We start from the raw sequence: 57,671 nt of genomic DNA on the forward strand, positions 1-57,671 counted from the left end.
TTCGATTTGATGTTGTTTGATGCCGAGGAAGCCAATGGAGTTGGCGAGGATGATGTCGCCCTGGACTTCGTCGGGGAAGTGGCGGGAGGAAACGATTTCGAGTCCGGAAGTGGGGCGGACTTTTTGGCCTTCGGGAATGAGGTCGGGAGTGGAGGGGGTTTTGCTGCCGAAGGTGGGTTTGATGGAGACGGGGAGCATCCAGTTCATGCTGGTGCCGGAGGTGTGCAGGAAGAAGTCCTGGCCCCATTGATCGAAGACGGCGCCCCATGGATTTGGGATGCCCATCTGCACGGTGCGCTCGAGTTGGCTGCGTTGGGGGCTGTAACGGTAGAAACCACCATCGACTGCGCGAATGGGGCCGTAAGCGGTTTCGACGTTGGAGTGAAGGAAGACGCCTTCGCACATGATGATGCCACCGCTGGGGTCGGCGGTGAAGGCACTGATGGCGTGGTGGGTGTCGTGGGTGTCGAAACCGCCGAGAACGATCTCGGTGGAGTCGGCTTTGTCATCGCCGTTGGTGTCGCGGATGAGGACGAGGTTGGGCTCCTGCGAGACGTAAACGCCGTCGGCGGCGAATTCGAAACCGATGGGCAGGTGGAGTTTGTCGGCGAAGACAGTTTCCTTGTCGGCTTTTCCGTCGCCGTTGGTGTCTTCATAGATGAGGATTTTGTCGTCGGGCATCGCATCGCCAGGACGGTAGTGAGGATAGGTGGGCATGGTGGCGACCCAGAGACGGCCTTTGGCGTCGAAGGAGAGCTGCATGGGGTTGGCGAGATTGGGGAACTCTTTTTCGCTGGCGAAGAGTTCGACTTTGTAACCTTCGGGGACCGTTAGAGATTTTTCGGCGGCTTCACCGTAAAGGTATTCCTGAGTGCCGTTCTTGGCGCTCGGCTGATAGTTGGTCGGGACGTCGGGAAGTTGGTGGGTCTTGCTGTCGTCGACGCTGAGATCGGATTTTTTGGAAGAAGCGACGTTGTGAATGAGGGTGTCGCGCAGGGCGGCCATTTCACGGGTCTTTTTGACTTCGTCAGGATAGTTTTGAGGGCCGAACGGATTGTAGCGTTGGCCGTGGGTGTGGACGCCGTTGAGGATGTGATAGTCGTTGTTCCAGAACCAGTCCTTTTCTTTCACCGCTTCGCGAACGAGGGCAGGGTCGGCTTTGGAGGTGCGGGACTGGTGTCCGTAAATGCCGGTGGCAAGCAGTTCGGCAATTTTTTCATAGCCGAGTTCGTTGGGGACGAATCCATCAGTGGTGAGGGGGGCTTCGGTATTGGCGTAGAGGGTTTTGGTGGGGGTGAAGAGGTCGATGAAGGTGAGGCCGTGTTTTTTGGCGACGGTTTCAATGGTAGCAGAGTAGAGGATGATGTTGGCGTTCTCTTTTTGGCCGTTGGGAAGATCGCGCTGGGCGGACTGGTCTTCAAACGCGATGGGAGAGACGAGGACAATGCGGGGTGCGGCTTTGCCATTGTAAGCTTTGGTGAGCGAGTGCTGAACCCAGGCATCGAGTTCGGCTTCGAAGTTGGCGACCTTGGAAGGGCCGTCGAAGGATTCGTTGTAGCCGAAGAATGCGACAATCGTGTCGGCTTTCAAATGGGTGAGCCACTGGTCGGGCGTGGGGAAGAAACCTTTGCCGTTGTGGGTTTTGAGTTCCGGATGGAATTTTTCAGCGCCGGGAAATGCCCATTGGGTGGGGCGGGAAGGATGGGGGCGGAAGCCGGGGGTGTCGCCAACGCGGCCCATGTTACGAAGGAAGAGTTGCTGGTCGGGGAAGCGCAGGTGGAGTTCGGTTTCGATGCGATGGTAGTAGACGTCGCGTTCGGCGAGGCCGTTGCCGATGAGCACGATGCGTTCAGCCTGCGATGGAGCGGCGACGGCTTGTGGGCGGACGGAGGTTGCAGCGGTGGGTTCAACTTGCGGAGCGTGAGGAGCGCCGGGGCCGCTGTTGTCGGGGTATTTGGGACGCTCGACGCCGCCGGTGGCAGGGCTTTTGCCGAGAGCGTAGTCGGCAGGTTTACGGTTGAGATTTTTGTAGAATTCGTTTTTGAGGTTGCCGTAGAAGGTAGGTTCGAATTTGTCGACCGGGGTGGCATCGGATTTGTCGGGAACTTTTTGGCCGGTGAGGTAAAGGGAGGCGTTGATGACCAGGCGGCGGAGGTCTTCGTCGGCGAAATCATCGGAGGAACCGAGGGTGGTGCAGAAGGCTTTGCCTTTGGTGGTGCCGTTGGGAGCGGTGTATTCGCGCAGCCAAGCGAGCGGCATCATGGGTTTGTTTTTGGGTCCGTCGAGGTTTTTGGATTTGGGGTTGAGCGATTCGGTGACGGCTCCGCGAAGGAGAATGGTGGCGGCTTTTTCGTCGAGGTTTTTGATGCCGTAGACATCGGTGGCTCCGAAGATTTCACCGACGCTTTTGAGGATCTCGTGGGATTTGTTGGCGGCTTCGATGACGCTGCGGGTGCCTTCTTTTTTGTGAACGCCGTGATGGTTCACCCAACGTTCTCCGAGGATGGAAAAGCCGAAGTCGGCCCATTTGAAGTCGCCGGTTTTGGCGTCGCCTTTGAAGGCGTGGGTGGCGGTGCGGAAGCCAATGACGGGTTTGCCGTCGTTGAGGAATTTGGCGAAGGGGGCGAGCTGGGCTTCGGGAAGCTGGCGGAAGCGGGTGCCGATGATGAGGAGGTCGGCGTCGTTGAGGGCCTCAGTGCCGGGGGTGTTGGTTTGGAAGTTGGAGTCGATGTAACCGCCGTCAGGGTTGATGGAGAAAAGGACGGTGCAGTCGAAGCCGTGTTTCTGGCTGAGGATCTTGGCCAGCATGGGGGCGGTTTCCTCGGAGCGGTATTCCTCATCACCGGCGACCAGCACGATCTTTTTGCCATTGGCGGTGCCTTGTTTGGCGGGCAGGTGAAGCCAGTCGGCGGCGGGAGCCAGCGCGGTCGAGGCGAAGAGTGCAAGTGCGAGGACGATGTGTTTCATGGGTGAATTCGTGAGGACGGGCAAAGCAATACGTGGGCGTGAGGTGAAATATTAGGCGTTCGTGAGAGAAAGAGAAAGGGCGATCATTTTGAATGCGAATGGGGGAAACGCACAAGGAATTTTTGAATAGCGGGGGTGCGGCGGATTGGGACAGAGTTTTTCCCTTTCTTCGCGGCGGGCAACGAAGGCGGGATGAAGCAGCGGACCGGGAGGGCCGTTGGCGGGAGGGCGTTTTGTCCGGAAGTGGATTCCGTCGACGCTTTAGGCGACCATTTCTTTGATGGTGCCGGAGCTGTCGCCGTGGCGTTCGGCTTTGACGCCGAGGCCGTGGAGCATGGTGAGCCAGGCGTTGCAGAGAGGGGTGTCTTCGGAGACAACAATGTTGTGGCCGAGCTTGAGGCCGGCACCGCCGCCGGTGATGAGGGTGGGGCAGTTGTCGAGGTCGTGTTCGGTGCGTATGTTGCTGCCGTAAGCGAGGGCGACGTGATCGAAGAGACGGGTGCCGTCGGTTTCTGCGGTGGATTTGAGTTTGTCGATGAAACCGGCGAGGAGTTCGCTTTGGACGAGGTCGCGACGTTGCGAGGCCTGGTGTTTTTCGCCCATGGTGGAGTGGTAGTGGCTCATGTCATGGGGGGCGACTTTGATGTCGAGGCTGGTGAGAAGGCTGCCAACGGGCTGGCGGTAGGTGAGGACGCGGGTGCTGTCGGTTTGCATGGCGGCGACCATGAGGTCATACATGATTTTGATTTCTTCGCGTCCGGCGAGGCCGGGTTGGGGTTCGGGGATGGGGGCTTTGACGGGGGGAACGCCGATCCATTGTTCGTCTTTGCTGAGTCGGGTTTCGATATCGCGGATGCCCTGGAAATATTCGTCAAGTTTGGCGGTGTCAGTTTTGCTGAGGCCACGTTTGAGGTCGTTGGCGTTTTCGAGGACGGTGTCGAGCACGCTGCGTTTTTGGGCGAGCATGGCTTTTTGTTGTTCGATGGGGGTGTTGTCGGAGGAGAACAGTCGATGGTAGGCTTCGAGGGGGCCTTTGTGGCCGCCGACGGGTTTGCCGCTGATGTCCCAGGCCATGGAGAGGCCGGGGCCGTGGCCGGAGCGATCGTTTTCTTCGCTGTGGTTGAGCTGGAGGGAGGCGAAGCGGGTTTGCAGGCCGAGTTGGGCGGCGGCGACCTGGTCGGCAGAGATGCTGTTGTGGAAGGTTTGGCCGGGTTGTTCGAATCGGTTCGCTCCGGTGAGCCACCAGGTGCTGCCTGCGTGGCCGTCGTGGGTGTGTTTGTTCCAGAGACCCTGGACGATGGAAAAGTCGGCTTTGTGACGGGCGAGGGGTTTGAGGCCTTCGGGCAGGGTGTAGTCGGGGCCGGGCTGGTTGATGTCGGGAAACCAGGTTTCAGTGGTAATGCCCCAGCCAAAGCCGAGGAATACGAGTCGTTTGGGTGGGGTGGCGGGCGCAGTCGCGGCGGCGGAGGCGAAGCGGCGGAAGCCGAGGGATTGCAGGACGGGCAGGGCAATGAGCGCGGTGTTGGAGCGCAGAAAGTGGCGGCGGGAGAGGGGTGTGGTCATGATTCGGTTACTTGGTGTTGAAGGCTTTGCTGCTGACGACGGCGTGGATGAACTCGCGGGTGGCGAATTTTTTCGATTGGGTGTGGCTGACGATTTGTTCGATGAGGGGTTCGTCGCGGAAGCCAGTGGGGCGTCCGAGGGCGTAGCTGAGGAGGGCTTCGCTGAAGCCGCGGGCGAAGTCGTCGGAGCGGGAGGCGATGATGTTGCGGAGTTCGTGGTAATTGTTGAAGGCGGGGCCTTTGTGGAGGGTGGCGGCGGCTTCGATGGTCCAGGTTTTGGTGGATTTGGGATCGGGTTTGCCGTTGGGAAGGGAGGCAGTGTAGCTGTCCTGGGTGCGCCATTGGCCGACGGCGTCGAAGTTTTCGAGTCCGTAACCGATGGGGTCGATGCGGCGGTGGCAGCTGGCGCATTGGGGGTCTTCCTGGTGGGCGAGGAGGCGTTCCTTGGTGGTGAGGACCTGGCCGGTGAGGCGGGTGAGGGCGGGGATGTTGGGTGGGGCGGGTGGTGGAGGATCGTGGAGGAGTTTGCGAAGGACCCAGGCGCCGCGTTCGACGGGGCTGGTGTGTTCGCCGTTGCCGCCCATGTAGGCGATGGCGGCCATGCCGAGGAGTCCGCCGCGTGGGGAGTTGGGAGGCAGGGCAACCTTTTCAAAACCGTGGCCTTTGACGCCGGGGAGGCCGTAGTAGTTGGCGAGGACGCGGTTGATGATGGCGTAGTCGGATTTGAGGAGGAGGCTGAGGTTTTCGTTGTGACGGACGAAGTGGCTGAGCGTGGCGTAGACTTCCTGTTGCGCGGCGAGACGGGTGCCGTTGTCGAAGCGGGGGTAGAGTTCGCGGTTGGGTTCGAAGAAGTCGAAGCGGTCCATGCCGAGCCATTGGTGAGTGAAGGCGTTGATGAAGTCTTCGGATCGTGGGTCGTCGAGGAGGCGTTCGGTTTGGGCGGCGAGGGTGGCGGGGTTTTGCAGGTCGCCGTTTTTGCCGAGTTCGCGAAGGGTGGTGTCGGGTGGGGCACTCCAGAGGAAGTAGGCGAGGCGGGTGGCGAGTTCGGGTCCGGTGAGTGAACGGGGTTTTTCCTCGGAGGAGGGTTCCGCAAGATAGAGGAACATCGGCGAGGCGAGGACAACGGAGAGGGTTTCTTTGAGGGCGGTGGCGGGTTTGTCACCGGCAGTGCGGCGGGTTTGATAGAGGGTGAGGAGTCGGTCGATGTAGTTGGCGGGTGGGGTCACGCCACGGAAAGCCTCGTGGGTGAAGCGTTCGAGGGCGCTGCGCAGCTCGGGCGTGGCCGGGGCGGGAGATTTGTCGTTGAGGGGGATGTTGTTGAGGGCGGCGATGGCGGGCGGAGTGGGTTTGGTGTTGTTGGGAAGGCGTTCGACTTCGATCCAGTCGATCCACAGGACGAAGTCGGGGCCGAGGCCGTTGCGTTTGACGGCTTCGCTGCGTTTGCGGTTGCCGGATTCGTTGGTGTCCCAACTGCCTTTTTCGCGGAAGAAGAGCATGCGGGTGTCGTGATCGGAGTTGCCGCGGGTCATGGTGAGGGGGAACTCAACAATTTGGGGATCGTCGATGGTGCCGGTGATTTCGCGGGTGGCGAGCACGGGGCCCTGGCGGGCGTTGATGCCGAAGTCGAGGAAGCGGCGGTCGGCGGGGGCGTCTTTGGTGACGCCGGCTTTGACGCGGACGATGTAGTTGCCAGGGGGCCAACTGAAGGGAACGAGGACGTTGACGGATTTGAGGTTGAGTTCGGCGGGGTGGCGGGTTTCGGGTCCGAGATAGGCACCGGTTTTTACGTGGGGTTGCTGGAGGTAGTGCTGGTGGTATTCGAGCCAGCCAGCGCGGAGGGAGTCGTTGGCGAGGTCGGCGTCGTTTTCGCCTTTTTTGTCGAAGCCAAAGGAGCGTGGGGATGGGGCACCGGGGATTTTTTCCCATTCGCGGCGGAGCTGGGCGATGTCGTTGGGGTTTTTGATTTGGGTGCGGAGTTGGGCGACGATGGTGGCGTTTTCGGGGAGGGCGATGGCTTTTTCGACGGCTTCAACCCAACGTTGAGCGCGGGCTTTACCGTCGATCTGGTGGGCGACGAATTTTTCGATGACGGGCGTGAACGTTTCGGCTTCGTGGCGGAGGCTGCGTTGTTCGCTGGCGTTGAGGTGCCACGTGAAGGCTTCGGTGAGGGCTTCGCGTCCGAGGGATTGGTATTGTTCGAACTGGTTTCCGGACATGAAGAGGTTGATGCCGGCGGTGTCGAATCCACCTGCGGCGATGTCGGCAGGGAGTTCGCTGACGTTGATTTGGACGCCGAGAAGTTCGCGCAGAGTGTTGCGATATTCGCGGCGGTTGAGTCGACGCAGGGTGATGACGCCGTTTTGATCGCCGAGGCTGCGACGGGCGGCCACCATGGCGCTGGAGAGGTCGTCGAGGAAATCGGTTTTGGCGTCGCTGGCGGGTTGGGGTTCGTCGTCAGGGGGCATGTCGCCTGAGTTCATGGCATTCAGGACCATCTGCCATTTTTCGGCGGTTTGGACGTCGGTGATGGTGAGGGGGAGATCGTCGATGCGGAACTGGCCTTTGCGGGTGTCGGCGTTGTGGCAGGTGATGCAGTTTTCTTTAATAAGCGCGCGGTGTTTGTCAGGCAAAACGGCGCGTGGGGATTCAGCAGCGGCTGTGGTGGTGAGGCACAGGGCGAGCAAGGCGTGTTGAATTTTTTGGAGGGCGCGGATCACGGAAGGGCGGGACGTTGGGTGAGGGTGGTGCGGATGTTGTCGAGGAAGAGGCCTTTGAACTCGACGGGTTTGGGGATTTCGGGTCGGTGGGAGCCGTGAAGGTGGGCGCGCAGGTGGATCATGAGGTAGCGGGTGCTGGCAGGAAGGCGGAGTTCGGAGGCGACGTTTTGCCAATGGTTGGGGGAGGCGTCTGTGGTTTCGGTTCGCGCCGAGGTGGCGAGGATGCGTAGGGCGGACTCTGAGGTTTCGGGATTTTCGGAAAGCGCGGCGCGGCTTAGGAAGGCGTCGTCGCGTTCGCCGGGAGGAGGGAGGGCGTCGATGGCGTAAACGGTGACGCCGCAACTGAGGCGTTGGAGGTCGGCCTGAGGCAGGGCAGAGAACTGGGCGCTGATGAGGAGGGAGACGTCGCCGCGATGGATGCCGAGGTCGGGGTTGGTGAGGTCGATGATGTGGAAGAGGTCGGCGACCCAGCCGTCGCGAATAGGTTTACCTTGGTAATCAGCGCGCAGGAAGCGCAGCATGTGCTTGCCTTGGGCCGGCTGGACGTTGCTGGTGGGGCCGACGATTTCTGAGAAGTCGCCGCTCCATTGTCCAGGTTGAAGGGGCATGCCGGTGACGAGCGGCGCGGCGGAGGTTTCGAAGGTTTCTTCGAGGAGGGCGATGGGTTTTGGAGAGTAGTTGCCGACGTAACCCCAGACGACGGTGGCGCAGAACAGTCCGATGACGAGTCCTGCGACGGCGGACATGAGGGGGTTAAGTGAAAGGGACGATGTGCGGGTGCGGGCAGAGGTTTTGAGGAGGGGTGCCGGAATGACATGGCGAATTTCGGCGAGGCTGCATTCGTTGTCGTTGTAGAGGAACCAAAGCTGGCGAGCGTCGGCGTTGGATTTGAGGAGGGTGGACAGGGATTCTTTGTCGATGGGGGTAAGGGTTTGATTGAGGGCGGCGTTGAACAGCCGGTGCCATTCGTCGGGAGTGGGAACGGGGTTGGAGTTCATATGGGAAGGGTGTTGGTCATGCGGCGTTGCACGCATTCGGCGAGGGCGCGACGAATGAAGTTGAGTTTGTTGTAGATGGTTTGGATGGCGCGTCCCTGTTGTTGGGCGAGGGTGGCGGCTTCAATGCCTTCCAGGTAGATGGCATCGACAAGATCGCGATGCTGAGGATCAAGTTTTTCGATACAGGCTTCGAGGGCTTCCATGCGTGGATGCCACTGGAGCAGGTGGGATTCGCGTTCGGTGGCAAGGGTTTGCAGGAGTTCGTCCTCGAATTCGAGGTGGGAGCGCCCGGTGCTGCGTTGGAAGTTGCGGGTTTCGTAGAAGGCAACGGTGGTGGCCCAAGCGATGAAGTCGGTGCCCGGTTCGAAGGTGGCAAATCGACGCCACATGAGGAGGCTGGTGCGTTGGAGGACGTCCTCAGCATCGTGACGGTTGCCGAGCAGGGACATGATGTAGCGCAGCAGCAGTGCATGGGCTCCGTTAAGCAGCACGACGAATTCTTCCTGCCGGTCAGGCGGGAGCGGGGAAGAGGGTTCGTGCGGGTGTGGCTGCGGATGATTGGTCACTGAGGGGGTATGTAGGCGGCGAACCCAGTCTTACCGGGATTTTTTGGGGTGGGGTGGCTAGTGATGTGGTTGAGAGTGGTGAGAACTGTGCAAAGAAATCACTGCAGGAATGGTGAAGTCGGCGGCGGAGTTTGGCGAACAAGTCAGTCCCGGTCCGAGACTCGGTGCGCCGCACGACACAATTTTGTCTAAACCCTCCGGAAAGTTACGCGGCTCAAGCGCTGGATTGTGCTGCCTGTCAATTCAAGTGAGTGGGAGGTTTTTTGCGAGCGTCAGGCAGTATGAGTTAGTCTCCCAAGCTAGCAGCATAGATGATGAGTTGGAGTTCATCGCCATCCAGCAAACGATAAAGGGGGCGCTTGCTGGAGAGACGCTCGGAAAGCTGAAAGATGAGCGGGACGCCTTCGCCACGTCTGTCCATGATGGTGGTGCGGTCTGAATTGAGTCCTTCCAATTCGGGGACCGGACATTTGGCCAGCAGGCTGGTGAGATTCTCGTTTCGGGACGCTTGACGGAACTCCAGACTTTCGAGCGTCATGGTGTTAGGGATGGCCCCCGGGGAATGCAGTTCCAGTCGATCTTCGAACATACGGAGGCGCACCTTTTGGCCATAAATGGCATAGTCTCTATGGGAGACGGCGTTCGTGATGGCTTCGAATACAGCGGTGAGGTCGTATTGTGGGAGATCATGCCGCCCAAGGGTTTTGCTCGCAGCGACCTTCATATTCCGTGCCACAAAACGGCAGGCCTCCGCGATTTGCTCATTCAAAGGGCCGTGAATGTCTTTGGCATCTAACTGGTAGGCATGGTGGTCCGATGGTGCGACTTCGTTGCCGCGATAAGCGACAGCTTGAATGAATGCTGAGGGCAGGAAATCATGTGGTCTGTGACAGGCCATCAACAAGCCGGATACTGTCGGGTGCCACGCACTTTCTGAGTCACGGTCCGCCAACTTGAGTTTGGATAGCGTGTCGTAATCTGTGCCCGTTGTGCGCACCGTGGCGAACTTCTTCCACAAGTCAGCCGACAGCGCATCCATCGGTGCATTTGGCACCACTTGCTCATCAAAGCGCAGGAGACGCGACTGGCTGCGCTGTTGGAACAGGCGTGCGAGGTATTCGGGTGCCATCTCGCGCACAGAACTACCAGCCCGTATTTTGTAACCGCCGGGCGAGCGATGAACAAATAAACTGCGCGGCAAGTCCAGCCGGAAAACGGGCTGCAACGCTCCGGTGCCATCCGGAAGCTCAATGCGGCGCAGGGTGTAGGCCTGGAGGGGTGGCTCCAGCCGGGTTTCCATGATTTCACGCAGCCAAGTTTCAGTGAGTTCCAGCTTGGCTGACTCGATGCCAACAATGTCGCGAGTCTTGTCCTCGACTCCGAGCACAATGATTCCTCCGGCGGCATTGCTCATGGCAGCAATCTCGTCCGCTATTTTTTCTGGCCTTGGGCCATCTACTTTCCCGCCGCGAAAGAGAATCTGCTTACACTCAAGCAGACTGTCTTCTCCGAGCTGAATCTGGCGCAGGAGTTCGTCGTTTGTATCAAACATAGGTCATGATTCCTCTCTACCCATTCGGTCAAAACGTTTGCGGAAGGCAATGGTGCCACCCTCCATGACATCACAGATAAATTGGCGGGTGGCTTTTGCTTGGAGACCGCCTGAAGCAGCTTCATCCCGTTTCACCTGGCCCCCGTTGTCCACCATAGCGTGAACCAGATCCGCGTCTCCATGGACAACGATGTTTGGGTTGTGAGTGACGATGATGATCTGGCGGTGCTCTTTCATGGTGCGAACCTGCTCCACGATGAGGGACATGATCATCCGGGTATCAAGGTCGTCCTCTGGCTGATCAAGGACCAGAGGCTCATTGCCGAAGGAAAGCAGGAAGGAGAGAACCGCTGCAGTCTGCTGGCCGATTGAACCTTGGGAGATGGACTTCCAGGCGGTTGACTCAGCAGTGCGATATTCAAGCTTCAAATGGTCCTCGGGAAGCCATGTTTCAATGGCTTCTCTGCGTGATGGATTGGTGTTGAGCTGGCTTCTAAGGTTATTTTGGAGAGCAGCAAAGCCTTGTTCATTCTCTGAAGAATCGATCAATTCAAGAATGCGCTGACGAACAGCAGCAGCACCTGCTTCGCCTGCACCAGCGCCTTGAAAAACTCGGAGCAACGAATCTGTCCTAGCTTCCTCCGAGACTTCGATTGATGTGCTGAACTTATCACCGTCTACGCCCATGGCTTCCCGCAGAGTGCGTTCCACCTGGGAGGCTTCCGCGCCCATAGGTGCTAGTATCAGCCTAAGTAGGGTGCCATTGGCATTGTGCGTGGCGACAAATGACTCACGGGCGGTGCTGATGGCTTTCCTGGCGGCATGCACGGCTGCCAATTGTTCGGTGGCAGACGTTTGGAGGCGCGTGATTTCCTCCTTCGTCCCCTTGTGCCGTGCCAGCCGTGTCTCCAATTGTGCGCGGTCCTGATTCAGTTTCGTCAATCTAGCCGGATCAAAGGTCGTTGTCTGGGTTCCCAGCAAAGCATCGTAGGCGGTCTTGGAATCCTTGCATGCCTGGAACCAAGCACTGCTGCGTAGGTTTTGATCCAATGTGGTAAGGACAGTTTGAATGGCGTCGGCTTGGGCGCGGATCTGGGTGGCGACGGTATCCAACTCCCTTTGTGCTTCTTGATACAGGGCGTGAGCCTCGACTGAGACAGTGTCTGCGGCTTGAATCAGCGTCGCTGGGAGATCTGGAAGGCCAAGGCGGTCTGCCTGTTCGTTGAGTTCCTGAGCAAGGGCAAGAGATGGAGAATCAGGCTTGAGATTGGGAAACAACGCGCGTGCTTGCGCTTGGCGTCGTTGGTAGTCTTTGACGGCATCGGATTGAACCTTTTCCAGCTCGGCCAGGATGTCCTTCAGGGAGGCGGAATCCTGAGCTTCGTTGGCCAAAGTCGCATTGAGTTCGCGGATTTTTGCCCTCGTAGCGGAATAGGAAGCAATGGCTTGCTTCAATTGCTCTTCAAGAGCGGCGACGTTTTGCTCTCGGTCGATGATTTCCATCAATCCAGCCGGACGACGGCTCATTTCTAGGACTTGTTTCTGGCTATAGATACTGAGCGGAAATCGGGATGGTGTGTAGGCTCCTCCCTCGTTGGCCGGCAGTGATCCCAATTCGCCTACACGAACGGCAGGAGGGGAAGATCTGGCACCCTGACCCAGGAAGGAAGCCTGCCAGTGCAGTTCCGCCGCCTGGGCTGGGGAGCGGTAGAGAACTTTGATAACGCTGGCCTCTCTGAGAATGACCCCATCCTGGCCGCGCGATGCAGGAATCTGAGCCCAGCGCCAAAAGTCCCCTGCCGGGGATTCCCGCACCGGCGTATCTCGATCGTAGTCTGGTAACTCCCGTCCACGTTGCGTGGCGAGGCGTAGAGCGTGAACAAAGGTGCTTTTTCCCGAGCCTCGTCCTCCAACCAGGACATTCAGCCGGGGGTGTAGGGGCATCTCAAGCGGGGTCACTCGGCCAGCTGTTTTGATTTGAGCGATGGTGATCTTTTCTACTGCATGGTCTGGCCAGACATTCCAATCAGTGGTGTCGCTACTGGAGATGGGACGAATCGACCAACTCCCAGTGACGGCATCTCCACCCCTTGAACGTATCGCGGAGCCGTCCGCGAAGGCCATGCGCAGACCCTCTAAGTTCGGCTGGGTCATGTGAACCATGGAGAATCCGTTGCGCCCGATGTCTCTGGGCATGTGGCTGTCTGAACCGGTAACCCGGGCGAGGCGCGCAAGGACCGGGTGGCGCTGAATATCCGATTCGGGGAGTCTCGACCAGTCTCGAACCTCAAGAGCATTCAAACCCGCTTCAAGCACCAGATTCAAAGTTTGTCCCACTGTAGGTGAAAAGTTCAGCAAATTTGCCGCCACCTCGCCTGCTGTGGCCAATTGTTGGAGGGCATCAGAATGAGACAAGCCCTGCTGATTGCGGAAATTTCGATACCGTCGGCCATCCATCGGAACGTCCATCCAAAGCAGGCCGCACGGTTCGTCGATATGCGCAGCGATGGTAAGCCCGCCGTGCTCTTTGATGATCCGCACACAGTCAGCCATTGATTTGGAACATACGCCAGAGTCGGTGCGTCCTCGTGCTCCTGGTGGGTAGCCACAAGCGGTAATCACACCACTTACATCTTCCAGATCCTTTGCCGGATCAAAAACGGCCAGCAGGTGAAGGCCGCCATTTACGGAGAGTTCAAATCCCGGAAAGATGACCAAAGGCCGGAACGAAACGTCGTTGGGATCCATAGTAGAGTAAGCTGTCTGAAGACGGGCGATGAATCCTGTAGTGTTGTGATCCGTGACAACCACCGCATCCAGTCCAGCGGCCATATGATAATTAAGCCAATCTTCCGGCGTCTGCTGTTTGAGTGAAGCCCGAACTGCTGCATCTTGTTCTCTACCTGCATAGTCATCGGACTCTGGAGTGTGAGTATGGAAATCCATTTTCCACCATTTGGCACCGGGGTAGACGTAGCGGCCAGGGTATGCAGGCTGGGTGCTAGGGGCAGGCGGCTGGGTGCTAGGGGTGATCGTGCTCATAGTATCTTCCGATAGACAGTAGACAGGATCTCGCAAAAAACCAATTGTTGAAGTTTGCCTCCCATCTTTCCGATCAAATCCTCGTGATTTTGATTGAGGGCGTCTTGGGCTTTATATAAATGAACGCGCTTTTCATCGCGCTGGGCATCGGCGGCTCGGATCTGCTTCCGACTGGGAGTTCGCCCTCCTGTTGGGACTAGGCGAATTCATTCAACGCGGTGTTTGGCAAGTGCGGTTTTGCTCATGTGAATTCGGTGGAAGAACTGATGACTATGGAGCTTGATCACATGCAGGGACAATGGGTTTGTTGGGGTTTCAGGCATGTTTTTAGCGTTACTTTGATCGGATGTTTGAATGCTGCCAACGGGGACATTTGTGGTCCCGGGGATTGGAACTCTTGGATTAGAGCAAGGATTTTAGGGCTGGCTGCCGAGCCATAGGAGGGCGATGACGGACATGCCGTCGCGGATGGTGCCGTTGCGGGCCATCTCGATGGCGTCTTCCAAAAGGACGCGTTTGACTTCGATTTGCTCGGTGCTTTCGGGGATGGCCTTCTTAAAATGGAGCCCGCGGGCGGTGAAGAGATAGGCGACTTCGTTGGTGGTGGAATTGGAAAGCTGGAGGTCGGAGAGGATCAATTCAAACTGGTCGGCGTGGATGCCGGTTTCTTCGATGAGTTCGCGACGGGCGGTGTCGATGAGTTCTTCGCCTTCAGGACTGCCACCTTCGGGGATCTCCCATTCGTAGCTTTGATGACAATAACGATATTGGCCAACGAGGTAGGTGTAACCTTCGTCGTCAATGGGAACGACACCGACGGCGCGGTTTTTGAATTCGACCACGCCGTAGATGCCGGGATTGCCACCGGGATCGGTGACCTGGTCTTCACGGACACGAATCCACGGATTGTGATAGGTTTCGCGGGTGCTGTGGGTGATCCAGGGGGAGAGCATATCGAAAGGCTAAAGGATAAGGGCTAAAGGCTAAGAATGGAAAGGATAAAGGATAAGGGCTAAAGGCTAATTGGGGAGAGTGCAACTGAGAGGGGATGCCCTTGAAGATTAAGGGAGTTTGTAGTAGCCGTCAGGGTTGTAGAGCCAGTAGCAGTCGAAGGGATTGAGGCGGGGGAGAAGCATGCTGGGGCGGCCTTTGGCGTCGGTGGTCTCGGCGTGGGGGTCGGCAGAGGCGGTGCTGGTGGCCAGGCGGCGCATGGAGGGCTCGGTGCCGGAATCTTCAGGGAGGCGGAGGGTGCCGGTTTCTTCGATCTCTTCGACGACGACATCGACCCACTTGAGTTTTTGGGCTTCGTCGGCGAATTCGTTCCAGTCGCCGCTGGAGGATTTGGCATACATGCGTTTGATGAACTCCTCACGGGTGATGCCCATTTTGTCGGCGACGGGTCCGGCGAGACGTTTCCACCATTCCTCCATTTCACGCACCCATTCCTGCTGCTGGGTGAGGTTGCCGCCGCTGAAGGAGGCGATTTGATGGTGGAGGATGACGGCGTTGGGATAGGCGAAGGATTTTTCGGCGAGGGTGGTGATGCAGGCGGCCATGCTGGCGGCGAAAGATTTGACGACGGTGTAGACGGGGGCCTCGGAGCCTTGCATGGCTTTCAATATCTTGTAGCCGGCCATGACGGAGCCGCCGGGGGAGTCGTCGATGACGATGAAGATGGGCAGGTTGCGGTCGCGGTTATTGAAGTAGTTGATGCGGTCGACGATGTCGTTGGCGGTGCGCATGCCAATCAGACCATTGAGGGGAATGCGGCGGTCGGAGAGGACAAGGTTGCCATCCTTGAGGGGGTTTTCGAGGTAGATGGGCTGGTTGTTGGCGTAGTTGCGGGGGTCGGCCTGCTTCTCTTCAAGCTCCATGGAGGCGGCAAGGCGGGTGGTGTCTTTTTTGATGACGTTCTCCATCCGTTTGATTTCGGCGATCTCAGTCTCGACCTCGGCTTTGGCCAAGGTGGAGATGAGGGTGGCCTTCTCAAGTTGGACGCGAAATTCGCCGAGAGTCTGTTCGGCCAGCACTTTGCGTTGGAAATCTTCGAGGTCCTGGGCGGCCTTGAGTTCGGCGAGCTGGGCGGCGAGACGTTCGGCTTTTTGTTTGCCGGGGGCGAGTTCGGCATCAAGACGGGCCTGGGCAAGGGCGAGCTCGGCGAGGATTTTATCTTTTTCGGCGGCGAGCCGGGCGGTTTCGGTTCCCAGTTTTTCAACGGCGGGATCGTCGCTGTTGGAGGAATCGGGGGTGACCTTGGTTTCGATGGTGACCGATGGCGAAGTGGTGGTGACGGTCGGCGCGGCTGCCGGAGAGATGGTGGTCAACGCCGCGATCTGACCCTGTCCCAGATCCTGATTTTGACCAATGATGCTGCCCTCAGCAGGAGTGGCACTGGATTCCGACGGTGGAGGGGATGTCGGTGTTTCGGCGAATGCAGCGAATGGGATCGCTACTGCCATGATCATGTGAACGAAGAGACGACTAGGTTTCAGCATGGGCCGCACTATGCACACGCAAGGGGGGCTCTGCAAAGGATTCGTCACTGCGATTGCGCGTGGACGTAAAATTTACGGATTTTGTGAATATCTTCTTGATTTATTGGGAAGGAGAGGGAGTTTGTCTGCCGCTTAATCCAGAAACTTATCGATCATGGTTGTTATCAGACTCCGCCGCGAAGGCACGAAAAATCGCCCTTTCTACCGTATTGTTGCCGCCGACCAGCGGTTCCGCCGCGACGGTCGTTTTATTGAAATCTTGGGCACCTATGACCCATTGACCGAAAAGGATTCTTTGAAGATCGACCTTGAGAAGGCGGATTCCTGGATTCAAAAAGGTGCACAGCCGACGGAAACCGTGGGCAGCTTGATCAAAAAAGCTCGCAAAGCCGCAGCCGCTGTTGCCTGAGCAAGGCGAACTCGAGCGGGTTAGCTTTTCGTTTTTAGTTTTTAACACCGTAGTGTCGGCATCGGCACTGCGGTTGTTTGCTTTTTATGGCGGGTGATGCGAAGGATCGAATGATATGAATGCGCCGGAAGCTTTGCGGGAATTTTTGATGTATGTGGTGGCGAATTTGATCGAGCACCCGAAACAGGCGTCGATTGCGGTGGGCACGACGCAGAGTGGGGCGGTGTCGTTTCGGATTCAGCTGGCACCGGATGATGTGCGCCGGGTGGTGGGGAGGAATGGATTTACCATCAGCGCGATCCGTTCATTGGTGAACGTGGCCGCGCACAAGCATGGGGTGCGCGTGGTGTTGCGTGTGGATGGGGTGAGTGATGAAGATGAGGCGGAGCATATGGGAGAGGGTGGTGGAGAGGGACAACCACAGCCGAGCGAAGCGAGACAGCCTGCCGAAGGCAGCACCGAAGGGCAGAGCGAAGCGAAGCAAATGGACACGAATTCACACGAATAGAGAAATTATTCCCCAGATTCATTGCTCTTATCTGATATGGAACGGACAAATCTGAGATAGTTGTTGAAGGGCTCGGAGTTGCTAGAGAACCCGTCGGAATAACGGTGAGTCTTGTTGTCTATAAGGACAGCAACGTTGATGTTTGTATACGAGAATCCCATTGGAAGCAGTTTCTGAAGGTGCTCATTTTCTTCAGCTGAAAGTTGTTCACGTCGTTCTTGTTCACTCAATTCTGCAACAGCGTCAGCGTAAGCTATTCGGACTTTGAGGAGCATTTCCGTAGCCTCAGCATCGCTAATGATGGCTACAGCGGTGGGCAGTAAATCGGTTCTGGACCTGCTGTAGGGAATGGAAGAAATGATGACTTTATTTTCCAGACGTTGAAGAATAATGTATGGGCCGAATCCGGCAGCATCGCCGTAACACCAGAAAAATCCGAATCTTACACTCTGCCAGTTGGCTTTGAAAAGTTCGCCAATTAATGGATTAGGTTTTTGTGCACTGGCAGGGATGCAAGCCATTAGGCAAAATGCAACCAGTGTGGAGAGTCGTTGTTGGAATGCCATGGCCTGATGAATTCTGGGAACGAACTAGTAGCAATCCACGGAGTAGAACGACACCGTTACGCCTTTGCGATCTTTGGTGTCGAACCCCATTCGGCGTTGCGGCCGCGGGTGTCGATGTGAGTGAAGCTGCTGTAGACACCGATGCCGCCTTTGAAAAGGCCTTGGGACCGGAGGGCTTGGGCGGCTGCGAAGACTTTTTCTGGGGAACAGGCGTAGACGAGGTCGAGCGCCATGTTGCGGGTGTGGTAGGACTGGGGGGCGGCTCCGGGGCAGGCGGAGTTGTAGGCGGTGCTGCGGAAGGCGCTGTTGATGGAGATCAACGGAGCGTTGAGTTTTTCACGGAGGGCGTCAGCGACGCGCAGGGTGGGGGCGATGTTTTTCCAGAGTTCGCGAGGCGGAAGGTGATTGTTGACGTTGCCGAGGGTTTTGAAGTGGGGTCGGAGCAGTTCGATGGGCTTGATATGACAAAGATTGAGGCTGTAGAGGAAGCTCTGATAGGCGAGCCCGTCTTGGTCAAGGGTGATGGGTCGAAAGCGCGAGGGAGTGTTGGTAAAGCGGCGGTCCTCGTTGAGGTCGTTGGTGGCGTGCAGGGGGCGGTTTTTGCGTTGGCGGGGATTGTTGAGGTCCTGCCATTTTTCTTCGAGGAAGGCGGCAAATTCCTGGCGACGGTTGCCTACGAGGTAAGGATGGGCGGCGTAGCCGGAGAGGCCGCTGATGATCATGGTGACGCAGGTGGAGAGGAAACGTCGACGTTCGTAGGGTTGCCAGTTGGTGGGGCCAAAAATTTCACCGGCCTGTTCTTCAGGTTCGGGCGGTGTGGGGACAGAAGAAGGTTGGTCCATGAGGCAGTGGGTGCGGGATGCCGGGTGGATGGCGGATGATTGATTATCGCCTTGGGTTTAGTGTCGGGATTTTCGCAGGAATGGAGCAGGACGTCAATGGTTTCTGCGTTGGATGCCCGGATTTCCAATCGCAAACGAACAGGGGTAGACACTGTTGAGGCGACAAGGTTCGATTTTTGCGTGGTCTTGTTGAAGGGGATTTTGACGGGGTGATTAAAAAATGGGAGGGTAGTGCTGGTGCGTCGCCAAATGGCATGCATCTCAACCGCGACATGGCATCGCCTGGCGCGGAAGCTTGGGGGTTGCGTGCGGGTGGGAGGGCGGTCCGGCTTACTTACACCAGTTTACGGCCTTTGGTTTCAGGGGCGAACCAGACGAGGATCATGCCGACGATGTAAATAAGACACAAGGTGGTGTAGGCGTTGCCAGAGGCGTTGGCGGCGGGTTGGAAGGCGGCGACCAGGTTGGCAATTTGCAGGCCTCCGATGGCGGCGATGATGCGGGCGACGTTGAAGCAGAATCCCTGTCCGGTGGCGCGAACGCTAGTGGGGAAAAGTTCAGGCAGATACAAGGGGAAGAAGCCGTAGAAGCTGGCGGTGATGCCGCCCATCAGGAAGGCAGTGACGAAGAACCAGGTGTTCACCGTGGTGTTGGTTTGGAAGAACACGGTGGAGGCTGCGAGGGCGCTGATGCAGAGGATCAGGTAGGTAATGCGCCGGTTGAAGAGGTCGGCGAGGAAAGGGGCGATCAAGGCAAACAGGATGGCGCCGCAGGAGGTGGCGATTTGCGTGTATTGCATGACGTTGGTCCATTCGCCGGGAACGAGTGTGGTGGACCATTTGGCGGACTGTTGGGTGGCACCCCAGGTGCCAAGCATGGCGATGCCAGCGAGGACAGATCCCATCAGAAGGTTTTTGCGGATGCTGGCGCTGCTGGAGTCGCTCATGCTCCCGGCAATTCCGGCTCGACGCAGGTAGCCGCGCACGGGAAGGAGGTAGCCCCAGATGACCAGGAAGAAGGCGACGATGGTGATGACAAAGGCGATCGGGGTGGTGATGCCGCGTTCGATGCCCATGGGTGACCAGGAGAAGATGATGACCATGGCGGCAATGGCACCAAGGAGAACGCCGTTGAGGTCCTTGGTGTTCCAGTGCGAGGTGTTGCCGGTGGCTTTTTCCTCCTCCCATTTGTCGGATTCGGGAACGAAGAGGCGGATGAGGAAAATGACCAGGGCGGGCAGGGCGCCGCTGAGCATGAGGAAACGCCAGGCCTGGTTGTCGAGCAGCCAGTCGGCGAGGGCTTGCGAGCCGCCGACGGCAAAGATCCAGCCTTCCATGGTATCAATAAAATTGTTCATGCCGAGGCTCAGCAGGGCGACAAGGAGGAAGCCGACGTTGGCGGCGGCACCGATGACCCCGGCGACGAGGGCGCGGTTGCCTTTCCAGAGTTCATTGACGAGGGCCACACCGAGTGCCCATTCACCGCCCATGCCGAGGGAGGCGATGAAGCGCAGGATGGCGATGTGCCAGGCTTCGGTGGCAAAACCGCAGAGCCCGGTGAAGATGGCATAGGTGAAAATGCTGAGAGACATGGCTTTGACGCGGCCGATGCGGTCGCCAAGCCAGCCGAAGAAGACGCCGCCCGTGGCGGCACCGACGAGGAAGGTGGCGATGATGACCGAGAACCAGCGGTCAAGATCGAGGGCAAGTTGCTCGGGCGGGACGGACCCGGCAAGGAGGGCTTCGAGGGCGGGTTTTCCGATGACGGGGAAGAGTCCCATTTCAAAACCATCGAACATCCAGCCGAGGAAGGCGGCGATGAGGGCCATGATGCGACCAGTGTCGGTGGGGGGGGCGGCTTTGGGAGAAAGTTGGGATGCCATGGATGTTGGGTTCGTTGTGCTGGAATTAATTTGGCGATTTTGGATTGAGGCGTGAGACAACACGCTGGCGGCCGGATTCTCTTTCTCCATTGTGAGAAAAAGAGCGGATTTGGAGGGAAAAGATCACAATATTATCGCTGCAAATGGGATAGATAGAAATTGGCCATGTCGGCATAGAGCGGCATGGGGGTGACGAGGACGCGGTCGTGGGTGCCGGTTTCGATGCGTCGCCATTCTTTGTGGGCAGACGGAACGGCGTCGAAGAGTTGCTGGCCGATTTCGATGGGGATGAGGGTGTCGGCGGTGCCGTGTCCGATCATCGCGGGCAGGGTGAGCTGGCGGGCGGAATTGATGGGGGTGATGTCGCCGAGCTGGTATCCGCCTCGAAACTCGACGACGGGTTTGAGGAGGGTGAACATGAGGGTGGAGGCGGGTCCGAAGAGGCGGTCCGACTGGCCGCGGCAGATGTCTTCGAACTGGGCAAAGGAAGCGATGACGATGAGGGCATCCCAAGGAGTTTTGGCGGCGGCTTGAATGGCGACGGCTCCGCCTTGGGAGATGCCCCAGAGGGCGCGTGGCCCGGATGGGTATTGGAAGTGGGCGGCGGCGGTGGTTTCGATGAGGTCGGGGAGCTTCCATTCGTGCAGTCCGTAGCTGGCGATGGGGTTGAGGTTTTCGCCATGCGCGGGGAGGTCGATGAGCAGGCAGCGAAATCCGGCGGCACACAAGCGTTCGGCGACGGGGAGGTTGTCTTCCTTGCGACCTTTGCGGCCGTGGAGAAGGACGAGGGTGGCGGTGATTTCACCGAAGGGTTTGAGTTGCTGACCGAGGTCGGTGAGTTGCTGACGGAGCAGCTGTCCTCTTGGGCCCGGCTGGGCTTGTGGATCGGGTTCGCAGAGCAGAACGGGAGTGGCGAAGTCGCCGGGGCTGGAGCCGGCGACTTCGAAGGGTTTGATGACGAGTCCGTGCGTCTGGGGGGAGTTGAGGATGGCGTGATGGTAGTCTTGCAGTGGTCGGCGCGGTGGATGAACGATTTCACCGGCGGCCCACCAGATGACGGTGGAGGCAAGGAGGAGGATCGCGGACAGGCCCAGGCCAAGATAGAGCGCCATGCGACGGAGTTTGGGGTTCATGGAAAAGGGTGGCGCTGCTTATGGCTTAAATTTTGATCGGCGCAACTGCAAACGTAGGCATGGGCTGAGGACGAGGCCCGGCCAAATCAGCAGTTGCATGATGGTCAAGATGGGGTTGTGGTAGGGGCCGTTTTTCAATTGCCATTGAACGCTGCTTCCGACCATTCAATCCCTGCGGATACCGACTTGCCTGGTGCCTTGTTGTATGCAACGAGCGCGGGTCTCGGAGGGAGTGGTTTGAACACCACTTCACTTGAGGGGGCGCTGGCTTCGTGGCGCGGAGGGTTTCTTGGAGAGGCGGTTTGTTATTCGGTGCAGCAGATGGAGATTGCGCGGAGCAGGATTCGGTCGCTGCAATATCATCCGGCGCGGTTGTTTTCGTTTTTGGACAGTCAGGATTATTATGCGGTGAAGAAGAGGTATCTGGACTGGATGGCGTCGCGAAGATTGCAGATGGGCGGTTTTGATTTTTTTCACGGGTGGAGCGGAGAGTGTTTTGAGACGTTGGTGGAGGCGCGGCTGCTTGGGGTGCCATCGGTGATGGATGTGCCGACGTGGCATCGGAACAAGGGGGCGGTGAAGTCGACGGAGACGTTGAAGGAGCGTCGGGCCCGCGTGGCGGATCGGGGCTGGCGGGACTGGCGCAAGAAGTTGACCGTGACCCGGCAGCAGAATCTGGCGGAGTATGATTTGGCGGATGTGCTGTTGATGCCGTCGGTGAAGTCGGCGGAGACATTTTTGACCGCAGGGGTGGATGAGAAGAAGCTGCATTACGTGGGGCGGGGGGTGGATGTGGAGCGGTATCGACCGGGTGGCCCGCCTGAGAAATTTCGTGTGGGATTTGTGGGAGCCTTGATCAAACGCAAGGGGGTGCATGTGCTGCTGGAGGCGTGGAAAAAGGCGGGATTGAAGAATGCGGAGCTGGTGTTGGTAGGGAATTTGCATGAGGAGATGAAGCCGTATTTGGAAAAATTTGGGACGGACGATGTGCGACTGGCGGGGGTGACGAACCGGGTGCAGGACGAATTGCGAGCCTGTGTGGCATTTGCTTTTCCAAGTGAGTGCGAGGGGTTTGCCAAGGCGACTTTGGAGGCGGCGGCTTGTGGGTTGCCGTTGATTGCGACTCGCGAGTCCGGGGATGCGGTAGTGGATGGTGAGACGGGTTTGGTGATCCAACCCAACGATGTGGAAGGTTTGGCTGCGGCGCTGGTGCATGCGGCTTCGCATCGGGACGAGATGGCGGAGATGGGACGGATGGCCCGCAAGATGGTGGAGGAGCGGTTTACTTGGGATCACTATCGGGCGCGCCTGTTGCAAGGATATGCGAAGGCGAAACGGCAGGTCAGGGTTGTGTGATGGAAGGAAACGGAGATCTTTTTGTGGAACGCATTCTTGTCATACAGCTCAAACGCATCGGGGACTTTGTGTTGACGGTGCCTGCGTTGGGAAGATTGCGAAAGATGCGGCCAGAGGCGGAGTTGGTGTTGCTGGTGCCGTCGGGTTTGGTGGAGCTTGCCGAGGCGTTGCCGATGGTGAATCGGGTGATTGGATTTGAGTCGGGTGGCGTGAACTGGCGCGCGTGGGCTTCCATGGTGGCGGGGGAGTGGGATGTCTGTCTCGATTTTAGCGGAACGGATCGCGCGGCGTTGTTGACGTGGCTTTCGCGGGCGGATTTGCGGGTGGGGTATCAAAAATTTGCGGGTTTTGGCATGCGACGGCTGGCCTACCACCGGCTTTGCGGTGCTTCGGTGAGGGATCTTCATACGGTGGATTTCCATCTCGAACTGATTGGCGAGGCATTGGGTTCGTGGGAGGGAACCGGGCCTCCGGCGATGTTTGTTGTGGGAGCTGGGATTCGGGATGGGGTTCAGAGGAAGCTTAAAAGCGAGGGCGTGACGGGGAAGTATGTCATTTTGCATCCAGGCACCGCGCGGATGGAGAAGTTTTGGTTGAACGAGCGTTGGGCGGAGGTGGCGCGGGTGGTGCATGAACGGTTGGGCTTGCAGGTGGTGTTGACAGGGACTGGCACGGGCCTGGAAGAGGCTCCGCTGAAGGCGATCAAGGAGATGGCGGGGGTTCCGATGGTGGATCTTTGCGGAAAACTTTCGCTGGCGGAGATGACGGTGGTGATTGAGGGGGCCGAACTGATGGTGGGGGTGGACAGCATGGCGATGCATCTGGCAGCCTTGGCGGAAAAACCGCAGGTGGCGTTGTTTGGTCCCACGAATCCGTTTCATTGGCGGGCGCGGCATGCGCGCTCGATGGTTTTGCAGGGGTCTTCGGGGCTTCCGGTGGCGGAGTTCGCCCCGAAGGCAACACCGGCGGACATGAACCAAATCTCGACGGCAGCAGTTGTTGATGCTATGACTTCGCTGCTCTAACTTTCTTCGCACGTGCCGCGACCCCGCGCGGCCATCTTTTGTTTCCATGCCAAAAATCACGCAGCCTCCTCCGGGCAAAAAAATCAGTCGCAAACAAGTCACCGATCTCAGCTCGAGCGAGCTCTGGGCGCTTACGAAATGGACCTACGGCAAATTGTTTCGTTACATGAAGCCGTATCGTGGCCGGTTCATGATCGGGGTGGCGCTGGGCATCTTGAGCGGCCTGTTCAACGCGGTGATGCTGGTGGGATTCAAGATCATCTTTTCCGTGGTGCTGTCGCATGGTCCGGTGGCTCAAACGGCGACCGCGCCGAGCGATTTGTCGTCGGACGTGGAACTCACGCACATGGCATTTGAGAAGCCGGTGAAAGCAGAGTTTGGAGAGGTGGAGATTCCGGTGCTGGGCAAGATCAACCCGGTGGAGTGGGTGCTGGGTTATGCGCCGGAGAAGGCGGGATTTGGGCTGGTGATCGCGGTTTGTTCGTTGATTCCGCTGATGCTGTTCATGCGCGGGTTTCTGACTTATCTGGCGAACTATTCCATGCTGTGGGTGGGGAACAAGATGTTGTATAATTTGCGCAACGACATCTTCCGAAATTTGCTGCGGCAATCGTTGGGTTTCTACAATCGGACGAAGATTGGGGATTTGATTCAAACCGTGTTCAACCAGACGCGGGTGGCGCAGACGAATGCGGTGCAATTGACGTCGGTGCTGATCCAGAAACCGGTGGCGATCATCACCATCTTTGCCTACCTGATGTTTTGGGACTGGTTTTTCACGGTGAGTTCATTGATCGTGTTTCCCTTGTGCCTTGGGCCGATTGCCTATGTGAGTCGGCGGGTGCGTCGCGCGGGTTCCAAGGAAGAAGCGGAGGCGGGGGCAATGATGGTGAACATGCATGAGAGTTTTGCAGGCATCAGGGTGGTGAAGGCGAATGCGCGTGAGGAGTATGAGACCAAGCGTTTCAACAAATCGAACAAGTCGATGGCGGAGAACATCATGCGCTGGCAGAAGGCGCTGGAGATCATTGGACCGGTGGTGGAAACGGTGGCGTCGTTGGGCGTGGCGGCGGGACTGGTTTATGCATGGCATCGCGGCATGCGGGCGGAAGATTTCTTCCTGGTGGTGATTGCGCTGACGCAGATTTATCCTCATGCGAAAGAGTTGGGACGGGTGCAGATCCTGATGCAGAAATGCATTGTGGCATCGAGTGCGGTGTTTGGTTATCTCGAGCAGGAGCCGGATGTGAAGGATGAGCCGGATGCGAAGAAATTGCCACCTGCCAAGGGGGCAGTGACTTATGAAGACGTTTCGTTCACTTACACGGATGCCAAGGGGAAACCCGCGAAAAAGGCGGCAGTGAATGGGATTGATCTGACGCTCGAGCCTGGGAAGTTTTATGCATTGGTCGGACCCAGCGGGGCAGGGAAGAGCACCTTGTTTGCCTTGTTGTTGCGTTATTACGATCCGACTGCTGGAAGGGTTTTGGTGGATGGTCATGATGTGCGGACGGTGACCCAGGAGTCGTTGCGGTCGAACATCGGCGTGGTGAACCAGGACGTGTTTTTGTTTCACGACACGGTGAAAGAGAACATCCGTTATGGCCGGTTGAACGCGACGGATGCGGAGATTGTGGCGGCGGCGAAGAAGGCTCATGCGCATGACTTCATCATGCAGAACAAGGATGGGTATGAGGCGCTGGTCGGCGATGGGGGGAACAACCTTTCCGGTGGTCAGAAACAGCGGTTGTCGATTGCCCGGGCGATATTGCGGGACGCTCCGATTTTGCTGTTGGATGAAGCGACTTCAGCTTTGGATACCGAAGTGGAGCGGATCATCAAGGATGCGATCCACACCCTGCGCGAAGGACGGACGGTGGTGGCGATTGCGCACCGGTTTTCGACCGTGCTGGAGGCGGACCAAATTGTGGTGATGCATGAGGGCAAGGTGGTCGACATGGGCACGCATGCGGAGTTGCTACCGAGGTGTGAATTGTATCAGCGTCTCTATCAGTTGCAGTTTGACAGCGGGCACGCCGATCCAGACAAGCCGATGAAGGATATTAAACCGCAGGACCTTGATGAGCCCTATGAATCGGAGGCGGGTGAAGGGTAAACTTCATTTATGAGCGGACGCAGCTTTCTTCCTAAACTGACGGGAAGCTTTTCGCACCCGGCGGGGGACAATCCGACGGTGGTGATGATGGAGGCGGCGTATCGTCATCATGGCTTGGACTTTCGTTACATCAATATGGAGGTGGGGCCGGAGGCGGAGGGATTGGCAGATGCAGTCCGGGGGGCGAAGGCTCAGGGTTATGTCGGGTTCAACTGCAGCCTGCCGCACAAGGTGGAAGTGATTCAATATCTGGATGGACTGGGTGAATCGGCGAGTTTGATTGGAGCGGTGAACTGTGTGGTGAAACAGGCGGATGGTCGATGGATTGGAGAGAATACCGATGGGAAGGGATTTTTGAGCAGTTTGAAGGGGGTGATTGATCCGGCGGGCTTGCATGTGGCGTTGCTGGGAGCAGGGGGCGCAGCGAGGGCCATTGCGGTGGAGTTGGCGCTGGCCGGGGTTAGTGAGTTAACCTTGGTCAATCGTTCGGAGGCGCGGGGGGCAAAGCTGGCAGAGCATTTGCGGCAGAACACTGCGATGAAAGTAAATTTTTGCGGGTGGTCGGAGTCGTTCGTGGTGCCGGGTGGGGTTGGGGTGCTGGTGAACGCCACCTCGATTGGCTTGGCACCGGATGGCGAAGCGATGCCGGATGTGGATCTCAACTCGTTTCGTGAAGGGTTGGTGGTGGCGGATGTGATTCCGAATCCGCCGCATACAAGGTTTTTGCGGGAGGCGAGGTCGCGTGGTTGCGTCACGCTGGACGGATTGGGGATGCTGGTGAACCAGGGCGCGGCGAACATGGACTATTGGACGGGCGTAAAGCCGGATCTGGCGGTGATGAAGGCGGTGCTGACTGAGATTTTTGGACTTTGAGTCAATTGTTTTCATGTCACTGCGGCAGACGGTGTAACATGAAGAGGCATCATCCATATGGCCTCACCAACATCAGGAGTCGCTGCATCATCTGCACGGGATCGTGTGATGGAGGTGGCATCTTCGGAGAGGCAGCCGAGCCGGTGGGAGGCATGCTGGTTTGGATTTCGTTCGCGCTGTTTTAAGTTTCAGCGGTGGTTGAGGAACTGGGTGAGGGGGGATGTTCGTCGTTTGAGAACCGGAGTGGGCATCGGCGAGTGGGAACCCGTGGCGACGCATGTTTCGCCATTGTTTTCGTCTTCGGAGGTTTCGGAGTTTACGTTGCAGGCGGGGAAGGTGCACAATTTAAGGTTGGCGGCGAAAGGCTTGAATGGAGTCAAGGTGAAGGCGGGGCAGGTGTGGAGTTTTTGGGCGCAGGTGGGTCGTCCGGTAAAGAGTCGCGGCTATGTTTATGGGAGGGAAGTGCGCGAGGGTTGCGTGATTCCGGCGGTGGGTGGCGGGCTTTGCCAGATGTCGGGAGCGATTTATCAGGGTGCCCTTGATGCGGGTTTGGAGATTGTCGAACGGCATGCGCATACGCGCCGGGTGGCGAGGTCGGGAATGGTGCCGGGACGCGATGCGACGGTGTTTTGGAACTATGTGGATTTGAGATTGAGGGCACCGTTTGACTGGCAGATGGAAGTGAGGTTGGAGAATGGTCAGTTGGTGGTGAAGATTTATTGTGAGCGCGGAATGGGGGCGGCGGGCAAAGGCGGGATGACGAGGGTGAAGGCCGATGACGACGATCATACTGCGGAGTCTTGCGAGAGTTGCGGGATGGTATCGTGTTTTCGCCATGCGGAGATGGCGGGGTTGAAGACGCAGGCTCGCACGGCGTTTTTGGTGGATGAATGGTGGCCAGAGTTCGATGCATGGATAGGCCAGGAACGTGGGGATCGTGACCGGTTGTTGATGCCGATGAAGCCGGGGATGGTGGGCGGAAAGCGTTATCCTTGGTCGGTGAAGGGATGGGAAAGGGTGTCGGATTTTCCGGCGTTCGTCGTGGGGCGTTCCTGGAGGTCAAGGCGACTTGCGGGACAAGGGGCGGAGCGGCAGAGGTCGTTGTTGAAGTCTTCCTGTGAACTGGCTTCGCTGTATGAGAAGCATTTGCCGTTTGATGCGCTGCATGTGGTGGTGACACAGAGTTTACTGCCTTATTTGTGGCTATCCGGCGCTCTGGGTGGGCGGACGTTTGATGTGCTGATGCAGAGGGCTCCGCTGGGGGCGTTGCAGGAGAGTTTGGATCGGGCGTATGCCAGACATCCGGAAAGCAGCACGTTGGGAGATTTTCGATTGGATGGAGATTTAGTCATGGCGGAGGAAGAGGCATTAAAGCGGGCGAATCGTTGGATCACCCCCAACCGGCAGTTGGCGGAGATGGCGGGATCGCGAGCGGTGCTGTTGGATTGGACGATGCCGCAAGGCAAGGCGTCTGAAGCGAAAAAGACGTTCTCGAAGCAGATGGTTTTTCCGGCCAGCACGCTGGGGCGAAAGGGGGCCTACGAGGTCCGGGAAACGGCCCGGACATTGGGATGGACGGTGGTGTTGAGTGGACCGGTTTTGGAGTCAGCCGAATTTTGGCGAGGGGTGGAGGTGGTCAACTCGGGAGCTGATTGGTTGAATTTCGCGGGTCCAGTGGTGATGCCGGTTTGGGCGGAGAGTCAGCCAAGGCGATTGTTGTTGGCGTTGGCGAATGGTCGGCCAGTGATCACGACGAAAGCGAGCGGGCTGGAAGGATTGCCAGGGGTGATCGTGATTGAGGAGGGGGCCGCCGGGGCTTTGATTGAAGCCCTGGGAAGTGTCGGAATGAAAGGGGGATGTGCTTGATGATAAACAAGTTGCAGATCCATAAGCGCAGCAGAGAAGGGCGGTGCGTTTCCTTCGGAAAGCATCGTTTCCTCATGACTCCCTATCGCGAATTCCGTCAGTCTTTGGTCCGTTCTGCCGCATGGGCGGTAGCGGTTGGAGTGATGGTTGGAGCACTGATGGCAATGGGCAGCGAGCCTGGGCGGGATCCTTTTGAGAGGAATGTGGAGCGGATTTTCGGTGACGACAAGTTGGCGGATATCCGGGTGGTTTTTGGATACGATGACTACAAGGGGTTTTTGGTGACGAAGGATACTTTTCGTGCGCATCGGTTGATCCGGCATTTGCAAATTCGGTCATTCACAGAAGTGAAGCCGACGGAGGAATTGGCGGAGGAGTTGGGGGTGCCTGCGGACGCGCAGAATTTGAGGATTTATGAGGGCGATGGCAAGGACGGAGAGAGGTTGAGGGTGTCTTTGATCTGGAGTTCGGCCACCACGGATTCGGCAAAGAACAGCGGGTCGGAGTATGCATTGCAACGGCGTTGCAGCCGGCAGGCGCTGGATTTCATGAAGAAGGCGGCGTCGAATGCTGAGGTGATGGCTTACATTGGCCACTCAAGGGGAGGCGGTGGACCAGACACTTACCCGCCAGAGACGAAGGGCGTGGATGCGGATGGGTTTCCGCTGACGGACTTTTCTTATTATCGACGAACACAACCGGGCCTGGACGCGCTGCGTGGAGATTTTTCGAAGTCGCCCCATTTGCCGCATATCATTGCGTGGACGTCATGCCGCTCTGAGTCGCACTTCAGCCGCTGGTTTGGCAATGTTTTGAGCGGCAAGGAGCACGCGACCAGTTTGATCCTCTCAACGAGGTTGACCAGTTACATGCCGATCAACCAGGAGATCCGGGATCAGGACGAGGGATTGATGGCATTTGTGTGTTTGCTGCATTCCCTCCAATACCGGCAAACGAAATCGGTTCTGGAGGAGAACTTGAAGCTCTGCGAGATGGAAGTGGAGCACAATCCCAGGCAGGCGGCCTGGAAGTTGGTTGCTCTGCCGAGTTCAAATTCGAAATCGAATTGAGTCTTTAAATTTGTGCTTCGCATTCGGCGAGGCGGCGATTGAGGAAGGCTTGTTCGGATTTTTGTTCCGTGAGGGCGATGGCCTTGCGCAGATGTTTGGCAGCGGCTGGATGGTTTTGCAGGCGGGCTTCGAATTCGCCCAGCATGGCGTGGGTGAGATAGTAGTTGTCGAGCGTGGTGTGTTGAGGGATTTGCTGGATGGCATCAATACCAGCCTGGGGTCCGCGGATCTCGCAGATGGCAACGGCCCGGTTGAGGGCGACGATGGGCGAGTCGTTGAGAAGCACCCATTGATCGTAGAACGAGAGGATGCGTGGCCAGTCGGTGGAGCCGTAGGTGGCAGCGGTGCTGTGACAGGCGGCGATGCCGGCTTGAAGATGAAACTCGCTGAGTTGGGTGCCCGTGGCGGCGCGGCCGAGATGGGTGAGACCGCGTTCGATCATTTCAAAGTTCCATGCGGCGCGGTTTTGATCTTTGAGAAGGAGCATGTTGCCATCGGCGTCGACCCGGCTGTTGAATCGCGCGGTGTTGAGACACATGAGGGCAACCAGGGCGTGGGTGCGCGGGGTGTTGGTGGCGGGATGGGTGGCGAGAAGGGTGCCGAGTTGGATGGCTTCGAGGCACAGGGATTCTTTCATCAGCGACTCGCCATTGCTGGCCTTGTAACCTTCGTTGAAAAGAAGATAGAGGATTTGCAGAACGGCATCGAGACGAAGGGTGAGCTCTTCGCCGACGGGGATTTCAAAGGGAAGATTGAGTTCGCGAATGTGTTGCCGGGCGCGGGTGAGGCGTTTGGCGATGGCGGCTTCGGAGATGAGGAATCCCTGGGCGATTTCGGCGGGGCTGAATCCGCACAGGGTTTTGAGTGCGAGGGCGATCTGTGCTTCCTGGGGAATGAGTGGATGGCAGCAGGCGAACATGAGTCGCAGCCGGTCGTCCTTGATCTCGTCTTCGAACTTGGCGGCGTCTTCGGGTGCGCTGGAGGTGGTTGACCAAGTTTCAACCGTGGCGATGATCTGCTCCTGTTTGTTACGGAAGGTTTTTTCGCGACGGATGGTGTCGAGCGCGAGGTGTTTGGCGGTTTGGGTGAGCCAGGCGGCGGGATTCTGCGGGATGCCGTAATAAGGCCAGGTTTGCAGGGCACGGATGAGGGCCTCTTGAACGAGGTCTTCGGCCATTTGCAGTCGCTCGATCCCGAAGATGCCGGTGAGGATGGAGACGAGTTTGCCGGACTCATGGCGGAACAGGTGTTCCGTGAGTTGGGGGATGTTTTGAGAAGTTGGGCCGGGGGAGGGGAGGGTGGGGCTCGCGTTCACCGGCTCAGGCCATCATGGCAATGGGTTCGGCGCAGTGCATTTGCGCAGCCTGGGCGACGGGGCAGATCGGGACGACGGGGCGCACTTCAACCTGAATGCCATAAGGGAGGGCGGGGCATGCCTGGGCGATCTTGACGGCTTCATCAAAGTGGCTGACATTGACCATGAGAAAGCCACCGATGGCTTCTTTGGATTCGGTAAAGGGTCCATCGGAGACGCTGGCGTTTTTGCCGGTGATGAGTTTGCCTTCGTTGGCAAGCGGATGTCCGGCGAGGAGTTTGCCTTCTTTGGCAATGCCTTCGATCCAGTCGTTCCAGCGACCCATGGTTTGCTGGACGGATTCAGGAGAAAGTCCGCGATGCCAGTTGGTGCCTCGAAAGAGAATGAGGTGTTGGGAAGAGGTGGTGGCTTCAGTGTTCATGGCTTTGCTAAAGGGTGGTGATGAAGTTTATAACGAACGGAGGGTTTGATACAAGAAGGTTATCGAAGGGGGGCTGCGGGCTTTGATGAATGGGCCGCGGTCAGGAAGCGGGAAACTCGACGGGTGATGAGCCAGATCAAGGTGGCGGTGGAGATGGCGATGAGTGACCAGTGGAGGCTGGATGCGGCAGACACGGAGATGCCGAGGCCGGTGGCGAGGGCGATGTATCCGGCGAGACAGGCGGGGCACTTGGGCAGAAGGGCGAGGGTGGCACCGGGAATGATCCAGGCCAGTGTGCGGCCGACTTTTTGCATGAAACGACGTTGGCGTGATGCCTGAACGCCCGGGGTGCAGCAAGGATGTGGATTCATGATTTGATGTAAGTGGGTGAGGGTGCGCATTCGCAGGTCGAGGGTGGAGATTCATGATAACGTCCGGTTTTGTCGACGTGGCCATCGTGTTGGTAGCGATCATGGTGGCGGACCCAGTCGCTGAGGTTGTTGCGAGGGCCGTGTTCGTTGCGACCCTTGGGCATCATGTCGAGAATCATGTAGGTGCCGAGGAGTGATTCATCGCCGCGCGCAAAGGCGCTGTAGGTGTGGAAAACTTGACCGGATTCGTCTTTGTAGAAAGCGCTGGAGCCGGACAGTTCCTCGATCATGGGCTCGGAGTCCTGGAAGTTGTAGGGGACACTGCCGGAGTTCATTTGTTCGGGAGTGAAAGAGACTTCGAAATCGTAATTGAAGTCGCTGTTGAATGAAGATACCCAATCGTAAGTCCAGCCCATGCGCTTTTTAAATGCCTGGATTTCCTCAAGAGGGGCGCGTGAAATGACGACGGGGGTGACGTCGTGATTCTCAAGGTGGATGATGGCTCCTTGAAGGTGGTCGCAGAGAAAAGAGCAGCCGACACAGCCTTCTTTCCAGTCGGGGCCAAACATGAAGTGGTAGATATAAAGCTGGCTGCGATGTTTGAAGAGTTGAGCGAGGGTTCGAGGGCCTTCAGTGGTGTCGAACTGGTAAGATTTGTCGAGTTTCACCCAGGGAAGTTGCTGGCGTTCGGCGTTTAACTGGTCGCGCATGCGGGTGAGCGATTTTTCTTTTTGCAGCAGAGCTTTGCGCGCCTCAAGCCAAGCGGATCGATTGACGATGGGATGAGAAAATGTGTTGATCGTGGCGTTCATGGTCGAGGTCATGTTCGTGGTGTCTGTGGATGTTGGGATGGCGTGTGGTAACGCGGTTCATGGACACGACGAACGGGATCAACGGCAAAGGACAGCGAGGTTGATTTTGTTAAGGAAGCAGGAATGAGGACAATTTTCGGAAAGATTGGAGTTTTCACTGACGTAATGATTTTCATCCATGAAAATGCCAATCTCCTCCTCTTCCGAGTCTATTGAGACCGTCGTTGTGCCTATCGAGCAGGAGTCGCAAGCTCCGGCTTTGCAACGAGGATTGGCGATTCTTGAGTTGCTGGCAGCGGCTGACGGAGGGGTGACGTTGTCGGAAATCAGTGCGGCGTTGCGACTTTCACCCGCATCGATTTTTCGCTTAACCGGAGTGCTGGAAGAGGCGGGTTATGTGTGTCGTTGTGACCAGTCGAGGCGATTCACTTTAACCCGCAAACTGTTGCTGCTGGGGCAGCCGCGACAGGAAGGGCGGGGACTGGTGGAAAGTTGCTTGCCCGCAATGCGTGAGGTGTTGTTGCAGACGGGAGAGACGGTGCAGTTGTGTTGTTTGGTGGGGGATGAGTGTGTGTTGATTGAGCAACTGGCCTCAACGCATCCGTTCAAGTATCTGGTTGATCTGGGATCGCGTCCGCCGGTGCATTGTTGTGCGCCAGGAAAAGCGTTGCTGGCGTTTTTGCCTGAGGAGGAGCAGGCGGCGATGGTGGGGCGCTTGAATCTGGTGGCGCATACTCCGCGTTCGATCACGGACCGGGACACCATGATGGGGGAGTTGGCAAAGATTCGCGAGGCGGGATATGCGGTGGATCGGGGCGAGCATTTTGAGGGGATCCAATGTGTGGCGGCGCCGGTGCTTGATCGTCATGGACGGGCGGTGGCGGCGATGACCATTGCGGGTCCATCGAGCCGGGTGACGGCGCGCAAGTTTGCCGCCTTGGGGGCGGTGATGAAACAGGCGGGGGCTGCGGCTTCTTTGAAGTATCTCGGTTGAGTTGCCATGAAAGCTGTGTTGATCATTTTTGTGGGTTTGCTGACACTGTCATCCCTGAGGTTGGCGGCGGAGATCACAGCGCAGCAGCGCGAGTTTTTTGAGGCGAAGATCCGGCCGGTGTTGATCGCGGAATGTTATGAATGTCACTCCGGCAAGGAGAGCAAGGGCGGGTTGTTGCTGGATTCTCGTGGCGCGTTGCGGGAAGGGGGAGATAGTGGAAATTTGCTGCTGCCGGGTGATGGCGATGGGAGTTTGCTGATTGAGACGTTGAGGCACGCGCATGCGGATCAGGACCTGCACATGCCCAAGAATGGAGCGAAGCTGGAGGAGTCGATCATTGCTGACTTTGTTGCATGGATCAACATGGGGGCGCCTGATCCGCGGGATACGGCGGAGGTGGTCGCGACGGGCGAGGGGACATGGGAGCAGACCTACGCGTTGCGGTCGAAGTGGTGGAGTTTCCAGCCGTTGAAGAAGATCGAACCCGCCAAGGGCGGAGGACATCCGATCGATGGGTTCATTGATGAGAAGTTGCGACTCAATGGATTGAGCAGGGCGGAGAAGGCCGACAAGCGAACGTTGTTGAGGAGGTTGTCTTTTGCGGTGACGGGTCTGCCGCCGAAGGTGAATGAGATTGAGGAATTTTTGAAGGATGAGTCACCACAGGCATGGGCGCGGGCGGTTGACCGATATCTTGCTTCTACGGCGTATGGCGAAACCTGGGCGAGGCATTGGATGGATTTGATGCGCTATGCGGAATCTCACGGCAGCGAGGGTGATCCATCGATTCCATTTGCGTGGCGGTATCGGGATCACTTGATCCGCGCGTTCAATGATGATGTGCCGTATGACCAGATGGTGAGGGAACATGTGGCAGGCGATTTATTGGAGTCGGCACGGTGGAACAAGGAGCTCAGGATCAATGAATCGTTGCTGGCCACGGCCAACCTGAGATTGATGGAGCACGGGTTTCAGCCGGTCGATTCTTTGGATGAACAGGTCAAGACGGTGGACAACCAGGTCGAGGTGTTAACCAAGTCGTTTCTTGGGCTGACGGTGAGTTGTGCCCGTTGTCATGATCACAAGTTTGATGCGATCAGTCAGAAGGATTATTTTGCTTTGTATGGGATTTTTGCCAGCACGCGGCCGGGGCAGGTGACCTTGGATGATCCAGAATTGTTGGCGATGCATCGCGAGGAACTGGGGGCATTAAAGGCGAAGATCAAAGCTGGGTTGGTTAAGGAATGGATGACTCAGAGTGATCAGATTCCGCAGAGGTTGGATGCGGGCGACGATGAGCTTGAAGAAGTGCAGGAGCGGCTTGCGGCGATGGAGTCGAAGGTGCGGGCGGGTTTGGGGTTGAATGGGAAACAGTCGACATTGGATGGATTGCCCCGATACATGGCTCGCTGGGACTTTGAAGTGGATGGACGTGACTCAATGGGAATCCTGCCCGTAAAGCTGGAAGGTGGAGCGGTCGTGCGTGATGGGCGACTGGTGTTGGATGGCAAAGAGGCGTTCGGAAGCGCGACATTGTTGGCAGATGGATTCAAGGAGAAATCGTTGGAGGCTTGGGTGATGTTGGCGGATGTGGCGCAGCGTGGCGGTGGGGTGGTATCGGTGGAAACGGCGAATGGTTCAGTGTTTGATGGTTTGGTGTTTGGCGAAATGGTGCCGGGTGAATGGATCGCGGGCAGCAACAATCATCTAAGAACCCAATGTCTTGAGGGTCCGGTGGAGGAGGCGGATAAACTGGTGCATTTGGTGGTGGTTTACGGCGCGGACAAGCAGGTGACGATGTATCGAAATGGGGTGGTTTATGGCGGCAGTTATTCAGTGGATGATATCCCCGAGTTCAATGCGGGGGATACGCGGGTGTTGTTGGGGCGTCGACATACGGGTGGCGGGCGGGCGTTTTTGAAGGGTGAGATTGAGGAGGCGGCGATCTATGATGAGTCCTTGGATGCAAAACAGGTGTCGGCGCTTTTCCGACAGGGGATCAACAAGATGGATGAGGCGCAATTGCTGGCAGGCATGACGGACCTCGAGCGGGTGGAACGTGGGCGACTGTTGGAACGTCGCAAGGTTTTGTTGGAGAGCCAGATGGCAAAGCAGCGCACGCGGCGGATGGGGGAGAGCAAGTGGGGGACATTTTATCCGTGGACAGTTTTGAAGGATGTGGGCAGGAAAGATTTACCGGGGAAGTGGGGGGAGTTGGTCGACGAATGGCGAGGAGAATTGGAGTCAAGAAACAGGTTCAATGACGAACATTTTGTGCGGCTCTGGGATTTGCAGGGCGCGGATTATTCCAAGTGGAATCTGATGGGGAATGGATTGCCGATAAAGGCGGCGAAGGCCGGGGAGTTTGTGATTCAGAGTAGCGGAGATTTGGTGGTGAATGCCATTCTGCCAGCAGGGATTTATTCACATGGACTATCAACACGGCACAATGGTTTATTGGTGTCTCCTTACTTCAATGTGGATGCTTCGGCATTGAGTGTGCGCATGGCGGGTGGGGGCGGAGGTGGAGTGAGGGTGATGATGGACAATTATCCTCTCGGCGTGAATGAGACTTATCCACAGAGCCGTCCTGATGAGGGTCCGATGAAGTGGGTAAGGCTGGATACGGACTATCGGAAGGGATCGAGGGCTTACCTTGAGATGGCAACTTATGATGATCTGACAAGGCCGAAGTTGAATGACGGTGCGACGGAGCAGGAGAAGCCTGATGGTCGTTCGTGGTTTGGCATCTCCGAAGTATGGCTGAACAAGGATGCTGAAAAGACGCCAAGGGAAGAGGTGATGCCGGTTTCACTATTGATGCGCGGATCTGCTCCTACGGATGTGCAGGGGTTGATTCACAAGGTGGTGGAACTTACTAAGGGGTGTTTGGTGGCGTGGGAGAAGGATTCGATGTCGGAGGAACAGCGGGCCTGGCTGGACGATTTGATAAGTCATGGCGTTCTAAGTGCCACGATGAAGTCGCTGCCGGAGGAGTTGTCGGCGTTGGTTGCGGATTATCGGGGGCTTGAGTCCAAGATTCCCTTGGCCACGCGTGCGCCGGGGCCGGTGGAGGGAGATGGATATGACTCGCGTTTGATGATTCGTGGAAGTCACACGGAGTTGGGTGATGTGGTGCCCCGTCGGTTTTTGCAGGTGCTGGGTGGAGGTCGTGAGTTTACCAGTGGCAGCGGACGCCGGGAACTGGCGGAGGCAATGACGGATTCGGAAGCCAATCCGTTGCTGGCGCGGGTGATGGTGAACCGGGTTTGGCATTGGTTGTTTGGCAGGGGATTGGTGACCACGGTCGATAACTTTGGTCGGCTTGGGGAACGTCCGACTCATCCTGAACTGCTTGACTGGCTTGCGGGAAAATTCATCGAGGATGGGTATTCGGTGAAGAAGTTGATTCGCATGATGCTGACGTCGCAGACCTGGCAGCAAGGGCATTGGATGTCGAATCGGGCACGCGAAATGGATGAAGGGAATCAATGGTGGAGCCGGATGCCGGTGCGTCGGCTTGAGGCGGAGATGATTCGTGATGCCATGCTTGAAGTGTCGGGGATGCGGGATGATTCGATGTATGGCGAGCCGGTGCCGGACACGAAGTTTCGGCGCAGCATTTATCTGCCGGAGCGGCGCAATCGACCGCATCCGTTTCTAGAAGTGTTTGACCGGCCCAAACCGGCAACGACGCGCGGTCAGCGTGATGCGACGAACATTCCTGCGCAGTCGCTGACCATGATGAATGATGTTTATGTGCGGAACCTTGCCAAACGCTGGGCGAAGCGGGTGATGGCGGAACCTCATTCAGAGGATGCGGTGTCGGAAAGACTGCACGGGGTTTATGAATCGGCTTTTGGTCGGGTTCCGACGGATGAGGAGATCGAGATTGCGGCGGGATATCTTGGGGAGAAGCCGACGGAAGATAGCTGGAGTGACTATCTTCAGGCGCTGTTTGCGATCAAAGAGTTTATTTATCTGCGTTGAAAGAAAGTTCAGTTATGAATCATCAGCATTGGTATTCAAGAAGGGCGATGTTGTCGCGGGCTTCGACGGGGTTTGGGTTGACGGCTTTGTCGGCCATGAAGGCGGATCGCGCGGGTGCGGCTGAAAGTCCGTTTGCGGCGAGGCCTTCCGGTTATCGGTCCAAGGTTCGCTCGGTGATTTTCGCCTACATGAGCGGCGGGGTGTCGCATGTGGATTCGTTTGATCCGAAGCCGGAACTGGCGAAGCGTCATGGACAGCCGATGCCGGTGCCGGTGAAGCGGACGATGTTCAACAACAACGGCAACATCATGGCGAGTCCGTTTGAGTTTAAGAAACATGGGCAGAGCGGGATAGAGATCAGTGACATGTTTCCATGTGTGGCGAAGTGTGCTGATGATCTGGCGGTGGTGAGGTCAATGACCAGCAAGGTCAACGAGCATGCGCAGGGAAATTATTTCTTTCATTGCACCCAGCCGTTTAGTGGATTTCCGAGTGCGGGTTCGTGGGTGACTTATGGGCTGGGAAGTGAGGCGGATAATCTTCCGGGCTTTGTGGTGTTAAGCCATGGCAACGTGCCGCATGGTGGAGTGGGATTGTGGGGCAGCGGATTTCTTCCCGCAGTGCATCAGGCTTCGATCATTAATCCGGATGGCAAGGAGCCGTTGAATAATGTGACGCCGCGTGAGGCGGATGCGATGCAGCGACGTCGGCTTGAATTGATGGGCAGGTTGGACAGCAAATTTCTTGAACAAGTGCAGGCGGATGCACAGGTGGAGGCGGCGGTGCGCAACTATGAGATGGCTTATCGCATGCAGGCGGCGGTGCCGGACTTGTGTGATCTCAGGGGGGAGACGGAAGCGACGAAGAAGCTTTACGGACTCGATTCAGCGGACAAGGAGAAGGCGGCTTATGCGAAGCAGTGTTTGTTGTCACGGCGGCTGGTGGAGCGGGGTGTGAGGTTCATTGAGCTTACGTGTCTGTCGAAAAATATCGGGGCGGGGAATGCGGCGAATCCGTGGGATCAGCATGGCAAGATCAAGGAGGGGCACGGGGCCATGGCGCATCAGGTGGACCAACCTTTGGCGGCGCTGATTACCGATTTAAAAGCGCGCGGATTATTTGAAGAGACCTTGATTGTTTGGGCGGGAGAGTTTGGGAGGACGCCGTTTAGTCAGGGCAGCGATGGACGCGATCATAACCCGTATGGATTTTCGATCTGGCTGGCAGGAGGCGGGATCAAGGGGGGCACGGTTTACGGCGCAACGGATGATCTGGGGTATTATGCGGTGGAGAACCAATGCGAGGTGTATGACTTATGGGCGACGGTGCTGCATTTGTTGGGACTGGATCATGAGAAGTTAAGGTATCGCTTCAGTGGTCGGGATTTTCGACTGACCGATGTTCATGGCCGGGTGCTGCATGATATTCTGGTCTGATGAGTTAGTTCAGTTGGGTTGCAGCTGGCCTTGATGGAGGGTGAGGACCTCGTCGCAGAGCTTGGTGAGTTCCCACTGGCAGTGCGTGACGTAGATCATGGGGATCTTGAACTCATCATGGATGGCTTTGAAATAGGGAAGGATGCGTTCCTTGAGTCGGTCATCGAGACTCGACAAGGGTTCGTCGAGGAGGAGGAGCTTAGGGCTGGCAAGCAGGGCGCGGCCAAGGGCGATGCGTTGTTGCTCGCCGCCGGAGAGTCGCTGGATGGGACGGGACAGGAGAGTCGAAAGTTCGAGGAGTTCGATGACGCGACCGGGAAGGGTTGAGTTGGCGGATACGGCGCGGAAGCCGTAGTGCAAATTGGCACTCGCGTTGAGATGAGGGAAAAGGGCGAGGTCTTGTGGCACGTAACCAACTTGTCGTTTTGCGGGAGGGATGTGGACGTTTTGAGGAATGTCGGTGAGGGTTTGATCGTTGAGAACAATGCGTCCCGCCGAGGGTCGGCGTATGCCGGCGATGATTTCCAGCAGGGTGGTTTTTCCTGATCCCGAGCGACCAAAAAGGCCGGTGATGGGGGCGGAGAGTTGGGTGCTCACAGAAAGGGTGAACTCGGCGAGCTGAAGGGTGAGGTTTTCGAGTTTCAGGCTCATGGCGTGAGCCTCCGGCGTGACAGGCGTTCGCTGGTCCACAGGGCGATGAACGCGATGATGAGGCAGACGGTCAGCAGCTTCATGGCCTGGTCGTCATTGCCGGTTTGCACATGTTGATAGATGGAGAGGGACAGGGTCGCGGTTTCGCCGGTGATGAGTCCGGCCAGCATGATGGTGGCCCCGAATTCGCCGAGGGCGCGGGCGAAGGAGAGGATCAGACCGGCGGCGATGCCGCGTCGGGCGAGGGGCAGGGTAATGGTGCAGAAGACGTTGAAGGGTGAACGGCCAAGGGTGCTGGCGATGTTTTCGAGTCGCACAGGGACTTCTTCAAACGCGGTGCGAAGGCTGCGCACCAATAAGGGGAAGGACATCACGCCGAGGGCGATGACAACGGCACGCCAGGTGAAGGCGATGTCGAGGCCAAAGTTTTCGTAGAGCCAGCCGCCGATGGGGCCACGTCGGCCAAGCAGTTTGAGGAGGATCAATCCGGTGGCCACTGGCGGCAATACGAGGGGCAGGGCGACGATCGTTTCGACGATGGATTTGCCCGGCCAGTCTTTGCGGGCAAGCAGCCAGGCGAGCGCCATTCCCGGTGGCAGGATGGCAACGATGGCAAAGGCGGCGGTCCACAAGGTGAGCCAGATGGCCTGCCAGTCTTCGCTGCTGAAGTTACCGGGCAACATCGGTTTCCGGTAGGACGATGAATCCGAATTGGGTGAAGGTGGCTTTTGAAGTTGGGGTGTCTAGATGCTCAAGATACTGCAAAGCGAAGCCGAGGTTGGGCGCGTTTTTGAGAGCGGCCTTGGGATAGGTGATGGTGAGAGCTGGGTCGATAGGGACTTGATAAGCGACTTTGACTTTTTTGGAAATGGCGGCGTCGGTTTTGTAAACAATGCCGACGTCGATATTGCCAGATTCCACGGCAGCGAGGGCGGCTCGGACATTCTCGGTGGCGACGATTTTTGGTTCGATGGATTGCCAGAGGCCTGCCTTTTCGAGATAGGCTTTGGCGTAGCGGCCGACGGGCACGGCTTTGGGATCGCCGGTGGCAATTTTGGAGATCGTTTTGGTTGTTAGGTCAGTTAGAGAGTGGATGGACAGAGCGCTGTCGGCTGGGGTGACGATAACCAGGGAGTTGGAAAGTTGGTTTTCACGGGTGTTGGATTGCAGAAGACCTTTCGCATCGAGATGGTCCATCTTGGCGAGGTCGGCGGAGATGAAAACATCCATGGGGGCACCTTCCTCGATTTGTCGGGCCAGGGTGCTGGAGGCACCGAGATTAAGCTGGATGTGGACGCCGGTTTGCTGGGTGAATGCGGTGTTGATTTCCTTGAGTGCGTCCGCAAGGCTGGCCGCAGCGGAGACGCGTAGGACTGGCTCGGCGGCATGAGTAATGCCTCCTAGTATTAAAATACATCCCAGCATTGTGATGACGGTTTGCATTGGGGGTTAAGGCGCGCGGCGACCGAATTTCTTCTCCAATTCGGGAAGGGTGATCTGAATAAGTGTGGGTCGGCCGTGGGGACAACAGTAGGGCATTTCGCAGGCGAAAAGGTCTTCGAGAAGTTTGCGAAGTTCGGGTTCGCGCAGGCGGTCGTTGGCTTTGACGGCAGCGCGGCAGACGGTGGTGGCGATCATGTCTTCGCCGAGTCGGAGGGTGGACGTGCGACTGCTGTTGACGGCGAGTTCATCGACCACCTGACGCAGCAGATCGAGGGGGTCATCGGTTTTTAGGAAGGCAGGAAGGGCGTCGATTTTGAACGCATTGTTGCCGAACGGGCCAGCTTCAATGCCGAGTTTGGTGAGAGTCGGAAGGTGTTGGTTGAGCAGGTCGTAATCGCGCGGTGAAACCTCCCAATTGAGGGGGAGCAGCAGACGTTGTGAGGGCACGCCTTCATGTTCCATGGCGTGACGAAGTTGTTCGTAGAGCACGCGTTCGTGAGCGGCGTGCTGATCCATGAGAACCAATCCTTCCACGCTTTCCATGAGCACATAAAGTTTGTGCAGCACGCCGAGAATGCGAAATTGATCGGCTTGGTTTAAGGCGGGTTTCTGAGAGAGGGTGTCGTTGGTTGGGGAAGGCGGGGGAGGGTTTTCTACCAATGACAAGGGAGGGGATGACGTGCTTTGCGTGTTGTTGGCGATTGGAATGGAGGACCAATCGTTTCTTAGGCTCGTTTGCTGCGGTTCGGGGATGAGCGAGGGCTGCTGTTGGAATGCTGACTCGGCGATGTTAGTTCGTGTCGATGGCAGATGTCCACTGGAGATGGTGGTGGCCTGGTTGATGGTTTGTGCCACCGCCTCCACCACGGCTTCGCGAATGGCATGACCATCGTGGAATCTAACTTCTTTTTTCGCCGGATGAACATTGATGTCAAAACTCTCAGGCGCCATTTCCAAGAACAGAAGGGTGACCGGATACTGCCCTTTCATGATGGCGTTGTGATAACCTTCCCTAAGTGCATAAGCGATGGTTGGACTCTCCACCGGACGACCATTAAGAAAGGTGATCTGCATCTGCCGGTTGGGTCGGCTGACGGCGGCTCCGCCGATGTATCCACTCACCTTGATGGAGGGATGAGTGGAGGTCGGAAGCGGAAGCAGTCGGCGTGCGAGGTCGCGTCCGCACAATCCTTCAATTCGTTCCAGGAGATCACTGGTGGGGGGAAGATGAAAAGTGACGGCACCATCTCTGACCAGCGTGAAGGCGACGCTGGGATGGGCGATGGCATGCAGTCGGAACTGCTGTTCAACATGGGCGAACTCGGTCGATTCGGTGCGGAGAAACTTGCGACGGGCAGGAACGTTGTAGAAAAGGGAACGGGCTTCGATAACGGTGCCATGGCTGCCTCCGTAATCGCGGACGTCGGTAAGCCGACCGCCCTGGACCTCGACTTCAGTGCCGGAGATGGCGGAGGCTTCGCGGGTGGCGAGTCGGAAACGCGAGACGCTGGCGATGCTGGGAAGGGCTTCGCCGCGGAAACCAAAAGTGTGAATGGCGCTGAGGTCTTCTTTTGTGCGGATTTTGCTGGTCGCATGACGCTCCAAACTCATCAGCGCATCTTCTCGACTCATGCCGTGTCCATTGTCGACAATTCTGATCAGGGCGGTTCCGCCGCGTTGCACGTGGACTTCGATGTGGGTGGCTCCGGCGTCGAGGCTGTTTTCGAGCAGTTCGCGCACCACGGCGGCGGGGCGCTCCACCACTTCACCGGCGGCGACCTGGCTGGCAAGTGCGTCGGGAAGAATACGAATTCTGCTCATCGTGTTTGATATATTGAAAATGGGTATTACGTAAGTAGCTGAGCGTGTGCATCCGGGAGGCTGATGGCCGAGGTTTTCAGCGAGCGGGTGGATGCGTTGCAGATTGATTCAATTTTCTAGTTTCTTTGTGTCTTGTCATGATTACTGCCACTGCCAATGCCGTCAAACATCTCCGTGGTCTTTTGGAGGACCATTCGACGGTTGACGGTCAGGGTCTGCGCTTGATGGTGAAAAAAGGTGGGTGTGCTGGCATGGAGTATGTTATGAAGCTGGACTCGCCGGTTGAGGGAGACTGTGTTTTTGAACAGGAGGGGGTTAACATCTTGGTGGATGCCGACAGCCTTACTTATCTGAACGGAGTTAACATTGACTACGAGGACAGCTTGAGCGACAGCGGTTTTAAGGTGAACAACCCCAATGCAGCACGTAGTTGCGGTTGTGGGTCCTCGTTTGATCCGGGTGGATTGTGACGATTATTTTTTCGAAAAAGGGTTTAACGGTTGCAAATGATGGTAAATTTAATAAGCTTTGGTTAAGGACCCGGCTTATTAAGGCTACGCTAACATTTTAATTTCAGTTAGTTATGAAAGTTCAATTTTTGAGTGCGAGTTCAGATCACCGCACCCGTGCGGGCGGCGGGAAACATGCGGCCAAAAAACGTCGTGATGAAGGGCTGTTTTGGTGGACCATTCTTATCACTTTGTTGATGGGCCTGGCGACCTTTTGCTGGTTCTTCAGCATCATGGTGTTCAAATACCCAGAGAAGCCGTTCAACTACAAGCTTCTGACAAAATTGGAAAAGCTGGAGGAGATCAAGAAATTCGATCCTTTGTTTGTTCCAACGGGAACTTTTCATGGGGCACGCGAATTGCTTGCCAAGTATTACAATTACAATGGAGAGCAACTGGGCCTGTTGAATGACCTGCTGAAGAGGTCATACATCATGAATTACGCGAACGAAGGTCCGGTTTATGTTCGCGGTGCATATACGGTGGTGAATTCAAGGAAGCTGGCAGAGGGGGATCTGATCACTGAAGGTTGGGTGGTGCGAGCAAGATCGACCGAAATTGAGGACGTGGAGATCGAATTGCTGCTTCCAGGGGCAAACCAAGAGGCGTCACCCTATTCTCCAGGTGAGACGTTTACTTTGGACAACAAGGCCACCTTCGGCAGCGTGGTGCATGTGAGTCGCGACGCTGAGACGGATGGGCTGTGCGCTTCGGTGATCCCAATTGCCTATGGCACCTACAAGGCCGGTGAGCAGCAAACCATTTCGCTGATTCCGCCCAAAGTGCTCAACATGGAGTCGCCCTGGCCGTTGACCAAGAGCGAGCCAGGCGGAACCCAGGTGGCAGCGAAGGTGGAATTGTAAGGATTTGAAGGTTTCCTAGGAGGTTTGAGACGCATCGTTTGGTGCTGAGCGATTTCGCGGTCTGCGGTCTTTTCCTTGTGATTTGGATTTTCATCCGGCGGGACAATCTAGCGAAAGCAGGAGCCGGAGTTTGGGCCGATTTTCGTTTGCCGCGCATAAGGCCGTCCATGAAGGACGCAATTCATGCCATCAACGAAACCCGGCACTGTGTGCCGGGCTTCTAGGAGTCGTCCCGATGGGACGGGGAATAGGGAGGCGAATTTGGTCGGGCCATAGAAGCGGAGAATCTGGTCGCAATCCTGAATGCCAATTGGTTCCTGTGCTTGAATCCAATGAACAGGTGAAGGGAGATCCGATTGCGAGTGATCACTGGACTTGAGACGATGAATGGGTTTCCTCAAGCCATGCCAGTGCTTTTTGATAGCTGGCGTTGGCAAGGTAGTGTCGCATCTGACCGGGAAGATCAGCACGCCATTCGCTCGAGCAGTTTTCGATTTGGATTGAGATCTCTTTAAGCGCGCTGAGGTGTGTTTCTGGATCGCGGTCGCGCCATTCGTGATTGGAGATGATGGTGAGTCGTTCGCGCAGCAGCGTCGCGAGGGATTGTTTTTGTTCCGTGGTGAGGGGCATGGGTATTGAAGATGATACAGTAGGATGTATGAGGACACAAAAAAGACCGGAAATGTCCGGCCTGAGTGGGTGAAGAGAAATGGTGGCTCTGTTAGGGTTGCCAGTCTTTGAGCATTTCAAGATACAGCTCAAAGGCATCCATGTGGGTATGCGCCACGGCATCCATGGCCCAGAAGTAGGCTTTCTCGGCCTCCTCCCAACGTTGGTGACGGTGATGATGGATGGCCAGGGAGAGACGGGGTCCCATCGATTGTGGGGCGAGCCGGATGCCGTGATTGATCGCGTTGAGGGCCTGTTGCTGTCTTCCGGTGATGTCATAAGCATCCGCCAGGGCGAGGGCAATGAACATGTTGTGCGGATTGAGGCTCTGAGCCGTCTCGAAATTGGAGACAGCTTCGGCGAGAAGCGGTGAGGCGGTGGCGACGGAAAGACCACCGATGTTTTCAAGGCGTGTGAGTCCGCGCGCATACCAGAGCCGATGATTGCGTGAATCAAAGGCGAGGGCGCGGTCGAGTGCAGCAATGCGTGAGTCGCCGTGGTCTTCTTCGACGGATTGAAGGGTGGCCAGTTCGTTGAAGTAGTCGGATCGTCCAAAGGTGACACTTCCGTAGATCATGAAGATGCCGGAGGCTAGCAGGGCAACTTTGAGGAGCGGCTTGAAGCCGGGAATGACGAGTGGGGCGGATGCGGGTTCGGAGATGCCGGGATTGGCGAGGATGCCGAGGAACAGGCTTGCCGTCAATGCGACGGCTGGGACGTGAAGATGGAAATCCACCAAGGCGTGAGACAGCACGGCGACCAGTGCGGTCATGGAACCGAGCACGTATCCGAGATTGCGACTGGTCAGAAGGGCGTTTCGCGAAAACCGTTCGGAGAGGTGCCACTTGAGGAAATGAATGCCCTGCTTGAAATGGAGGGCAAGGACCATCAATCCAAGGCCAAGTCCGATCCATCCGTAGTCAGTGAACAATTGCAGCCAGTCATTGTGGACAAACTGGGCGTCCTTCATGTGCGAGGGGGTGTCGGCGGTGCGGTATTGGATGCAGCCTTCGTAGAACATTCTGGAGCCAGTGCCGGTGAGCGGGGATTCCACGGGTTGTGCGAGGGCGGCTTTCCAGATGAATTGACGTGGGTCAGACAAGGTGGATTCGCTGCCCAAAGCGGAGGTGCGTTTCATCAGTTGTTCGGAGAAAACGCCGATGACCACCATGGTGCCAAAACCGATCAATACCGCAGCGCCAAGCAGCATGCGCCAGAGTGCATGGGGATAAGCTTTTAGCACCAGGATGGAAACAACAAGTGCTGTGATGGCGACGCCGATGGCGATGGCGGCCAGTCCACCGCGACTGATGGTGAGGGCGATGCCGATGACATTGGAGACAAACAGGAATAGCAGCAGGATGCGTCCGGCGGCGTTGATGCGTCCCATGAGTGCGGTTCCCAAGAAGAACAGGGCACCCATCGAGAGAAATGCGGCAAGGTGGTTGGAGTTGTTGAAAAATCCGCCGATGCGCTGGCCTTCGCCAAAGGTGCGCATGTAGCTCGGCACGATGTGGAAGTTCCATTTGCCCGAGAAATGCACAAATCCCACGGCCAGATTTCCCAAGGTGACCAGAATCAAGATGGCAAGAATGACTCCGCGCGTCCGGGCGTCAGACAGGATGGTTGCTGAGAACAGGTAGCAGACGAGGCACCCGAGAATGAGGAACAGATCTTCGCGTGCATAGATTTCCACGGGCGACAGGACGGCGCGACCGACCAGATAGGCGGCCATGACAAAAACGCTCAGCAGGCAGGTGGCGGAGGGCGCGGTGCGCAATGGCCAGCGACCGCCGATCACCATCAAACTGGCAGCCGCACCGAGCAGGGCGACTGTCGGCCAGAAGAAGAGCAATCGTGTCTCGGTGCCCAACACCAGGCCGCTCAGCAATCCGAGAAAGCTGAGCAGAAGCACGATTGCCCGAACGGTTTTTTGCAACCACATGGGGGAATTTGGGGGCGGGGGATGAGTGAAACGATTGCCTCTATGCGGACGTTTGAAGAGACGAATTCAATTCAATGGCTTACAGGGAAGTCTTGCCAAGAGCCATTTGCTCCTCAATCCAGACGTAGGTTTTTTCCAATCCGTCACGAAGTTTGGTCGAAGGTTCCCAGTTGAACACCTGTTTGATCAAGGTGTTGTCGCTGTTGCGGCCGTTGACGCCTTTGGGGGCGGAAAGGTTATAAGAGCGTTCGAGTTTCACTCCGGCAATTTCCTCGGCAATGCTGACGAGCTGGTTGATGGTGACGAGTTCACTGCTGCCCAAATTGATGGGTTCGTAGAAATCGCTGTTCATGATCATTTGCGAACCGAGCACGCAATCGTCGATGTATTGGAAACTGCGGGTCTGTTCGCCGTCGCCCCAGATGTTGATGGTCAGATTGCCTGATTGTTTGGCCTCGAGCACTTTGCGACAGATGGCAGCAGGTGCTTTTTCGCGACCGCCGTCCCAGGTGCCATGAGGTCCGTAAACGTTGTGGTATCGGGCAATGCGGGTGGCGATACCGAAGTCTTCGCGGAAATGGCGGCACATGCGCTCGCTGAAAAGTTTTTCCCAACCGTAGCCATCTTCAGGCATGCCGGGATAGGCGTCCTCTTCTTTCAACGGGATGACCCGGGGATCGCGTTGTTTGTCGGCATTGTAGACACAGGCCGAAGATGAGTAAAAAAAGCCCTTCACCTCTGCTTCACGGGACGCCATCAACAGATGCGTGTTGATCAGAACGCTGAGCATGCAGAGTGCCTTGTTGTTTTCGATGAAGCCCATCCCCCCCATGTCGGCAGCGAGGTTGTAGACCTGGGCGGCATCCTTGACAGCGGTGCGACAGGCGTTGATTTCCTGGAGATCGAGCGTGAGGTTTTGCACGTCGTCGAAGACTTGATACCACTCGGAAACGGGTTTGATGTCGACGGCGCGGAGTTTGGTGAACCCCTGAAGCCGCAAGTCGGCAACCAGGTGTCCGCCGATGAAGCCGCCGGCTCCGCAAATGGTGATCAGATCGTCTTTATTGCTCATGGTGTATGGGATTTGGGGTGGGTGATGTCGTTGAAGTTGAGGTGGAAAGGTGTTTGGGTTTTAGGCCGAGGAAAAGCCGCCACAGGAACAGGCTGTTGCCGCGAAAATATCGACCGAACAGGCGACGGGGTTCCTGTATGGTTCGGTAAAGCCACTCCAAGCCACTGCGCTGCATCCAGCGGGGAGCTTGTTTGACACGATTGGTGTGAAAGTCAAACGCCGCGCCAACGCCGCATAGAAGGGTGGTGTCGAGAAGCGACAGGTGAGAGGCGACAAAACGTTCCTGTTTGGGGGTGCCGAGGCCCACCCAGATCATGTCGGGTTTGACTGCGGTCACCTGTTGCTGAAGGTCTTCAAGTTCGACCGCGTTCAGAGCACGATAAGGCGGGCAGTAGGTGCCCACCACTTGAAGTCCGGGAAAGAGGGTGGTGAGTTTGATCTTCAGCAGGTCGGCCACGCCGGGGGCACCGCCGTAAAAAAAGTGGGTAAATCCTTTCTCCACCGACTGCCGGCAAACTTCCAGCATGAGGTCGGGTCCATAAACGCGGTCCATTTGTTTTTGGCCGTTCAACCAGCCAAGCCAGACCATGGGCATGCCATCCGGGGTGACAAGATAGGCACCGCCTAGGACTTCAAGGAAGTCGGCGTGGTCGAAGGCTTCATTGACGCCATGCACACCGGTCACACAAATGTAGCCTTTGCGTTTGTTGCGAAGCGCCTCGAAAATGTGCTCGCATGCGGTGGTCATGTTGACGGCGCTGATGGGAGATTCGAGCACCTTGATGTGGGGAATGTTGGTGGGCATCATTCGTTACTTGGCGCTGTCGGTTGAAGGGAGGCGTGAGCGAGGATCCTCCTGGCGATGCCGTTGGGGGTGTGATGTTGCTGGGCGAACAACCTTGCCTGACGGGCAACGGTGGCGAGTCGGGGAAGATCTTGCAAGGCGCTGAGAACGACGCGGTTGAAATCGTTTTGATTTTCGTGGTAGCGCAGACTGTTCTCTCCGTCGATCAGATTGGTTTGCACCTGATCGTTGTGATTCACCAATGGCACCGCCTCATGGAGCATGGTCTGGTAGTGTCGAAAGCAATGGAAGCCCACGCCTTCGGTCGACAGCACCATGCGTGAACGGCTCATGTGTTCATGAAAGGCATCTGCACTGAGGGGTTTGTCCGCAATGTGAAGACGCAATTCGGGATGCGATTGAGCGAGGTTTTTGATGAACTGAAGGCCTCGTTCGCGCGGGGGAGCGTTGATGCTGGAGGCGAAGAACAAATCGATGTCGCGATCCTCCCAGTTGACCGTGCTCCAACCGGAGGGCGGTTCGAAAACCCACAGAGGCAGAAACTGCACCGGTTTGCCACGGTAGCTGGCATTTGCTGTCGCGGGATTGACTTTCCAGTAGGAGTTCGCGTGGAAAAACTGAGCCGATTGTTCGTGGATGTCCGTCGCATCATAGCGGTCAATCACCGCGATGTGGGTGGAGCCTGGGATCAGCAGTTTTGTCAGGAATCGGGAAAACGGCAGGCTGACCAGGCTGCGGAAAACGGCGCGTAGACGCTTCTGCATCGGCGAAAAGTTGTGCGGCCAGGTCAGGTCAATGGCGGGAAGAAGCGCCAGGTGGTAGTGTCCGCGAAAAAATCTCAGGCAGGCGGTGGATGCGGAGCAGTAGGTGGACGTGTCGATGATTGCTTCGGCGTCGGGCGTGTAGGTTTTGCGGGTGAGCACATGATCCACCTGCACGCCTTCCAAGCCTGCAAAGTGGTTGTCTTGACCAATCACCAACACTTTTACCTTCGCCTCGGTCATGAACTTAGTCCCTTGAAAATGGATTCATGTTTGAACAGCGCGTTGCAATACCAGTGGGCGCCATGAGGTGGTAGGGAGGTGACTTCATAGAGCCCAAACAAGCGAAACTGATGGGCCACCAGCAGGTTCCGAACGTGTTCGTAGGCAACATGCCGGGGGCTGGAGGGGGCCAGTGAGCATTCGATGAGCACGGATTGAATGGCACCTTGGGACAGCAGGTTGGAGGCACCTTTGAGCACTTCCAAGTCGTGGCCTTCCGTGTCGATTTTCAGAATGCCGACCGTTTCAATTCCTTTGGAGGCACAGAATTCGTCAACCGTGCTGACGTCGATGGTTTCACTGCGGTCGAGCGGCGTGCTGGAGGCGTTTTCGAGGCTGTTCAGAGTCGAAGTGGGAACAATGGCGTCGAGCGAGAGGTGAAGCTGTCCGGATTTTGCGCCCATGGCCATCTGCCAGCAGTGAACATTAGGCAGGGAGGCAACGTTTTTTTGAAGGGCCTGGAAGGTATCGCGAAAAGGCTCGAAAGCGTGGACGATAAACTCGGGCAGGGTGAAATGGTAGGCGGCGGCGGTTTGGCCAATGTTGGCACCGACATCGAGAATGACCGGAGGTTTGCCCTGCGAGTGGGAGATTGAATGCGACTGGAGGATGTCCTCGTAAATGAACCGGTCTTCGCTACGCGGCGCGTATTCCCGGCGGCGGATGTTTAGATTGAGTCGTCCCAACAAATGTTTGACGCGGGCGGATAAGAGCGGGGGCATGGGGGCTTGTAGCTTTATGAAGATCAGTTCTGGGCGAACTGCTTTTGGAAGTGCGGCACGGATTCGGCAAGGACCTTGAGGATCAGCTCCACGGTCTGTTCGCTGTCGCGCTGACGCTCGCCAAATTCTTCCGTTGGAAGGTTATCGGTCACGTTGGCCTGCACGGAAGCGTAGGCCCAGCGGTGATTAACGTTGCGCAGGATGCTGTCCATGAGGCTGATGATCGCGCGGGACGAGTGACTCGCGGTGGTGATGTCGGTGCCGATGAACCAGTAGACGTAGTGACTTCTCAGTGGGCGCACCTCGCCACTCTTCAAGGTGACTTTGCGCTCGATATACAGGTCGGTCACCTCAAGATCGTGCTGATCGTTGATGCGCACGGTGCGAATGCGGCTGCTAACGAGTTTCCACCCTTGGGCGACCAGACAGATTTCGGGCCGGTGGATGCTTTTGCGCTCTGCTCCGCTGAGGATGATGGAGGAGCGAACATGGTCGCGGGCTTCAGATCGGTGGGTAGGGGTGTAATAAAGTCGTTTGGTGATCTGGGTGTCTGAGGGAAGTTGCTCAAGTTCAATGGCGTCGGGATCTTCGGGGACGGAGATTAACCCGGACAAAGTTTTTGGCAGATCCATGATGACCCCGGAGCCGTCTCCGGCCTTGATGGGGGGCGAGTTCCAGCACACGACCATGGTGCCGATCAAGATGAATGAGAGAATTAAAGATCGCAGCAGCATTTTATCGTTCTTCCATCAAGACCAGGGGTTTTTCTTTACGGACAAACCGGTTCAGAAACCATTCTGCCGAAGCGAGACCTCCCAGTGCGACCACAAACATGAACAGGCCGGTTAAAAGGTGAAAGTTGGAGGTGTATTCTTCGCCATTGCCCAAGGCGAATTGTTCGCCGAAAAGGATGGTGGCAATGGTCAGGATGATGATCCGAAAAGCATTGGCGAGAACCGCGAGCGGCACGCTGAGGCTGAACAGCAGGGCGCGCCGCCAAAAGGTTCGCTGACGAAAATATCCGAACAAGGCGCTGACCATCATCAACGCAAACAGCGAGCGGAGACCGCTGCAGGGGCCGTCAATATTCATGCGAAACAAGTCACCCTGCGCGCGACCATCGACTGCGGCAGACAAAAGCCGGGTGCCGTCTTGAATGGTGGCGATTCCAATCAGATTAAGGACCTTCTCAGTGAAGTTGACCATCAGGAACCGCAGCTTGAAGGCAATGAGATCTTCCATGAACAAGTAAGGCCACATGAAGGTCAGCATCACCAAGGCGAACGAGACGGTGACAAAATGCCGCCAGCCCCAGATCCACAACACCGCCGACGCGATGAGAAGATGAATTCCAAAGAAGCCCAGGTAATAAAAGTTTCCACGGTAGCCGATCCAGAAAAAGATCATGGCGATCATCGCGGTGAAGAGACCAAGCCAGCTGGCTTTGACGGGGATGTCGGCGAGAATGTGGCGCTTGCGCCAGGCGAGGAAGATGGCGATGGGCAGGGCGAGCATGCCGTGCTGCCAGGTGGGATCGGCCCAGCCGCCCATGATCCAAACTCGCATGGTCAAACGGTGGTCGGCATAGCCTGCGGTGTAGGGCATGAACAGCAGCATGCCGAAAAACAGCAGACCAAAAATGAGCGGTCCGGCCCAATATCGGACGTTAAATTTGCCGGAATTAGCGGGGGGCGAAAGGGTTGTCACAGGTGACATTGAGGGGGTGCAAGGGGTTACGACGGACGCTTCGGGCATGAAGCATACATGATGTCAGCTAACGCGCAATCTCGGTGATGTTAAATGGACAAATGGTCATTGGGGAATCGTCGACCACTGGTCATGCCAGCGGAGACACTCGGTCAGCATCTCGTGGGTCTGCCAGCGGCGCATGCAGGCATGAAGTTCCTGGTCGTTGTGACATTGCGAGTCCTTGTTCCGGGTGTCGCAGCCGATGCATGGCAGTTCCTTGCGGATCAGTGAGAGATGTCTTTCGGGATGCCACTGCGCCGCCCAATTGGGGGCGGTTGGACCCCAGGGGACCACGCTGGGAATTCCGAGGGCGATGGCGAAGTTCATGGGCCCGGAATTGTTGCCGATGAACAGGCTGGAAGACGCGATGGCAGTTGCAAGCTGGGCCAAAGTCGTGGGTGCAATCATCGAGACGCCCAGCGGGACTTCGATGGGGGGCAACTCCCTGGGTTGGACCATGGTGACGGGATGGGATTTGACGAGCAGCGAAGCCAGCTCCAGGTAGCGACCGATCGGCCAGCGTTGATATTCGCGACTGGCTCCCGGGTGAATGAGGACGGGAGAATGCGGGGTTCGGCAGATCGAGTGGGTCGGGCCGGTAAGGTGCGACAGATCCGGCATGGGCGGCGTTGCTTCCCATGGCTCCTTCAACACGACATCTGCGAACAATCGGCCAATGTCCCAACACCACTGGGGCGTGCGAGTGTCGGGTTGGGGAACGGACCGGTAACGGAGACGACCGTTTAACCGGACGTTCGGATTGGTGCCACCGATGACGTGGGTGGCACCTGACATCGCAGCGGCGAGGTGGGCCACATTGCCTTGATCCCAGTCGAGCAAACAGGCATCAGGCCTGGCATGGGTGGTCGTTTTGACGATCTGGAAAAACCTCAGCGGGTTTTTCCATGCGCCGTTAAAGGCCGGCAGCGGGAGCGTGTGGACTTGAATTGAGGGATCGCAAGCCAGGATCGGGGCGGCAGCAGGGGTGGTCCACAAATGGATCGAACCGACGCCCTTGCTGGCGAGAAGCTTTTGCAGGACCGGAAGGAAACAAATGGCGTCGCCGATCTGGTTGACCTTGAAGACGACGACCGATTGAGGAGGCATGTGGATTAAACGGCGGTCGGGTTGGCAGAACTGGCGAGTCACTCAGCGCTTGATGCCATCCACCACCAGGGAGGGGAGACGCCGGAAATACTCGGTGGTTGCCACCAGGGGATGAGATTCCAGCAGGGGATATTCGGAAGTCGGAGGGGCAGGAAGGTCCTGGATGAAGTTGCAATCCTTGTCGCAATAAATGACTCCACGGGGTTGAAAACCGGTGAGGTTGAGCGCCTCACTAAAGCTGTAGATGCTCCATCGGCTGCGATGTTTTTGATGGTGGGTCCACGGGACACGCGGGGACGGATAGGCTGGTGCCTCGGGGGGTTCGTAGGTGCGCAGGTCGGCATCGGGAACGCAGGTGCGGATGACGCCACCGGGTTTGAGGATGCGCTGGCATTCACGCAGCAGGGCGATGGCATCATCAAGAAACAGGTGTTCGAAAAAATGCTCGCTGACGATGAAGCTGAGCTCATTGTCGGCGAAGTCGAGTCTGTCCCCGGCCTTGAAGAAGAATTCGCGGAACTCGCAGGAATCATACATCTTCTTGAGGGTTCCGGCGTCGTAGCGCGGACGATGGTTCCGGTAGATGGAGGCGAGGAGGAGACGCAGTCCGTTGCGATATTGACCGAACTGAAACTGCTCGCGGATTTCGTTCGACCAGTTGATGGGGCCTTCGCCGAGGTGGGTCCAGTCTTTGGTGCAAAAGATCTTGGTAGCGGCGGGAGACAGGCGTTCGAATCGTGATGCGGCAATGTGAAGGAATCGGGGCATGGGGGCGGGGTAGGAGAGGAGGAGTTAAGCTGGAGAAGTGAGATGAAAGGTTTGGTCGAACCAGTTCCATAAGTTGGCACCTTGAACATGGGCACTCATGGATTCGCCGATCTGGCGCGAGGCGCGACCCATGGCGTTTCGTTTTTCGGGAGAGCTGAAGTCATGCATCCTTGCAGCAAAAGATTGGGGGTCGGACGGATCGATGATGTAACCGTTAAGATCGTTCTTGACCAACACGGATGCGGCACCCGCAAATTGGCTGACGAGCAAAGGAAGGCCGAGGCAGGCGGCTTCGTGGACCACGGCGGCATAGTTGTCGTGGCGGGTGGGGAGGACAAACACGTCGGAGGTGCCGAGGGCGGTTCGCAGCGATTCACCGCTTTTGAATCCGGTAATTTCGACGTGGTCGTCCATTCCGGTGCGGGTGATGTGTGAGCGCAGCCATGTTTCATCCCCGCCGCCGATGATGCGAAGTTTGAAGTGGGTGAAACCGGAGTCGCGAAGCACGCGGGCGGCTTCCAGCCAGAGGTCGAGCCCTTTGCGATGGATCAGTTGTCCAAGATAGGCGAACACCAGCGGGGAACCGGTGGTATCCTGACGTTCCACCGGCAGGTAACTGCGGCTGTCGATGGCATGGAAGGTGGTGGTCATCGGAATGGTTCGACCACTCAATGGCGCGAGGCCTGATGGGGAAAAAGCGGCAATGCCGTCCACCCATTTCCCCCAGAAAGAGTGCCACAATCGGGTCGATGCCGAGAACAGATGGGCGTTGCTTTTGCCCACTTCTGAGGAGACGGCGACGGGCACCCGATGCCACTTTGCATAGACAAGTGCCTGAACAGAGAACAGTGGGAACTCGTGGATCAACATGGCGCTCGGGGCGCATTGGGCGAGTTTGGCGATTGCGTCCCTGGAGGGCAAAAAGCGTGTGGAAGTGGCCGAGTTTGAGCTGCCCCCGGTGCGCACGGGGATGACATCAAAATTGTCGCCTTGGGGCACGACGAGTTCGTCGGGATGTTCATTGCGATAATGTTCGGGCCATAACATCGCGGTCCGCCATGGGGCGGGTTGAGCTTTGGCAAACGCTTCGTAGAGAGGTTTGAAATAGGTCGCGCGCGCTTTGGTGACGATGGAAATGACTGGCTTGGGCATGGGGCGGGGGTTCAGACGGATTCAATTTTTCCTGAACGTCGGAAGGGAATGCGGACTTTGCGGACGGGATCTGGTGGGACGGTTTCGGAGACGAACAATTCTTCCGCAGAAGGGACGGATTGTTGGTCATGCAGTTGTCGTGCGAGCATCAGGATACCTCCCGCCGTGAAGATGAGGACGTTGATGGGGAATACGCCCATCACGCTTCCAAACAAAAGCGATGCCAGCAAACTGGAAAGCATGATGGCAGTCATTGCTGCGGCGATGGCGAGGAGGGACCGGTCAGTGATACGGAGAATGGTTCGGTGCAATTGGAGGAGACAGAAGGCGGCCATCAAACTGATCAGAAAGACCGGGACCACGCCATGCTTGACCAATGCGCCGGTGAGCACGTCGTGTGAATACAAGGAATTGTCCTGCCATGCGTCGTTGTCGTGGCCGAAAAGCGTCCAGATGGCGGGGTTGGACATCAGATTGTAGTAGCCAGCCAGGCGGTCCGTGTAGGTGCCAATTCGCGTCAATTGTTCGGCGAACCTTCCATCGCCTACCACGCTGTTGATCTGCAACTGCAAGGGGCCAATCATATCAATGAGTTGTCTCGAAAAGACGACAAGGAATATGAAGAGGGTGACGATTCCCACATACATGCTCAGAGTGGCTTTGCGTGATTTGAAACACCAGCATCCCAGCAAGGTGAAAAAGCCGACCGCAAAGCCCGAGCGGCCGGTGGAGGCGACAATACCCGCGAAGAAGATCACACTGAGGGGAAGGGCCAGTGCCGGAATGATCAAAGGGCGGCGTTGATCGCTTCTTCTGATGAACATGGCTGTGAACGACACTGCGGCCAGAAAGCCGCAGACGGTGGTCAGGGCGGTGTTGGAGTTCAGCGTGGAAAATGGTCGGAGATCATCACCCACCAGCTGCTTGATCTCGATGGAGATGCCGGTCAACAGGTAGTCGATTTCGAACTGCTGGTAGCCGAAAATTTTCTGGAACACCCCGTAGATGGCCACGGGCACAAAGATCCAGATGGTCCGTTTGATGAGGCGTTCGATGTCCTCGCGTTCTTGAAACAGAACGGGGATCAGGAACAACAGCAGGGCATACAATCCGCCATTGGCGACGACGGGGAGCAGTCCGCCGAGGGATCGGTTGCCGCCGACGTAGCTCATCCCGGCATTGATTCCCATGAATCCTGCCGCGACAAAAAGCAGGGTCCACTGCCGGCCTCGAAGTTCAAGTTTACCGACGGCAATGGAGATGATGACACTGGCCGCACAGGCCGACAGCAGGGTGGGGGGGATGCCGAGGACGTAGTAGAGGTCCAACTGCGACACCCGGCCCGAGACCACCATGAGGCGTTTGAGGGTGTCGATGTAGGCGCAGATGAAGAGCAGCAAATAGATGCCATTGCGCGGGTTGATCAGGCCGAACACCGCCACGGCGACCAGCATGAACTTGCAGAGATGACCAATCTCGTTGCCGCCCCCGGTCAGCACGGAAAGCGTCACGAGCAATCCGGCCAACAGAGTGACCACAACAAAAAGGATGGTCAGTGGGGATTGTTGATTCATTTCTGCGGGTGGGAGTGAATCCGAGGGGGGGATGCTGGCGGCGAGATCGCGAAGCAGATGGAAGGTAACCGATTTTCACCGTTGCCGCCAGCGCCAAACTGAAGAGGGCATCCGGTTCATTTCGTCATCAGCACATCGCCGCCGCCCAATTCGCGAAGGGATTTGAAGAAGGGCAGCAGATTGGGGGATTGTCCGGTGAGGTCGCTGCCATGATGTTTGGCAGTGAAAAAATGCGGGCTCAACAGGGCGACAAATTCTTCATCCGTCACTCCGGCCACCAGATCCAGGTGGTGGGGAAGGTATTCGATGAAGAGATATTTCGCGCGGCTCAGCAGGTTCGGCATGCCTTTCAAGGCGTCTGCTTCACTGCCTTCAATGTCCATGATGATCAGATCAAAGGTTGCGTCGGGAAGGGTTTCGTCGGCTGCCGTCATGGCGACGTCGACGACTTCTGGTTTATCACTGTAATAGGCGATGTGAGCCTGTTTTGGCAGGCGCTTGGACCCCCCGGAATTGACCCGGCTGAGAAGAAATTGCAAGGTGCCCGAACTGCTTCCCAAGGCGAGGGGGATCAGGGTGAGGTTGTTGCTCTGGTTGAGCTGACGGTTCAGTTCGAGATAGCGGTAAGTGTTGGGATTGGCCTCAAACGCGGTGACTTCTGCCGCGACCTTCGCGAGTGGGATGGCCAGCGAGCCGACGTGGGCACCGGCGACCAAAACCTTGCTTTCTGGGCCGATGAGCGGAAGCAGGGCGTCGAGAAGGTCCTGGCCGTAGACGCCGTTTTTCGCCAGTTCCCATCCCACTCCGACATCTTCTGGGTCGACCACGATGGTGCCGTTTTGACTTTTGATCATCAATCCAGTGACATTCGGACCGAGGATTTTGAGTCGAAGC

47 protein-coding genes (2 of these 47 cut by a window edge) are annotated in these 57,671 nt (G+C 57.1%); 13 read left to right on the forward strand and 34 right to left on the reverse strand.

The genetic code is table 11. The features are described from left to right. From FEM03_RS11105 to FEM03_RS11145, 9 genes are all read right to left on the reverse strand, one after another. Window positions 1–2,967, reverse strand: partial view of a PVC-type heme-binding CxxCH protein gene (locus tag FEM03_RS11105; protein WP_138086323.1) — the 5' portion only. Its footprint begins 1,209 nt before the window's first position; 2,967 of the gene's 4,176 nt are visible here — the first part of the coding sequence; it begins with the start codon at window positions 2,965–2,967; its stop codon lies beyond the left edge, outside the window. 261 nt (window positions 2,968–3,228) lie between these two features. Then, complete coding sequence (locus tag FEM03_RS11110) at window positions 3,229–4,530, reverse strand: DUF1552 domain-containing protein (protein WP_138086324.1); 1,302 nt, start codon at window positions 4,528–4,530, stop codon at window positions 3,229–3,231. Between the two features lie 7 nt (window positions 4,531–4,537). Continuing rightward, window positions 4,538–7,246: a DUF1592 domain-containing protein gene (locus tag FEM03_RS11115; protein ID WP_240772745.1), complete on the reverse strand. Its 2,709-nt coding sequence runs from the start codon at window positions 7,244–7,246 to the stop codon at window positions 4,538–4,540. Continuing rightward, window positions 7,243–8,244 carry a hypothetical protein gene (locus tag FEM03_RS11120; RefSeq protein WP_138086325.1) on the reverse strand — a complete coding sequence of 334 codons (1,002 nt, stop codon included), beginning with the start codon at window positions 8,242–8,244 and terminating at the stop codon, window positions 7,243–7,245. Before FEM03_RS11120 ends, FEM03_RS11115 begins: the two co-directional genes overlap by 4 nt. Continuing rightward, on the reverse strand, window positions 8,241–8,810 hold the full coding sequence (locus FEM03_RS11125; RefSeq protein WP_138086326.1) for a sigma-70 family RNA polymerase sigma factor: 570 nt from the start codon (window positions 8,808–8,810) through the stop codon (window positions 8,241–8,243). Before FEM03_RS11125 ends, FEM03_RS11120 begins: the two co-directional genes overlap by 4 nt. 286 nt (window positions 8,811–9,096) lie before the next feature. After that, window positions 9,097–10,362, reverse strand: coding sequence for an ATP-binding protein (locus FEM03_RS11130; protein WP_138086327.1), 1,266 nt, complete (start codon window positions 10,360–10,362; stop codon window positions 9,097–9,099). Window positions 10,363–10,365: 3 nt separating this feature from the next. After that, the gene (locus tag FEM03_RS11135) at window positions 10,366–13,404 is read right to left on the reverse strand and encodes a TrlF family AAA-like ATPase (protein WP_338089872.1); all 3,039 of its coding nucleotides are present in this window, start codon (window positions 13,402–13,404) and stop codon (window positions 10,366–10,368) included. Between the two features lie 416 nt (window positions 13,405–13,820). Further along, on the reverse strand, window positions 13,821–14,357 hold the full coding sequence (locus FEM03_RS11140) for an NUDIX domain-containing protein (RefSeq protein ID WP_138086329.1): 537 nt from the start codon (window positions 14,355–14,357) through the stop codon (window positions 13,821–13,823). Window positions 14,358–14,465: 108 nt separating this feature from the next. Then, complete coding sequence (locus tag FEM03_RS11145) at window positions 14,466–15,863, reverse strand: ATP-dependent Clp protease proteolytic subunit (protein ID WP_166442789.1); 1,398 nt, start codon at window positions 15,861–15,863, stop codon at window positions 14,466–14,468. A 190-nt stretch (window positions 15,864–16,053) separates the two neighbouring features. Between FEM03_RS11145 and rpsP the strand changes: the two genes are divergently transcribed. Both rpsP and FEM03_RS11155 read left to right on the forward strand, forming a co-directional pair. After that, window positions 16,054–16,308 (forward strand): 30S ribosomal protein S16, encoded by a 255-nt coding sequence (rpsP, locus tag FEM03_RS11150; RefSeq protein ID WP_138086331.1) that lies wholly within the window; start codon window positions 16,054–16,056, stop codon window positions 16,306–16,308. Between the two features lie 115 nt (window positions 16,309–16,423). Next, a complete protein-coding gene (locus tag FEM03_RS11155) occupies window positions 16,424–16,816 on the forward strand; it encodes a KH domain-containing protein (protein ID WP_138086332.1) in 393 nt (130 codons plus the stop codon). 5 nt (window positions 16,817–16,821) lie between these two features. On the opposite strand, the gene FEM03_RS11160 is transcribed toward FEM03_RS11155, so the two are convergent. The 4 genes from FEM03_RS11160 to FEM03_RS11175 all read right to left on the reverse strand — a co-directional run bounded on the left by FEM03_RS11160 (window position 16,822) and on the right by FEM03_RS11175 (window position 21,239). Next, on the reverse strand, window positions 16,822–17,382 hold the full coding sequence (locus FEM03_RS11160; protein WP_138086333.1) for a hypothetical protein: 561 nt from the start codon (window positions 17,380–17,382) through the stop codon (window positions 16,822–16,824). A 56-nt stretch (window positions 17,383–17,438) separates the two neighbouring features. Then, window positions 17,439–18,224 (reverse strand): D-Ala-D-Ala carboxypeptidase family metallohydrolase, encoded by a 786-nt coding sequence (locus tag FEM03_RS11165; protein WP_138086334.1) that lies wholly within the window; start codon window positions 18,222–18,224, stop codon window positions 17,439–17,441. Between the two features lie 334 nt (window positions 18,225–18,558). Beyond that, window positions 18,559–20,106 carry an MFS transporter gene (locus FEM03_RS11170; RefSeq protein ID WP_240772746.1) on the reverse strand — a complete coding sequence of 516 codons (1,548 nt, stop codon included), beginning with the start codon at window positions 20,104–20,106 and terminating at the stop codon, window positions 18,559–18,561. Window positions 20,107–20,237: 131 nt separating this feature from the next. Next, a complete protein-coding gene (locus tag FEM03_RS11175) occupies window positions 20,238–21,239 on the reverse strand; it encodes an alpha/beta hydrolase (protein WP_138086335.1) in 1,002 nt (333 codons plus the stop codon). A 144-nt stretch (window positions 21,240–21,383) separates the two neighbouring features. Between FEM03_RS11175 and FEM03_RS11180 the strand changes: the two genes are divergently transcribed. The 6 genes from FEM03_RS11180 to FEM03_RS11205 all read left to right on the forward strand — a co-directional run bounded on the left by FEM03_RS11180 (window position 21,384) and on the right by FEM03_RS11205 (window position 29,545). Continuing rightward, window positions 21,384–22,595 (forward strand): glycosyltransferase family 4 protein, encoded by a 1,212-nt coding sequence (locus FEM03_RS11180; RefSeq protein ID WP_138086336.1) that lies wholly within the window; start codon window positions 21,384–21,386, stop codon window positions 22,593–22,595. 23 nt (window positions 22,596–22,618) lie between these two features. Next, a complete protein-coding gene (locus FEM03_RS11185) occupies window positions 22,619–23,620 on the forward strand; it encodes a glycosyltransferase family 9 protein (protein WP_138086337.1) in 1,002 nt (333 codons plus the stop codon). Window positions 23,621–23,666: 46 nt separating this feature from the next. Then, a complete protein-coding gene (locus FEM03_RS11190; RefSeq protein WP_138086338.1) occupies window positions 23,667–25,736 on the forward strand; it encodes an ABC transporter ATP-binding protein in 2,070 nt (689 codons plus the stop codon). Window positions 25,737–25,745: 9 nt separating this feature from the next. After that, complete coding sequence (gene aroE, locus FEM03_RS11195; RefSeq protein WP_138086339.1) at window positions 25,746–26,609, forward strand: shikimate dehydrogenase; 864 nt, start codon at window positions 25,746–25,748, stop codon at window positions 26,607–26,609. Window positions 26,610–26,666: 57 nt separating this feature from the next. Next, window positions 26,667–28,475 carry a VanW family protein gene (locus FEM03_RS11200; protein ID WP_138086340.1) on the forward strand — a complete coding sequence of 603 codons (1,809 nt, stop codon included), beginning with the start codon at window positions 26,667–26,669 and terminating at the stop codon, window positions 28,473–28,475. 74 nt (window positions 28,476–28,549) lie between these two features. Then, window positions 28,550–29,545: a hypothetical protein gene (locus FEM03_RS11205; RefSeq protein WP_138086341.1), complete on the forward strand. Its 996-nt coding sequence runs from the start codon at window positions 28,550–28,552 to the stop codon at window positions 29,543–29,545. 4 nt (window positions 29,546–29,549) lie between these two features. On the opposite strand, the gene FEM03_RS11210 is transcribed toward FEM03_RS11205, so the two are convergent. Genes FEM03_RS11210 through FEM03_RS11225 form a run of 4 tightly spaced genes read right to left on the reverse strand, consistent with a single transcriptional unit; the run spans window position 29,550 to window position 32,464 of the window. After that, window positions 29,550–30,860 (reverse strand): RNA polymerase sigma factor, encoded by a 1,311-nt coding sequence (locus tag FEM03_RS11210; RefSeq protein ID WP_138086342.1) that lies wholly within the window; start codon window positions 30,858–30,860, stop codon window positions 29,550–29,552. A 4-nt stretch (window positions 30,861–30,864) separates the two neighbouring features. Further along, on the reverse strand, window positions 30,865–31,281 hold the full coding sequence (locus tag FEM03_RS11215; protein WP_138086343.1) for a YciI family protein: 417 nt from the start codon (window positions 31,279–31,281) through the stop codon (window positions 30,865–30,867). Window positions 31,282–31,340: 59 nt separating this feature from the next. Further along, window positions 31,341–31,652, reverse strand: coding sequence for a hypothetical protein (locus tag FEM03_RS11220; protein ID WP_138086344.1), 312 nt, complete (start codon window positions 31,650–31,652; stop codon window positions 31,341–31,343). Continuing rightward, window positions 31,649–32,464: a DUF899 domain-containing protein gene (locus FEM03_RS11225; protein WP_138086345.1), complete on the reverse strand. Its 816-nt coding sequence runs from the start codon at window positions 32,462–32,464 to the stop codon at window positions 31,649–31,651. The genes FEM03_RS11220 and FEM03_RS11225 overlap by 4 nt, the downstream gene beginning before the upstream one ends. A 178-nt stretch (window positions 32,465–32,642) precedes the next feature. Between FEM03_RS11225 and FEM03_RS11230 the strand changes: the two genes are divergently transcribed. From FEM03_RS11230 to FEM03_RS11240, 3 genes are read left to right on the forward strand one after another with little or no spacing between them, the layout of a single operon-like run. Continuing rightward, window positions 32,643–33,458: an IclR family transcriptional regulator gene (locus FEM03_RS11230; protein ID WP_138086346.1), complete on the forward strand. Its 816-nt coding sequence runs from the start codon at window positions 32,643–32,645 to the stop codon at window positions 33,456–33,458. Between the two features lie 6 nt (window positions 33,459–33,464). Next, window positions 33,465–37,448 (forward strand): DUF1553 domain-containing protein, encoded by a 3,984-nt coding sequence (locus tag FEM03_RS11235; protein WP_138086347.1) that lies wholly within the window; start codon window positions 33,465–33,467, stop codon window positions 37,446–37,448. A 14-nt stretch (window positions 37,449–37,462) separates the two neighbouring features. After that, on the forward strand, window positions 37,463–38,884 hold the full coding sequence (locus FEM03_RS11240) for a DUF1501 domain-containing protein (RefSeq protein WP_138086348.1): 1,422 nt from the start codon (window positions 37,463–37,465) through the stop codon (window positions 38,882–38,884). Between the two features lie 9 nt (window positions 38,885–38,893). Here FEM03_RS11240 and FEM03_RS11245 read toward each other — a convergent pair whose 3' ends face one another. Genes FEM03_RS11245 through mutL form a run of 4 tightly spaced genes read right to left on the reverse strand, consistent with a single transcriptional unit; the run spans window position 38,894 to window position 42,799 of the window. Then, window positions 38,894–39,535: an ATP-binding cassette domain-containing protein gene (locus FEM03_RS11245; RefSeq protein ID WP_138086349.1), complete on the reverse strand. Its 642-nt coding sequence runs from the start codon at window positions 39,533–39,535 to the stop codon at window positions 38,894–38,896. Then, on the reverse strand, window positions 39,532–40,218 hold the full coding sequence (gene modB, locus FEM03_RS11250) for a molybdate ABC transporter permease subunit (RefSeq protein WP_138086350.1): 687 nt from the start codon (window positions 40,216–40,218) through the stop codon (window positions 39,532–39,534). Before modB ends, FEM03_RS11245 begins: the two co-directional genes overlap by 4 nt. Continuing rightward, window positions 40,205–40,978 (reverse strand): molybdate ABC transporter substrate-binding protein, encoded by a 774-nt coding sequence (gene modA, locus FEM03_RS11255; protein WP_138086351.1) that lies wholly within the window; start codon window positions 40,976–40,978, stop codon window positions 40,205–40,207. The genes modB and modA overlap by 14 nt, the downstream gene beginning before the upstream one ends. Before the next feature lie 6 nt (window positions 40,979–40,984). Further along, window positions 40,985–42,799 (reverse strand): DNA mismatch repair endonuclease MutL, encoded by a 1,815-nt coding sequence (gene mutL, locus FEM03_RS11260; RefSeq protein ID WP_138086352.1) that lies wholly within the window; start codon window positions 42,797–42,799, stop codon window positions 40,985–40,987. A gap of 137 nt (window positions 42,800–42,936) precedes the next feature. On the opposite strand from mutL, the gene FEM03_RS11265 reads away from it, so the two are divergent. Then, window positions 42,937–43,269, forward strand: coding sequence for a HesB/IscA family protein (locus tag FEM03_RS11265; RefSeq protein ID WP_138086353.1), 333 nt, complete (start codon window positions 42,937–42,939; stop codon window positions 43,267–43,269). A gap of 113 nt (window positions 43,270–43,382) precedes the next feature. Then, on the forward strand, window positions 43,383–44,171 hold the full coding sequence (locus tag FEM03_RS11270; protein ID WP_138086354.1) for a hypothetical protein: 789 nt from the start codon (window positions 43,383–43,385) through the stop codon (window positions 44,169–44,171). 366 nt (window positions 44,172–44,537) lie between these two features. Here the strand turns inward: FEM03_RS11270 and FEM03_RS11275 are convergent, their stop codons facing one another. From FEM03_RS11275 to FEM03_RS11335, 13 genes are all read right to left on the reverse strand, one after another. Beyond that, window positions 44,538–44,801 (reverse strand): hypothetical protein, encoded by a 264-nt coding sequence (locus FEM03_RS11275; protein ID WP_138086355.1) that lies wholly within the window; start codon window positions 44,799–44,801, stop codon window positions 44,538–44,540. Window positions 44,802–44,892: 91 nt separating this feature from the next. Then, the gene (locus FEM03_RS11280; RefSeq protein ID WP_138086356.1) at window positions 44,893–46,785 is read right to left on the reverse strand and encodes an O-antigen ligase family protein; all 1,893 of its coding nucleotides are present in this window, start codon (window positions 46,783–46,785) and stop codon (window positions 44,893–44,895) included. Window positions 46,786–46,864: 79 nt separating this feature from the next. Then, window positions 46,865–47,857 carry an NAD-dependent epimerase/dehydratase family protein gene (locus tag FEM03_RS11285; protein ID WP_138086357.1) on the reverse strand — a complete coding sequence of 331 codons (993 nt, stop codon included), beginning with the start codon at window positions 47,855–47,857 and terminating at the stop codon, window positions 46,865–46,867. Then, on the reverse strand, window positions 47,847–48,665 hold the full coding sequence (locus FEM03_RS11290) for a WecB/TagA/CpsF family glycosyltransferase (protein ID WP_206170969.1): 819 nt from the start codon (window positions 48,663–48,665) through the stop codon (window positions 47,847–47,849). The genes FEM03_RS11285 and FEM03_RS11290 overlap by 11 nt, the downstream gene beginning before the upstream one ends. Further along, window positions 48,662–49,666 (reverse strand): hypothetical protein, encoded by a 1,005-nt coding sequence (locus FEM03_RS11295; protein ID WP_138086358.1) that lies wholly within the window; start codon window positions 49,664–49,666, stop codon window positions 48,662–48,664. Before FEM03_RS11295 ends, FEM03_RS11290 begins: the two co-directional genes overlap by 4 nt. Continuing rightward, window positions 49,663–50,427 (reverse strand): FkbM family methyltransferase, encoded by a 765-nt coding sequence (locus FEM03_RS11300; RefSeq protein WP_138086359.1) that lies wholly within the window; start codon window positions 50,425–50,427, stop codon window positions 49,663–49,665. The genes FEM03_RS11295 and FEM03_RS11300 overlap by 4 nt, the downstream gene beginning before the upstream one ends. A gap of 23 nt (window positions 50,428–50,450) precedes the next feature. Next, window positions 50,451–51,161, reverse strand: a complete 711-nt coding sequence (locus tag FEM03_RS11305; protein ID WP_138086360.1) for an exosortase-associated EpsI family protein — start codon at window positions 51,159–51,161, stop codon at window positions 50,451–50,453. 1 nt (window position 51,162) lies between these two features. Beyond that, the gene (locus FEM03_RS11310) at window positions 51,163–52,143 is read right to left on the reverse strand and encodes an exosortase/archaeosortase family protein (protein WP_166442792.1); all 981 of its coding nucleotides are present in this window, start codon (window positions 52,141–52,143) and stop codon (window positions 51,163–51,165) included. Window positions 52,144–52,239: 96 nt separating this feature from the next. Continuing rightward, complete coding sequence (locus FEM03_RS11315; RefSeq protein ID WP_138086362.1) at window positions 52,240–53,283, reverse strand: glycosyltransferase family 9 protein; 1,044 nt, start codon at window positions 53,281–53,283, stop codon at window positions 52,240–52,242. A 42-nt stretch (window positions 53,284–53,325) separates the two neighbouring features. Further along, complete coding sequence (locus FEM03_RS11320; protein WP_138086363.1) at window positions 53,326–54,051, reverse strand: methyltransferase domain-containing protein; 726 nt, start codon at window positions 54,049–54,051, stop codon at window positions 53,326–53,328. A 24-nt stretch (window positions 54,052–54,075) separates the two neighbouring features. Beyond that, window positions 54,076–55,203, reverse strand: coding sequence for a glycosyltransferase (locus FEM03_RS11325; protein WP_138086364.1), 1,128 nt, complete (start codon window positions 55,201–55,203; stop codon window positions 54,076–54,078). A gap of 11 nt (window positions 55,204–55,214) precedes the next feature. Continuing rightward, window positions 55,215–56,777: a hypothetical protein gene (locus tag FEM03_RS11330; RefSeq protein ID WP_166442793.1), complete on the reverse strand. Its 1,563-nt coding sequence runs from the start codon at window positions 56,775–56,777 to the stop codon at window positions 55,215–55,217. 116 nt (window positions 56,778–56,893) lie between these two features. After that, on the reverse strand, window positions 56,894–57,671 hold the 3' portion of the coding sequence (locus tag FEM03_RS11335) for an FkbM family methyltransferase (protein WP_138086366.1). It continues 56 nt past the right edge of the window; the window shows 778 of its 834 coding nt (coding positions 57–834); the start codon falls outside the window, past its right edge — the gene reads right to left on this strand; its stop codon occupies window positions 56,894–56,896.

Origin of the sequence: Phragmitibacter flavus, from assembly GCF_005780165.1 — a bacterium.
GTDB classification, from domain to species: Bacteria; Verrucomicrobiota; Verrucomicrobiia; order Verrucomicrobiales; family Verrucomicrobiaceae; genus Phragmitibacter; species Phragmitibacter flavus.

Bases quoted from the DNA above. Each gene is read 5' to 3' on its own strand.
- FEM03_RS11220 (WP_138086344.1), bottom strand. From the start codon at position 31,652: ATGAATCCACATCCTTGCTGCACCCCGGGCGTTCAGGCATCACGCCAA.
- aroE (WP_138086339.1), top strand. From the start codon at position 25,746: ATGAGCGGACGCAGCTTTCTTCCTAAACTGACGGGAAGCTTTTCGCAC.
- FEM03_RS11215 (WP_138086343.1), bottom strand. From the start codon at position 31,281: ATGAACACTGAAGCCACCACCTCTTCCCAACACCTCATTCTCTTTCGA.
- FEM03_RS11135 (WP_338089872.1), bottom strand. From the start codon at position 13,404: ATGAGCACGATCACCCCTAGCACCCAGCCGCCTGCCCCTAGCACCCAG.
- FEM03_RS11175 (WP_138086335.1), bottom strand. From the start codon at position 21,239: ATGAACCCCAAACTCCGTCGCATGGCGCTCTATCTTGGCCTGGGCCTG.
- FEM03_RS11200 (WP_138086340.1), top strand. From the start codon at position 26,667: ATGGCCTCACCAACATCAGGAGTCGCTGCATCATCTGCACGGGATCGT.
- FEM03_RS11275 (WP_138086355.1), bottom strand. From the start codon at position 44,801: ATGCCCCTCACCACGGAACAAAAACAATCCCTCGCGACGCTGCTGCGC.
- FEM03_RS11110 (WP_138086324.1), bottom strand. From the start codon at position 4,530: ATGACCACACCCCTCTCCCGCCGCCACTTTCTGCGCTCCAACACCGCG.
- FEM03_RS11280 (WP_138086356.1), bottom strand. From the start codon at position 46,785: ATGTGGTTGCAAAAAACCGTTCGGGCAATCGTGCTTCTGCTCAGCTTT.
- FEM03_RS11155 (WP_138086332.1), top strand. From the start codon at position 16,424: ATGAATGCGCCGGAAGCTTTGCGGGAATTTTTGATGTATGTGGTGGCG.
- FEM03_RS11310 (WP_166442792.1), bottom strand. From the start codon at position 52,143: ATGTCACCTGTGACAACCCTTTCGCCCCCCGCTAATTCCGGCAAATTT.
- FEM03_RS11325 (WP_138086364.1), bottom strand. From the start codon at position 55,203: ATGCCCAAGCCAGTCATTTCCATCGTCACCAAAGCGCGCGCGACCTAT.
- rpsP (WP_138086331.1), top strand. From the start codon at position 16,054: ATGGTTGTTATCAGACTCCGCCGCGAAGGCACGAAAAATCGCCCTTTC.
- modA (WP_138086351.1), bottom strand. From the start codon at position 40,978: ATGCAAACCGTCATCACAATGCTGGGATGTATTTTAATACTAGGAGGC.
- FEM03_RS11305 (WP_138086360.1), bottom strand. From the start codon at position 51,161: ATGCTGCTGCGATCTTTAATTCTCTCATTCATCTTGATCGGCACCATG.
- FEM03_RS11320 (WP_138086363.1), bottom strand. From the start codon at position 54,051: ATGCCCCGATTCCTTCACATTGCCGCATCACGATTCGAACGCCTGTCT.
- FEM03_RS11205 (WP_138086341.1), top strand. From the start codon at position 28,550: ATGACTCCCTATCGCGAATTCCGTCAGTCTTTGGTCCGTTCTGCCGCA.
- FEM03_RS11265 (WP_138086353.1), top strand. From the start codon at position 42,937: ATGATTACTGCCACTGCCAATGCCGTCAAACATCTCCGTGGTCTTTTG.
- FEM03_RS11245 (WP_138086349.1), bottom strand. From the start codon at position 39,535: ATGAGCCTGAAACTCGAAAACCTCACCCTTCAGCTCGCCGAGTTCACC.
- FEM03_RS11145 (WP_166442789.1), bottom strand. From the start codon at position 15,863: ATGGCAGTAGCGATCCCATTCGCTGCATTCGCCGAAACACCGACATCC.
- FEM03_RS11235 (WP_138086347.1), top strand. From the start codon at position 33,465: ATGAAAGCTGTGTTGATCATTTTTGTGGGTTTGCTGACACTGTCATCC.
- FEM03_RS11230 (WP_138086346.1), top strand. From the start codon at position 32,643: ATGAAAATGCCAATCTCCTCCTCTTCCGAGTCTATTGAGACCGTCGTT.
- FEM03_RS11300 (WP_138086359.1), bottom strand. From the start codon at position 50,427: ATGCCCCCGCTCTTATCCGCCCGCGTCAAACATTTGTTGGGACGACTC.
- FEM03_RS11190 (WP_138086338.1), top strand. From the start codon at position 23,667: ATGCCAAAAATCACGCAGCCTCCTCCGGGCAAAAAAATCAGTCGCAAA.
- FEM03_RS11290 (WP_206170969.1), bottom strand. From the start codon at position 48,665: ATGATGCCCACCAACATTCCCCACATCAAGGTGCTCGAATCTCCCATC.
- FEM03_RS11160 (WP_138086333.1), bottom strand. From the start codon at position 17,382: ATGGCATTCCAACAACGACTCTCCACACTGGTTGCATTTTGCCTAATG.
- FEM03_RS11120 (WP_138086325.1), bottom strand. From the start codon at position 8,244: ATGAACTCCAACCCCGTTCCCACTCCCGACGAATGGCACCGGCTGTTC.
- FEM03_RS11130 (WP_138086327.1), bottom strand. From the start codon at position 10,362: ATGTTTGATACAAACGACGAACTCCTGCGCCAGATTCAGCTCGGAGAA.
- FEM03_RS11330 (WP_166442793.1), bottom strand. From the start codon at position 56,777: ATGAATCAACAATCCCCACTGACCATCCTTTTTGTTGTGGTCACTCTG.
- FEM03_RS11165 (WP_138086334.1), bottom strand. From the start codon at position 18,224: ATGGACCAACCTTCTTCTGTCCCCACACCGCCCGAACCTGAAGAACAG.
- FEM03_RS11140 (WP_138086329.1), bottom strand. From the start codon at position 14,357: ATGCTCTCCCCCTGGATCACCCACAGCACCCGCGAAACCTATCACAAT.
- mutL (WP_138086352.1), bottom strand. From the start codon at position 42,799: ATGAGCAGAATTCGTATTCTTCCCGACGCACTTGCCAGCCAGGTCGCC.
- FEM03_RS11225 (WP_138086345.1), bottom strand. From the start codon at position 32,464: ATGAACGCCACGATCAACACATTTTCTCATCCCATCGTCAATCGATCC.
- FEM03_RS11270 (WP_138086354.1), top strand. From the start codon at position 43,383: ATGAAAGTTCAATTTTTGAGTGCGAGTTCAGATCACCGCACCCGTGCG.
- FEM03_RS11315 (WP_138086362.1), bottom strand. From the start codon at position 53,283: ATGCCTCCTCAATCGGTCGTCGTCTTCAAGGTCAACCAGATCGGCGAC.
- FEM03_RS11170 (WP_240772746.1), bottom strand. From the start codon at position 20,106: ATGGCATCCCAACTTTCTCCCAAAGCCGCCCCCCCCACCGACACTGGT.
- FEM03_RS11285 (WP_138086357.1), bottom strand. From the start codon at position 47,857: ATGAGCAATAAAGACGATCTGATCACCATTTGCGGAGCCGGCGGCTTC.
- FEM03_RS11295 (WP_138086358.1), bottom strand. From the start codon at position 49,666: ATGACCGAGGCGAAGGTAAAAGTGTTGGTGATTGGTCAAGACAACCAC.
- modB (WP_138086350.1), bottom strand. From the start codon at position 40,218: ATGTTGCCCGGTAACTTCAGCAGCGAAGACTGGCAGGCCATCTGGCTC.
- FEM03_RS11240 (WP_138086348.1), top strand. From the start codon at position 37,463: ATGAATCATCAGCATTGGTATTCAAGAAGGGCGATGTTGTCGCGGGCT.